This is a genomic window from Psychrobacter okhotskensis, assembly GCF_013248965.1.
GTDB lineage: Bacteria > Pseudomonadota > Gammaproteobacteria > Pseudomonadales > Moraxellaceae > Psychrobacter > Psychrobacter okhotskensis.
In genome coordinates, this window is record NZ_JABRVQ010000028.1 from 1 (window position 1) to 42,677 (window position 42,677).

At 43.3% G+C, this 42,677-nt stretch carries 33 protein-coding genes and 1 tRNA gene; 17 read left to right on the plus strand and 17 right to left on the minus strand.

Annotated features, from left to right (window positions below; translation table 11 throughout):
• The first annotated feature begins 143 nt into the window (after window positions 1–143).
• Entirely contained in the window at window positions 144–1,460 is a 1,317-nt protein-coding gene (locus tag HQR03_RS12215) for a hypothetical protein (protein ID WP_173240337.1), read from the plus strand.
• Between the two features lie 19 nt (window positions 1,461–1,479).
• Window positions 1,480–4,767 carry an AAA domain-containing protein gene (locus HQR03_RS12220; protein ID WP_173240338.1) on the plus strand — a complete coding sequence of 1,096 codons (3,288 nt, stop codon included), beginning with the start codon at window positions 1,480–1,482 and terminating at the stop codon, window positions 4,765–4,767.
• 118 nt (window positions 4,768–4,885) lie between these two features.
• On the opposite strand, the gene HQR03_RS12225 is transcribed toward HQR03_RS12220, so the two are convergent.
• Both HQR03_RS12225 and HQR03_RS12230 read right to left on the minus strand, forming a co-directional pair.
• Window positions 4,886–5,842, minus strand: coding sequence for a WG repeat-containing protein (locus HQR03_RS12225; protein WP_101210870.1), 957 nt, complete (start codon window positions 5,840–5,842; stop codon window positions 4,886–4,888).
• 44 nt (window positions 5,843–5,886) lie between these two features.
• On the minus strand, window positions 5,887–8,067 hold the full coding sequence (locus HQR03_RS12230) for an ATP-dependent helicase (protein ID WP_173240339.1): 2,181 nt from the start codon (window positions 8,065–8,067) through the stop codon (window positions 5,887–5,889).
• Between the two features lie 407 nt (window positions 8,068–8,474).
• Here HQR03_RS12230 and ychF point away from each other — a divergent pair, with 407 nt between their 5' ends.
• The 3 genes from ychF to HQR03_RS12245 all read left to right on the plus strand — a co-directional run bounded on the left by ychF (window position 8,475) and on the right by HQR03_RS12245 (window position 11,963).
• Window positions 8,475–9,566 (plus strand): redox-regulated ATPase YchF, encoded by a 1,092-nt coding sequence (gene ychF / locus HQR03_RS12235; protein WP_025650816.1) that lies wholly within the window; start codon window positions 8,475–8,477, stop codon window positions 9,564–9,566.
• A gap of 174 nt (window positions 9,567–9,740) precedes the next feature.
• Complete coding sequence (locus tag HQR03_RS12240) at window positions 9,741–11,162, plus strand: deoxyguanosinetriphosphate triphosphohydrolase (RefSeq protein WP_173240340.1); 1,422 nt, start codon at window positions 9,741–9,743, stop codon at window positions 11,160–11,162.
• A 117-nt stretch (window positions 11,163–11,279) separates the two neighbouring features.
• Entirely contained in the window at window positions 11,280–11,963 is a 684-nt protein-coding gene (locus HQR03_RS12245) for a TetR family transcriptional regulator (RefSeq protein ID WP_173240341.1), read from the plus strand.
• A 149-nt stretch (window positions 11,964–12,112) separates the two neighbouring features.
• On the opposite strand, the gene gspK is transcribed toward HQR03_RS12245, so the two are convergent.
• The 6 genes from gspK to HQR03_RS12275 all read right to left on the minus strand — a co-directional run bounded on the left by gspK (window position 12,113) and on the right by HQR03_RS12275 (window position 17,225).
• Window positions 12,113–13,198 carry a type II secretion system minor pseudopilin GspK gene (gspK, locus tag HQR03_RS12250; RefSeq protein WP_173240342.1) on the minus strand — a complete coding sequence of 362 codons (1,086 nt, stop codon included), beginning with the start codon at window positions 13,196–13,198 and terminating at the stop codon, window positions 12,113–12,115.
• 18 nt (window positions 13,199–13,216) lie between these two features.
• Window positions 13,217–14,092, minus strand: coding sequence for a type II secretion system minor pseudopilin GspJ (gene gspJ / locus HQR03_RS12255; RefSeq protein WP_173240343.1), 876 nt, complete (start codon window positions 14,090–14,092; stop codon window positions 13,217–13,219).
• Window positions 14,089–14,604, minus strand: coding sequence for a type II secretion system minor pseudopilin GspI (gene gspI / locus HQR03_RS12260; RefSeq protein WP_101210875.1), 516 nt, complete (start codon window positions 14,602–14,604; stop codon window positions 14,089–14,091). Before gspI ends, gspJ begins: the two co-directional genes overlap by 4 nt.
• A 3-nt stretch (window positions 14,605–14,607) precedes the next feature.
• Window positions 14,608–15,315 carry a prepilin-type N-terminal cleavage/methylation domain-containing protein gene (locus tag HQR03_RS12265; protein ID WP_101210876.1) on the minus strand — a complete coding sequence of 236 codons (708 nt, stop codon included), beginning with the start codon at window positions 15,313–15,315 and terminating at the stop codon, window positions 14,608–14,610.
• 204 nt (window positions 15,316–15,519) lie between these two features.
• A complete protein-coding gene (locus HQR03_RS12270) occupies window positions 15,520–16,203 on the minus strand; it encodes a TetR/AcrR family transcriptional regulator (protein ID WP_025650823.1) in 684 nt (227 codons plus the stop codon).
• Window positions 16,204–16,436: 233 nt separating this feature from the next.
• Window positions 16,437–17,225: a TatD family hydrolase gene (locus HQR03_RS12275; protein WP_173240344.1), complete on the minus strand. Its 789-nt coding sequence runs from the start codon at window positions 17,223–17,225 to the stop codon at window positions 16,437–16,439.
• 222 nt (window positions 17,226–17,447) lie between these two features.
• Here HQR03_RS12275 and HQR03_RS12280 point away from each other — a divergent pair, with 222 nt between their 5' ends.
• On the plus strand, window positions 17,448–18,113 hold the full coding sequence (locus HQR03_RS12280) for an acyltransferase (RefSeq protein WP_101210877.1): 666 nt from the start codon (window positions 17,448–17,450) through the stop codon (window positions 18,111–18,113).
• A 51-nt stretch (window positions 18,114–18,164) separates the two neighbouring features.
• On the opposite strand, the gene tfpB is transcribed toward HQR03_RS12280, so the two are convergent.
• Both tfpB and HQR03_RS12290 read right to left on the minus strand, forming a co-directional pair.
• Window positions 18,165–19,952, minus strand: coding sequence for a type IV pilus assembly ATPase TfpB (gene tfpB, locus HQR03_RS12285; RefSeq protein ID WP_173240345.1), 1,788 nt, complete (start codon window positions 19,950–19,952; stop codon window positions 18,165–18,167).
• A gap of 104 nt (window positions 19,953–20,056) precedes the next feature.
• On the minus strand, window positions 20,057–20,959 hold the full coding sequence (locus HQR03_RS12290) for a tRNA (N6-threonylcarbamoyladenosine(37)-N6)-methyltransferase TrmO (protein ID WP_173240353.1): 903 nt from the start codon (window positions 20,957–20,959) through the stop codon (window positions 20,057–20,059).
• A 463-nt stretch (window positions 20,960–21,422) separates the two neighbouring features.
• Here HQR03_RS12290 and HQR03_RS12295 point away from each other — a divergent pair, with 463 nt between their 5' ends.
• Both HQR03_RS12295 and HQR03_RS12300 read left to right on the plus strand, forming a co-directional pair.
• On the plus strand, window positions 21,423–22,196 hold the full coding sequence (locus HQR03_RS12295) for a ferredoxin--NADP reductase (RefSeq protein ID WP_025650828.1): 774 nt from the start codon (window positions 21,423–21,425) through the stop codon (window positions 22,194–22,196).
• Between the two features lie 139 nt (window positions 22,197–22,335).
• Window positions 22,336–22,421 (plus strand) — tRNA-Leu (locus HQR03_RS12300).
• Window positions 22,422–22,488: 67 nt separating this feature from the next.
• Here the strand turns inward: HQR03_RS12300 and HQR03_RS12305 are convergent.
• The gene (locus HQR03_RS12305; RefSeq protein ID WP_101210881.1) at window positions 22,489–22,734 is read right to left on the minus strand and encodes a hypothetical protein; all 246 of its coding nucleotides are present in this window, start codon (window positions 22,732–22,734) and stop codon (window positions 22,489–22,491) included.
• 496 nt (window positions 22,735–23,230) lie between these two features.
• Here HQR03_RS12305 and dinB point away from each other — a divergent pair, with 496 nt between their 5' ends.
• The 7 genes from dinB to infA all read left to right on the plus strand — a co-directional run bounded on the left by dinB (window position 23,231) and on the right by infA (window position 32,245).
• A complete protein-coding gene (dinB, locus tag HQR03_RS12310; RefSeq protein ID WP_101210894.1) occupies window positions 23,231–24,316 on the plus strand; it encodes a DNA polymerase IV in 1,086 nt (361 codons plus the stop codon).
• Window positions 24,317–24,768: 452 nt separating this feature from the next.
• A complete protein-coding gene (gene queA, locus HQR03_RS12315) occupies window positions 24,769–25,971 on the plus strand; it encodes a tRNA preQ1(34) S-adenosylmethionine ribosyltransferase-isomerase QueA (protein ID WP_101210882.1) in 1,203 nt (400 codons plus the stop codon).
• Between the two features lie 136 nt (window positions 25,972–26,107).
• Entirely contained in the window at window positions 26,108–28,042 is a 1,935-nt protein-coding gene (locus tag HQR03_RS12320) for a type IV pilus assembly protein FimV (protein WP_173240346.1), read from the plus strand.
• Window positions 28,043–28,100: 58 nt separating this feature from the next.
• Window positions 28,101–29,756: a FimV/HubP family polar landmark protein gene (locus HQR03_RS12325; RefSeq protein WP_173240347.1), complete on the plus strand. Its 1,656-nt coding sequence runs from the start codon at window positions 28,101–28,103 to the stop codon at window positions 29,754–29,756.
• 176 nt (window positions 29,757–29,932) lie between these two features.
• Entirely contained in the window at window positions 29,933–31,018 is a 1,086-nt protein-coding gene (locus HQR03_RS12330; protein WP_244952029.1) for an asparaginase, read from the plus strand.
• Between the two features lie 44 nt (window positions 31,019–31,062).
• Window positions 31,063–31,902: a tRNA pseudouridine(38-40) synthase TruA gene (truA, locus tag HQR03_RS12335; protein ID WP_173240349.1), complete on the plus strand. Its 840-nt coding sequence runs from the start codon at window positions 31,063–31,065 to the stop codon at window positions 31,900–31,902.
• 121 nt (window positions 31,903–32,023) lie between these two features.
• Complete coding sequence (gene infA, locus HQR03_RS12340; RefSeq protein WP_010199824.1) at window positions 32,024–32,245, plus strand: translation initiation factor IF-1; 222 nt, start codon at window positions 32,024–32,026, stop codon at window positions 32,243–32,245.
• A gap of 403 nt (window positions 32,246–32,648) precedes the next feature.
• Here infA and HQR03_RS12345 read toward each other — a convergent pair whose 3' ends face one another.
• The 6 genes from HQR03_RS12345 to leuC form a co-directional block, all read right to left on the minus strand.
• The gene (locus HQR03_RS12345) at window positions 32,649–33,920 is read right to left on the minus strand and encodes a L,D-transpeptidase family protein (protein WP_101210886.1); all 1,272 of its coding nucleotides are present in this window, start codon (window positions 33,918–33,920) and stop codon (window positions 32,649–32,651) included.
• A 458-nt stretch (window positions 33,921–34,378) separates the two neighbouring features.
• Entirely contained in the window at window positions 34,379–35,482 is a 1,104-nt protein-coding gene (gene leuB, locus HQR03_RS12350; protein ID WP_025651388.1) for a 3-isopropylmalate dehydrogenase, read from the minus strand.
• A 197-nt stretch (window positions 35,483–35,679) separates the two neighbouring features.
• Window positions 35,680–36,396 (minus strand): hypothetical protein, encoded by a 717-nt coding sequence (locus HQR03_RS12355; protein WP_025651389.1) that lies wholly within the window; start codon window positions 36,394–36,396, stop codon window positions 35,680–35,682.
• A gap of 126 nt (window positions 36,397–36,522) precedes the next feature.
• The gene (leuD, locus tag HQR03_RS12360) at window positions 36,523–37,173 is read right to left on the minus strand and encodes a 3-isopropylmalate dehydratase small subunit (protein ID WP_101210889.1); all 651 of its coding nucleotides are present in this window, start codon (window positions 37,171–37,173) and stop codon (window positions 36,523–36,525) included.
• A 46-nt stretch (window positions 37,174–37,219) separates the two neighbouring features.
• Entirely contained in the window at window positions 37,220–37,633 is a 414-nt protein-coding gene (locus HQR03_RS12365) for a hypothetical protein (protein ID WP_173240350.1), read from the minus strand.
• Window positions 37,634–37,707: 74 nt separating this feature from the next.
• Window positions 37,708–39,126: a 3-isopropylmalate dehydratase large subunit gene (leuC, locus tag HQR03_RS12370; protein ID WP_173240351.1), complete on the minus strand. Its 1,419-nt coding sequence runs from the start codon at window positions 39,124–39,126 to the stop codon at window positions 37,708–37,710.
• A 512-nt stretch (window positions 39,127–39,638) separates the two neighbouring features.
• Here leuC and HQR03_RS12375 point away from each other — a divergent pair.
• Together HQR03_RS12375 and putP are read left to right on the plus strand one after the other, a co-directional pair.
• Window positions 39,639–40,511 (plus strand): LysR family transcriptional regulator, encoded by an 873-nt coding sequence (locus HQR03_RS12375; RefSeq protein WP_025651392.1) that lies wholly within the window; start codon window positions 39,639–39,641, stop codon window positions 40,509–40,511.
• 518 nt (window positions 40,512–41,029) lie between these two features.
• Window positions 41,030–42,529: a sodium/proline symporter PutP gene (gene putP, locus HQR03_RS12380; RefSeq protein ID WP_173240352.1), complete on the plus strand. Its 1,500-nt coding sequence runs from the start codon at window positions 41,030–41,032 to the stop codon at window positions 42,527–42,529.
• Window positions 42,530–42,677 lie beyond the last annotated feature (148 nt).

Sequence of the window (42,677 nt, forward strand, 5' to 3'; positions counted from 1 at the left end):
TCATGCTACCAGCCATTTGCTCGGCCAGTTTTTTAATGTCAGATTGAGTAGTCATTGCTTATTCTCCGGTTAGTGGATTATAAGCAGTTACACAAAGTTTGGGAAACTCCCCTCAAATTGAATTCATTAAACAATGTGCTTTAATGAAAAAAGCGCCTACTCAAGATTTTGCTAAACACAGTGATTTCACTTGTACTGAAGAACAAACGATAGGCTTGCCAGGTATCAATCTGAACATCACCGACGATACCTCCGATGACGTTTGGCTTCGTTTAGAGCGATTGCGTGAAAACTCAGCACCTAAACCCAACAGCTCACTATTAGCACATTGGTTAACATTTCCAATAAAATTTGGCGATCAGCCTTTATTGAAAGAAAAAATCTATGTAAAAAACTTAATAGATGATGGTGTTATCGCTTATGAAGAAGCATTCACCCCGTTTGAAGTCGAGGATAACTATCAGGATGAGACATTAGAATTAGAAGTAGAAGTAGAATTATCAGAAAAAGAAGTTCATTTAAAAGATTTTTCTGAAAGAGAATCTTTACAAGATGAATTTAATGATTATCTCAAAAACATTTGGAAGCCTTGGCTAGTGCAAGAGAAGCTTGTACGCCAAAGTATTGCTCTATATGCAAAGTTATTTAAGCTCAATCAAATTCTACAAGGCAACCTAGCTGATGAATCGCTTGAGCTGGTTTGGGGTGTCGGTGTTGCTGTAAGAAAAAATACTGATAATGGACAGAATAGCGAGCAAATCAAGTATCCATTACTAATACAATCTGTAGAAATTGTATTAGATCAAAAGACAATGGCTCTACTTATAAAGCCCAACCCCTCTCCTTCTACGCTTGAGACTGAACCTTTCTCTATGGATGAGAACCAAGGTTTGGCCAGTCTATTAAAAGACAGTAAAGCGTTTTATGAAGCAGAGGATGTTTTATTAAATCCGTTCTTGCCAAGTAGCTATGAGCCTATTTTGAAATCAGCAGTGACCTTGCTTGATGCTTCCGGCGTTTATTGGCCTGACCATACCATTACAGATGAACGAAAAATACCTAAGGCGCAAAATCACCTTATCGTCACTGATACATGGGTCATTATGGCGCGCCCTAGAAGCAATAATATATTTTTGCAAGATTTAGATAAATTCGCCATTCAGCTTGAAAATAGCGATGACCTTCCTTTACCAAATGCTCTTATAGCAATGTTGACCGAGCCTGCTACAGAAAATAAAGAAATCATACTACCCGCTTATCGTGGTCTATCTATGGTCAGCGGCAGTGAAAATTATACAGGCACGCCAGCTGAGCTATATTTTCCTAAAGCATTCAATGACGAACAAGTACAAATCGTACAGCAACTAAATGTCCATGACGGCGTTGTCGTTCAAGGCCCTCCTGGTACAGGCAAGACGCATTATTGCCAACGTTATTTGTCATTATTTAGCGCTGGGTAAACGCGTGTTAGTCACGTCGATGAAAGATCCTGCATTAAAGGTGCTGCAAGAAAAACTGCCTGAATCCATTCGCCCGCTAGCGGTTAGTCTACTGACCAGTGAAAATGAGGGTTTAAAACAGTTCGAATATACGATTAAAAAAATATCAAGTGAAGTATCTAGTATCAATCGAGATGCCTACAAAAAAGATATCGTCATGCTTGATAACCAAATCGATACCATTCATGCGCAACTGGCCAGTACTGACAATAAGATTACGGCTTGGGCGCGGTTAAATCTTGATGATATCGTTATAGATAGCGAAACCATCAAGCCCATAGATGCAGGGACTGAGGTTGCTCAAAACAGGCAGCTTATCGAAAGCTTTCTAGATACATTAGGCATAGAAGAGACATTTAAGCCTAGATTTACTCATACTGATATAACTGAGCTAAAAAAAGCAAGAATAAAGCTCGGAAGCGATTTGGATTATCTTGATAAAAAAACACCTGCTGTTGCAGACTTCCCTTCTATCAATACCATAAAACAACTGCACAAGGATTTGAGTTATCTCAATGAGTCGCAGGAGGCTGAAAAGCAAGGAGCGCTACCAAGCTTAGCAAACGAAAACGATAGCACTATCAGCATGGCTCACGATGCTGCTTCTAATACCTCTCGTTTAATTGATCTTCTTCAAAAGATTGCAGTGGCTGGGCAGGATTGGACGACTCATATTCAGCAGAGCTTAGCTGATGAGACTAAGCAAGACATCATCGCTCATCTAACTCTACTCAACGATGAGATTAAGTCGCTTTTTAATGAGAGAACCATTTATTTAACCAAACCTATCACGATGGCTGATGGTTTTGATAAAAATCCAGAGCTTGTTGACGCGGTCAAAAACTTATCCGAAGGCAAGAAACCATTTGGTATCGCTGGGATTTTTGGTAAGTCTGCTGAGAAGAAAATCCTTGAAGCTATCACGATTGTCTCTTCGCAACCCTCAACTGTAGAAGACTGGCAATATATATCTAGCTATATAGACTTTAGAAAAAAATCTCAGGCGCTAATTATTCGTTGGAATGCATTATCAAATGACTTGTCTTTACCAATATTCGACGTAGCACCTGATAACTTATCTAATTTGAATTCAGCCGTTCATTTATATGAAGACATTGTCGGTAGCAACAACCTACAACACATTATTAGACAAGCGTTACATGCTATTTTCTTGGGCTGGGATATCATTTCTACTGCACCTTATAATAAAGATGTTTTAGTTGAGATTGAGGGCGTTCTTAAAAAACACTTAAAGAGACATAAATTGGCAGAAAGTCTCACGCTAAAAGAAAATTTACTGAATAAGCTTACTAACTGTAATGGCTTTATTAGTGAAAAAATAACGCTCTTTTTAAATCAGCAAATCGGTAGTCAAATATTGTCAGATGAGATGTTAGAGACGACGTGGAAAGACTTGTTGAATGAACTACAACGAGTAAATAATCTTGCAACAGACTTACAGACGGTCACTGCCGTTACTCAGCTTATCGACGACAGTGGTGCGCCACTTTGGGCAAATCAATTGCGCCATGAGCCTTGTCTTAATTCTCAAGATACGTTGTCATTTGATACGTTGTCACCTGATAAACTGTCATCTGATGACTTACTGCCTGATAACTGGCAGCAGATTTGGCGAATTGCTAGATTGACCAACTTTATAAACAGCATCGATGGTCGCAAAGAGTTGGTTCAACTTGCCAAAACTCGTGGCAATTTAGAAGTAAATCTTGCAAGACTCTATCAAGAAGCCATCACCAAAAGAGCCTGGCTAAAGGTCGCAGAAAATGCGACGCCAAACGTGAGAGCGTCTTTAGAAAAATATCGCTCTGCCATTATGCGTATCGGTAAAGGAACAGGCAAAGGAGCGCATTATTACCGCCGTGAAGCCCGCGAAGCCTCTGCGGGAGCAAGTGCGGCTATCCCATGTTGGATTATGCCGCATTATCGTATTTCTGAATCCCTGCCAGCAGAGTTTGGCAGTTTTGACTTGGTTATCATCGATGAAGCCTCTCAGTCTGATTTAACGGCGTTGCCAGCCATCATGAGAGCCAAAAAAGTGTTAATCGTTGGTGACGATAAGCAAGTATCGCCAGAAGGCGTGGGGCTCGACATCGGAAAGATTCGTAATTTGATGGCACAATATCTGAGTAATCAAGTCCCTGTCTATCGCTCACAAATGTCACCTGATCGTTCAATCTACGATTTATTCAAAGTCGTTTTTGCAGATAGCAGTGTGATGCTAAAAGAACATTTTCGCAGTGTGGCACCTATCATTGAGTTCTCTAAACGTGAGTTTTACAACCATGAGCTGATACCTTTGCGTAAAGCCAAACCCTCAGAGCGCTTGGATCCTCCATTGGTTGATATTTATGTCACCGATGGCTATCGTCTTAAAGGCTCTGATATTAATCCTTCAGAAGTCAGATTTATCGTCGATGAGATCAAAACCCTCGTCTCTGACCCAGCTTACAAAGGTAAAACCATCGGTGTGGTCTCATTGCTAGGCAACAAGCAAGCACATAATATTATGGAGATACTCAATAAAGAATTGGATGAAGCAGTAATGACTGCTTTTGATATTGCTTGCGGTGATGCCAGAACCTTTCAAGGTAAAGAGCGCGATATCATGTTTTTGTCATTGGTAGTGGCACCCGGAGCTGCCCATGCACAAACGAGAGATACCTTCGCCCAGCGAATGAATGTCGCGGCCTCAAGAGCGCGCGATAGAATGTATTTGGTGCGCAGTATTGAGTTGGATGAGCTAAGCCAAGCCGATCACTACCGATCAGCGCTTATTAAACACTTTCAAGGACCATTCATGCAAGATGAAGCAGAAGTTTCTGATTTGCGTGAGAAATGTGAGTCTCCCTTTGAAACAGAAGTCTTTGACCTTTTGGTTGAGAGAGGCTATCGAGTCACCCCACAGGTGAAAGCAGGTGCATACCGAATCGATATGGTAGTAGAAGGTGAAAATGACAATAGCCTAGCCATTGAATGTGATGGCGATAGATATCATGGGCCTGACAAATGGGACAGCGATATGCAACGTCAGCGTATTTTGGAGCGTGCTGGCTGGAAATTCTGGCGCTGCTTTGCATCCACTTTTGTCACTCGTAAAAGTGAAGTCGTCCAAGATTTATTAGCAGAATTAGAACGTTTAGAGATTTATCCAATCACTACCGACACGGCATATAGCAGCTCGTATGTTGAATCTAGAATCGTCACGACTGTTGATGCACCACAGATCGATATTGAAGCCGAGACCTAAACATTTATAGCCTGCTAGATACTCAGTTCATAGCGACTATCATAATTATCTTAAGAAAAATCCGTCTTTTATCAAAGCACGGATTTTTCTGTTCTTAACTATACTTAAACTTAAAGAATCACCATTCACTACAAGCCACTATTTTACCTAGCTTATTAATACAGACAGACGTACCATCACTTTTCTCTTCTATCTGCGCTGTACCATTATTAAAATTGAAATACGTTGCACCAAAAGAAGTAACGCTCATCCTCTGTACTTTATCGTCCGAGAACTTGAAAGGAATGACAGTTCTATTGGCACCATCTATGAAGCCCCAACGATTACCTTTACGCACGCCAGCGAGCTGCTCACTAAAAGGTCTTATTTCATCATAAATGAAAGGGACAGCAACAGCTCCCGTCTTGGTAACAAATCCCCATTTATCATCTTTAATTACACCGAGCAGACCTTCATTAAAACCATAGTGCCCACCCAAATGACCATCCAGACCGTCGTATTGCGGGGCAACAACTTCTTTACCGTTAGTGTCTATAAGACCCCATAACTCCGTATTAAAGTCATAAACAGGAGCCCTATCATTGCTAAAAGAATCCATCATGGCGTAGTTATTTTCAAAACTGAGAATAACTTTATTGTTAGTATCGATGACACCATATGCACCATCTTTTACAACGACAATTTTACCTTGATAAACAGGGTTTGCCCAAACCTCATTATATTTATCATTAGGATCTATTAAGTTGTCGTAAATAGTAGGTACAACCAGTTTACCTTGTTCGTTGATATAGCCGACTTGATCGTTTTTTAAAACAGGAAAAAATCCATCGCTGTACAACCACGCCTCAACTTTATCAAAATCTTTGAGACTAGCTGTTACTTTACCTTTTATATTGAGTAACGCTTGTGGGCGATAATTGTCATCATAGGCAACAAATAGATGCGTATTATCAGTACATTGAATATTTCTATAGTTACTCTTCGGCGGCATACAGTCCTCAGCAGCTAAAGCAGGCAAACTACTTATTGAAGCAATAATTGGGACTAATAAAGCTTTAGCTATTTGCTTATACAAAACCTAATACCTCGAAATACTATTACCGTGAATTTAATCGAACACTACCACCACACTGGATCATCATTCTCCTCTCTCACCTGTTTAGAAGCTTCGACGGTGACCTCATCGGCAGACAGCTCAGCGATAAACCGTGAAGGCTGATCGAAATAGCCTGAATAACTGGCAAAGTAGTCAGGCGCGGTAAGATACAGTCTGGTCTTAGCGCGGCTACAGGCGACATAGAATAATTTTCGCTCCTCTTCTAACTCCTCAAAGTCATCTAACGAGCGATGATGCGGTGTCATCCCATCAACGAGTGAATTGACAAACACCACTGGCCACTCTAGCCCTTTAGCACTATGAATGGTCGAGATGGTGACTTTGTCTTTTTCATTGTCCTCGGGTTTATCCATGGCTGCCACTGAATCATTAGGTGGATCTAATGCCAGATTTTCTAAGAAGTTATCAAGGCTAGTATGCTCTGTTGCCAAATTTTTGAGTACCCGAAAGTCCTCGCTGCGTTCACGCCAATTCTCTTCAATCGTCTTTAGGATAGGAATGTAAAAATCAAGTACCAGCTCAATAATAGTCTCAACCGACTCCGCTTGTTGCGCTTTAGTCATGGTCGTATGAAGCGATTCTAACTGCGGACTCTTTTTGCTAAATTTCGGTAATAATAATGGCTCAAATGAATTGTTATCGCTATTAATAGCTTGAGTAAGGCGAGTCGCAGTGACTACCCCAACTCCTTGGAACAAGGTCAAAATTCGATGCCAAGCAATGGTGTCATTGGGGTTATAAAGAATTTTAGTAAAGGCTAAGATATCTTTGATATGGCGGCGCTCAATGAACTTAATACCCCCTACCACGATAAATGGAATATGACGCTCCATAAATTCTAATTGCACATAATTGGACTGAAAAGATGTGCGGCACAGTACCGCAAAATCATTGTAATCGTAGTCTGTCTTGTGCTCAATAATCTTATCGGCTATATACTTAGCTTCTTTCGTTTCATCACTCAGGCGGCTAAATATCGGTTTTTCGCCCGTTATGCTCGCGTTTGAATACAGCTGTTTTTGATACCCCAAGGTGATTTGTGCGGATAAGGCATTGATATAATTTAAAACAGCCGGTGTACTGCGATAGTTTTGCTCAAGTTTAATCAGGCTCGCTTCTGGATAGGTCTCACCGAAGAGTAAAATATTCTCGTAATTTGCGCCGCGAAAAGCATAAATACTTTGGTTGTCATCCCCGACCACCATCAGCGATACTGACTTAGGCTCACAAATCAAATCTATCAGTTGCTTTTGCGGAATATTGGTATCTTGATATTCATCAACCATAATATAGCGATAGTTTTCTTGTAGCAGCTGACGGAATTTGTTGTTGGACTTTAGATGACGCACTACTTGACTAATAATATCATCAAAATCATAGAGATGATTGGCGCGTTTATACTCGTGAAAGTCGACAGCCAACTGCTCGATAATGGGAATATGAATAGCGATATCAGGATAATTATCTTCGATCAAATTACGAATAGGAATGCGGCGATTCCTAGAGGTTGAAAAGATATTTTGTAAGGTCTTCTTGCGTGGAAAAGCTTGTTTCTTAGTTTGGGCAGGATACTTTTTTTCTTTATAAATCAAGTCAATCGCGTCTTCCGCATCCCCTGTATCTAGAATGGTAAAGCGCGGATTGATACCTAGTAGCCCTGAATATTGACGCAGCAGCCTATTACAAAACGAGTGAAAAGTGCCACTGGTTATATCGTTTAGCACTTTGCTGGTCGGCAAGATGTCCTCGGACAACTCTTTGTCCGATAAAGTGTTAGTAAGCAAGGTTTTTGCGCGACTCTTAATCTCATTGGCGGCTTTTCGAGTAAAGGTCAGTAGCAATATTTGCTTAGGAGGTACACCGTTCTCTAATAGATAACTGGTACGATACGTCAATGTTTTGGTCTTACCAGAGCCAGCACCGGCGATGACCAATACCTTGCCATCGATAGTAGTAGCTGCCAGCAATTGGTCAGGATTGAGCTCACTGGCGTAATCTACTTTTAAGCCTAAATCACTATTTAACCTTTGCTTCAGCAGCGCAACATTGGCAGCATCGTCGGCGTCGATTAGATTTGCCTCTAGCTTTTTAATCGCTTTTTCAAGACGCGCAAGTTTAGGCTTAATCTCCATAAAGTTCTGCGGATAGTGATAGCGGTGCGTGTCAAAAATAGTGGATGTCATTATAGGAATTTGCCTTTCATTTTATGTTAGCCGCTTTTATCTGTATAAAGCACCTAATACGCAGCAGTGCAGAGATGTAGCTAAGGGATTTTAGTGTTAATAGTTAAGATTGTTAGTAAAGTTTAGCGAGTTATAGGTACTCACCCTTCAATGCGCTTGTCAGCTAAATTATTATTTTATAGTACAGCTTACCATAATTGATAAAACAGCAAAATTGTTGGCGATGACTCTGAAAGACTCGGACAAAATCTCAGTATAGCGCACAACAACCTCACCCCTATTCCGGTAAATTTGCTACAATATGCCCAATTTTGATTTACTATTTAACTCAGTTTTATAATGACTCACTACCAAGTCTTATATTGACTAAGTACCAACTGATTTTATTCATATATTGAGAGCATGTTATGGGTTTTAATTGCGGCATCGTCGGCCTACCAAACGTGGGTAAATCTACCTTGTTTAACGCCTTGACCAAAGCGGGTATCGCCGCTGAAAACTTTCCGTTTTGTACCAAAGATCCCAACACGGGTATCGTGCCAGTACCAGACCCACGCCTAAAGAAATTGGCTGACATCGTCAATCCTGAACGCGTACTACCGACGACGATGGAGTTTGTGGATATCGCGGGTCTAGTTGCAGGCGCGTCAAAAGGCGAAGGCATGGGTAACCAGTTCCTAGCCAACATTCGTGAGACCGATGCGATTGCGCACGTAGTACGCTGCTTTGATGATGACAACGTCGTCCACGTCGATGGTCGCGTCAGCCCTATTGATGACATCGAAACCATCAATACTGAATTAGCTTTGGCGGATTTAGAAGCAGTGGAACGTGCCATTCACAACCAGACTAAAAAGGCTAAAGGCGGTGATAAAGACGCGCAGGCCCTACTTGATATATTCAAAAAGGTTGAACCTTTGCTAGCAGAAGGGAAAGCGGCTCGCGCGGCCAATCTTGACGCGGATGAGAAAAAACTCATCAGAAGCTATGGTTTGATTACCCTAAAACCAACCATGTATATCGCTAACGTCTCTGAGGATGGTTTTGAAAACAATCCTTATCTAGATGCAGTACGCAACTACGCGACTGGCGAAGATTCCATCGTTATTGCGCTATGCAACCAAATCGAATCTGAAATTGCCCAGCTTGATGAAGATGATAAAAAAGACTTCCTAGCTGAGATGGATATGGAAGAAGCTGGCCTTGATCAAGTCATTCGTGGCGGTTATGACCTGCTCGATATGCAGACTTACTTCACCGCTGGCGTGAAAGAAGTTCGCGCTTGGACTGTGGAGATTGGTGCTACTGCTCCGCAAGCCGCTGGCGTTATTCATACCGATTTTGAGCGCGGCTTTATTCGTGCCGAAGTCATTGCTTATGATGACTTCATCGAATATAACGGTGAAAAAGGCGCAGCGGCCGCTGGTAAATCACGTCTTGAAGGCAAAACCTATATCGTGCAAGATGGCGATGTCATGCATTTCCGCTTTAACGTTTAACGTTCAAAGTTTAACAAAGCGAATTGCGTGTTTACACAGTCTTAGTAGAGAACAACCAAAAGTCAGCCTTTGTGCTGGCTTTTTTTATTATAATAACGTCTGTTACCTTCAAAAAGCAGCAAATAAACTGAAAGCAATTATTAAAATAATGATAAAAATAACGGATTATAAACTATGACGGCTCATATGAATCAATCGCTTAATGGTAGTGCGCGTTGGGCGCAATTATTTAGCGCGCAGCGGCTGGGCAGCTATAAAAAAGCACCTGCACAAGACAGCGCGCGCTCATCCTTTCATAAAGACTATGACCGACTGGTATTTTCGCACTCCTTTAGGCAGCTCAATCAAAAAACCCAAGTCCATCCATTGACAAATCAGTTGGGCATTCATACTCGTCTAACCCATTCGCTTGAAGTCTCTTGTATCGGACGCTCATTAGGAATGATGGCAGCAGAAAAACTGCATGATAAATCAGCCAGCGGTCTACCAGTAGGCGTCTCGCCAGCCGATGTCGGAGTCATTGTTCAAGCAGCCTGCCTCGCTCATGATATTGGTAATCCGCCTTTTGGTCATGCAGGAGAATACGCCATTCGCGATTGGTTTATGCATCCTGACCGTCAGGCTATTTTACAAAATCTGAGTAATAATGAGCAATTGGACTTACTGGCCTACGAAGGCAATGCGCAAGGATTCCGGCTACTCGCCCGTAATGAGCATCATCCTGATAAGGGCGGTATGCGCCTCACTTGCGCGACGTTGGGTGCCTTTATGAAATACCCTTGGCTAGCGACGCATAGCAATCATGTTTCTGAAAGCACTTCCCCAAGTAATTCGCTCACCAATGTACAAAAATTTGGCTGCTTTTATAGTGAAGCCTCTCAGTTAGAAGAATTGGCAGCCTGTTTGGGTCTATCGCGCTCGCAGCAACACGATGGTTTTGCCCGCCATCCACTGGCCTATTTGCTAGAAGCAGCCGATGATATCTGCTACGCACTGATAGATTTGGAGGATGGCATCAATCTCAATATGCTAACCTATAGCGATGTCGCCACCATATTTTATGAATTGATTGGTGAGCGGCCGAGCAATATTAGTCTGCCAGCACACATGTCTGTTAGGCAAAGCCTAGCATCACTACGAGCGCGCGCGATGATGCGCTTGGTCAATACTGTCACCGATGCTTTTGTTGCTAATAGTGAGTCGCTGCTAGCCGGAACACTCAATGGCAGTCTATTTGCACATTGTGATACAAATGTGCAAAATGGTATTAATCGAGCCAAACAATTGGCCCGTGAGCAAATATTCAATCACCCAAGCAAAGTGCGAATGGAATTGATGGCGAACCAATGCTTGCATCGTCTATTAGATGCCTTTATCCCATTGGCTTGGACAAACGCAAAAACTGCGCCAATATCCTTTGAGCAGCAGCGCCTACAAAAACTGCTACAACCGTATCTCGACGAGCATCAACGGGTATTATCAGATAATATCTATCACAATATTTTAAATATATTGGACTTTATTACTGGCATGAATGATCATGAGGCGTATAGATTGGCGCAGGAACTACAAGGTCACTGGGGCACAATGGTTTAGACTAAGGGTTTAAAAGACCAGTGCAGGTCTAGTAAATTTACACTCATTGCCTATTTCAGTCGTATTCTTGCGCTGAAATGAGTATGATAAACCTCTATTGGATAATTTTGAAATATTATGAGTAGTCGCGAACAAAAGAAACTTCAAACTCGGCACGCCTTTTTTAATGCGGTGCTCGATCTCTGTATGACAGGGCAGTCTTTTAGCTCCATCAGTCTCAGGCAGGTGACACGCGAGGTTGGTGTCGTACCGACGGCATTTTATCGGCATTTCGATGATATGGAGTCACTAGGTCGGGCATTAGTCGTCGAAGAGCTTGGCGGTACTTTAGCCATCTTACGCGATGGTTTGCAGATTGGGCGCAAACGTAGCTTTGAGAGACAGATCGCAAAAAGTATTCAACTATTTTTGCAAACCGTGAGTGAGCAGCCTTGTTATTGGCAATTCTTAGTCAGCGAGCGTTTCGGTGGCTCAGAAGCCGTGCGCAAATCGATTAGTGAGCTCATAAAGATGCACAGCAAAATTTTGGGTGAAGACTTAGCGCTACAGCCTGCATTTGCTCACATCAATGATTATGACCGCCGCTTATTGTCAGAGGCAGGAATTAATATGTTTTTCTCTTGGATTATAGATTGGTTAGAGCTGACTTATTCTGAGGTTCATGATGATGAAGCAGATTTGCAAGAGATTGAAGATAAAAAACAACTGATGCTGCACAACTGTACCCGTCAGGCTCAAATGTTGTTTTACGGCGCATACAATTGGAAGTCTACCGAAGAAACTCGTTTGAGCGACGATTAAGCAATCTATGCAACCTTTGAGTGCTAGGCCGTGTCTTCATTGCAAAAATAGTCATAAAAATGAGATAAATTGCCGTCAAAAATTTCACTGCGTATTGTCTAAAAAATAGCTACTGCCAGTACCATATTTAAATGTTAAACAGACCCTAGCTAAAAACTCGGCCGAAATGCCCACAGACGCTGCGTAATAACTTTAATTGACTTCGCTTTTTTGCTCTTATTGTCATTGCCTATACTGTTGGCATCATTGCCATTATCATTGTTACTAGTATTGTTATTAGCATCGCTACTGTTTTTAGCCTCACCATCATCAGTGGTGGTTTTGCTAATCAAGACGGTTGCAAAACGTTGCTTTGTTTGACCTGTATTGGCACTGTCTGTTGCCGTGATAAGCGCCGTAAAAGCCTGACTATCAACGGCTAACAGTGGCGTTAGTGCTGCCCGCTGCTCTTCATTCAAACCGCCCAATATTGGCAATTGCCACAATTCATCGATAGATGGCAATACTTGCTTGCGCCTCATCTCGGTCAACCCACGCATCTGCTCGCTAGTCACACCGTCCATCAGAGACGCCAGCAGTTCAGGACTGGCAGTATTGACATTGATAGGCACATAATAAGGAACGGCGCTAAGGTAAGGGCGCAGTGCTGCTAACACTTCAGCGCTGACTCCTCGAACGTCTTGTAACTGATCGATGCTAATAAATGGCTGGTTTGGTAATATCCCCTCTACTGCCCCGCTGCGCTGCTGCGAATATACCACGCTCTCATCACCGCCATCTTGATAGACCTCACCATCTGCATCTTGATAGTCCAGTACCGCAATGGCGATATCAGGCTCTAGATTTAATTGTGTTAAGAGTCTTTGAAAGACCATTAACGCAGCGGTATTAACCGCACCATTTTGATATAAGTTATTAATATTAAAACGACTGGCTTCGTCGCGCAATTCGATGTTGATGCTGTGATTATCTAGAGCATAGGGTGGTATCGGCTGCGCCCAAATATCTTGCTCGCTGTCCGTATCGTTTAGCTTATTATCAGCGCGAATCAAGGTCACTGCCAATTGCTGACCGGCGTCAATGTCTTGTAGTAGTTGATCTTGATCAAACAACAATCCACTACGCCTGATGGCAATCTTTTGACTAGCAAGCATTGCCCCAGCGACCACCGTAATACTGACCACCAATAGCAGGATAGTCAGCAGTGCTACCCCGCGCTGAGAATGTGCTGTCATGGACATAAACGGCCTCTATTATTGAGCCAATGGCACATTGTCAATACCTTGTAAATTAGCATTTCCCACACCAGCGTTCGCAGTATCGCTACCATTAGTATTATTACTGTTGCCCTCATTACTGCCATTATTGTTGCTGTTATCGCTCTTGCTATTTGGTGCATTTTGCATACTACCACGTGGAGACGGCTGCGGGGCAAGTGCCCACTGCCACGTGATAGGCATATCTTGATACGTAAAGCTAACGGCAATACCTTTTGGCAATAATTGCACCTCAGCTTGGCTATTCGCTGTATCAGCCGTCTGCCCAAAGGCTCTAGTCGTATTGTTGTTATTGCTACTGCTGTTTTCGTCAGGAAATTTGGTCGCAATTTCTGGTAAATAGGCCTGCCAGCGTGCTGCGGTCACCCCTTCTAGCAGTACGCTATCCAAGCTAACGCTATCATCTCCAGCGGCAAGACTGGTATATTGACGGCGAATTAAGCGCTCATCGGCAAAAATATATTCAATGTGCTGCACACTGGCACTACTTTGGTAGCGTGGATCAGGATCTGCGAAGCGTACAAATCTAATATGCTCGCCATCTAAGCTCATAAAAGGCTCAGACTCTATAATATTGGCTTGAGTGCTGTCACTGTTAGTAGTGTTCGTTGAGACACTGATATCTCGCGTACTGGGCGTACTGGGTGCTTGGTAAGGAATGATTTGTCCTATGTCTTGCTGTAGTTGTAGATAGGTATATTGCAAGACAGCCAAATTATCAGCATGAAATTGCGCACGCTCACGGGCGCGGTTCACGCTATCAAACACTTGCCAACCCGCCACTGCCAGCATCGCAAATATTGCCATGGCGACCATCAGCTCAAGTAGGGTAAAGCCACGCTGCTGCCTCACAGGCTGCCTCCACTTGAATTTGGGCTCGCCAAATCAAGGCTACCCATATCCTGTTCTGGATTACTCAAGACCACCTTAATATCGGTCACTGTGCTGCCTGTCTGTCCATCGATAATAGGTGCGACAGCGATAGTCACCTGCTTTAAGGCGGGGCTAATGGTATCGCCGACTGTCATCATCACCTGCCAATCCCGACCTTGCGCATTAAGCGTTTGGCTGCGATTGGCGGTTAGCCATGTCTCTTGGATTTGTAAATCGGCAGCCGCGTTTTGGGCAACGAAATGAGCCAGCGTACGGGTACGCAACACATCAACCGAGCTGAGATACGCACTGCTGGCACGGCTAGCAGCGACAGCGACGACGGCTAAAATCGCTAAGGCGACCATCACTTCAATCAGGGTAAAACCGCTTTCGCGTATCGATTTCAACGATGACTTTTCTGATGATTCAGATGAAATGGCTTTGCTGGCTTTATTAACAGAACTAACAGGCGAATTAGGTAATTTAATCATCCATTACAGTCCTTGTCCTAGCGACATACTACCATCAGGCATGATGGTAATCACCTCACCCACCAAGCGCGATTCATGACGCACTTCAATCGTTACCGGTGTCGCTTGCCCAGTACCAAACCATAATATTTGCGGTACCGTTTGATCGGTAAACCAAGGTTGTAGCGTTTGAGTCTGCCCAGCATTTGCAGCAGCGTTACCAGCATCTAAGCTTTGCACACTCAAACTCACTCCAGCAGGCAGTTCAGGTAAGGTAACTTCGGGTTCAATCTCCCAACTTGGCGTTGCTACGTCCCCATTCACACCTGACATCCCAGACAAATCGGTAGACAACTCCATGGCATTTTTAGCACGACTGTCCGTACGATCTGAAGCGGCTTCAGCCGTTTGATAGGCAATATAAGGATTTGATAAAGTGACAATAACGGGGTTTACTTGACCTTGTTTATCCGCTTGTAAGCTTAAGCCCATCGGCTGCATACGCTCAGCGGATAATAGCCTAACGTAGCTCAGCGAATCGGTAAGGTGTTCATAAAAGGCACGGTTTTTTCGAGACTCACTACTACCAACTGATAAGCTCATCATGCCAGCAAAAATAGACAGAATGACCACAACCACTACAATTTCGACAAGGGTAAAGCCCGCTTGCCCGATATGCCTAGGCGCGTGAAGAGCTGGTATTGAAGATATCGAGGAAGTCGGTTTTGACATACAGAAGTCATCTAGAATGGCGTCATCCTACTAAAAAATAACGCTATATTGAATGGTATAAACAAGACGAAAGACGTGACGAGTTATAAAAACTATAAATCTGTACACATATTAAAAAATAAATTTAACGTGCTGCCATACAGAATATAACAACACAGATTTTTATAAAAGAATAGCTGCTTATGTTCAAAACATAATAACAAGCTAGTAATTGGTATTACGATGCTCTTCGGACTCAGTATCGATCTGCTCCACCAGCTCTTGCATATCCTCATCCATCACCTCATCATCGTCGGCAGGATAATGGCTAGGCAACTCGAGCATTTGCTGAACGAAAGCATAACGCAAGGTATCACGGCGACCCAAGTAGCGCTGATAAAAACTTGAGTTCAATAATCCTGCGCCGCCCTGACCCATCGCCCAAATCGAGGACAAGTAATCACGCGTACTTAAATTGCTGTGCTGCTCCTGTAAATACGCACTGATAATATCAATCAAACGCTTCATACGCTGACGGCGAATATCGTACAACTCACCAAACAAGCGATTGAGACCTGTCACTGATGCTGCCAAACGCTCTTCGATTTGATTGAGGAGCATGGCTTTTTGTGGATTGAATAATTGCTGAAAAATCATACGGGCCACACCAGCCGATGGGCAGTCATCAATTCGATTGATCTCAAACAGCTGCTCTTCATAACGAATAATAATACGCAAGTAAAGCTCATCTTTACTGGAGAAATGCTTATATAAGGTGCCTTTAGCCAAATCAAGCTGGTCTGCCAAACTGTCTAAAGTGATATCACCATCGCCTGACTCAAGTAACAGTTGCTCTGCCATCGCTAAGATATTCTCTTCTCGTGCCTTGAACTGATGCTGACGACTCATAATCTCTCCTAAAACCTGACAAGATTAAGCATATGACCATCGTATAGATTAGTGCGTCGGCAACAAGAGTATGAGGCTATACAAAGTCTGCTCGAAGACTACCAAGGGGAATATGCTTATGTTTGCTAAATAGTCATTGATAATCATATGCTTACGTTTGAGATAATAACTAAAAATAACGTAAAGCAATAACACTATCTAATAAATGACTGAGTGGTCATAGCATAACCATTTTAATGATACTGTGCCAGTAAATTTTCAAAGTTTTTTGCAGTCATTGCACCAACGTCACCGCTACTACAGCCATACATCTCCGCCAGACAACTGGCAACGTAAGGTACATAAGCGGGCTCATTAGGTCTACCACGTTTAGGAACAGGCGCTAAATAAGGACTGTCGGTTTCGATAAGCAATCGGTCTCTAGGCATATTTTTTGCTGCATCTTTGATATTTTGCGCGCTTTTAAAGCTAACAATACCCGAAAATGAGATATAAAACCCTAAGTCTAGCGCCTGCTTCGCGGTCTCCCAATCTTCGGTAAAGCAATGAATAATGCCGTGTTCCGCCCCTTCCGCCTTTAGGATATCAATGGTATCTTCTTTGGCATCACGCATGTGTATGACCAGTGGTTTTTTCAAGCTTTGGCTGGCATGAATATGGCGCGCAAGGCTGGCTTGCTGCTCTTTTTTGTTCTCCGTCGACCAATAATAATCTAACCCCGTCTCCCCTATGGCCCACACATGCTCGGCATCGGCAGTTTCTATCAGACGTTCGACCGTCGCTGATTGTAATACGCTGATATCTTCACAAGGGTGGATACCGACGCTCATGCCGAGATTTAACGTTTCATCACCATAAGTGCTGACGATTTTAGCAATTTCATCATATTCAGCAAAATCACACATAATGGCCATCGCTCGGGTGACATTGGCTTCTTTCATGGCAGCAATCGCGCCGGATAATTGACCATCGTACTTGGTCAAATCCAAACGGTTAAGATGGCAGTGGCTATCAGTAAACATAAACAATCTCGTTAATAAAATAGAAAAATTAGGTTTGAAACGTTAAATGAATAGGGTTATTTATTGCTCTAAAGCGAGCTGTTTTCAAGTAAGGTTTAACGATACACTATCAGATAGTTAATAAATCATAAAAGCGGTTTGTTAGCAAAAACATTGCGTCATCAAAGCGGTTTGTTAGCAAAAACATTGCGTCATCTACTCACTCTTCATAAGCCCTTTATTATGAACCATAAAAAAACCATCAGCCTCTCCCCCATTATAAAAACCCTATTACCCAAACAACTATACAAAAAGCGGTTTTTGTTACAAGACAAAGGGCACAACAATCATATCAAGATTGCTAAAGACGTACGCATCATTGGCAATTCAGCCATTACCATTCGTAAAGGTCATGGCAATCACATCACTATCGGTAAGGGCGGCAAATTTAATCAGTTAAAAATCGACATTAACGGCAGTCACAATCAAGTCACGATTGGAGAAAAAGTTAAGTTCTCAGGGCAATTATTGATCGTTGGCAACCATTTGCATATTTATATCGGTGAGCATACTACCGCCATCGACTGCTATATTCTGGCACGTGATAAAAGTGTGACTATTGGTAAATCTTGCATGATATCGCGCGGTATTGAAATTCGAGCGACTGACGTCCACAAGGTTTACGATATAGACTCTAATAAGAGGTTAAATCCTGCTCACTCTAACGTCATTTTGGGCGATCATATTTGGATTGCTGCCAATGTAACTGTCTCTAAAAACGTTACTATCGCTAGCGGTTGTATCATTGCAGCCGGTGCATTTGTCAATAAACCAGTGACCACACCAAATTGTATGGTGGCGGGCGCGCCTGCAAAAATCATTCGCCAAAATGTACGCTGGGAGCGTTAAAGACTCAGGGTATAAGGCTAGTTTTACCATGCCAAACTTTGCTATTTAAAATTAATGTAACGGCACCACACGCATCACCTCTTCTAAGGTCGTCACCCCTTCACTGATACGCTTCGCACCCGATAAGCGTAGCGGCTGTACGCCTTCACGGTAGGCTTGTTGTTTCAATACATCCAAATTGGCATCAGCTGCCACCAGTTTTTTTAGCTCATTCGATAACGGCATAATCTCATATAGACCAACGCGACCTTGATAGCCGGTATGGCGACAGTGCTCACAACCCTGCGCTATATAAATTTGTGCTGGTACAGCAGCGCGCCAAGGCTGTACCAGCTCTTGCCACTGTATCGCAATTTCACTGTCTGGCGTAACATCGACTGCTTTTTTACAATGCGGACATAACGTACGTAGCAAGCGCTGCGCCATTACGCCTAATATCGTCGCTGAGGTCAAAAACGGCTGAATGCCCAAATCATGCAAGCGAGTGAGTGAACTGGGTGCATCATTGGTATGCAACGTCGAGAGCACCAAATGTCCCGTCAGCGATGCTTGCACGGCCATATTAGCAGTCTCAGCATCACGAATCTCACCGACCATAATAATGTCTGGGTCTTGGCGCATCAAAGAGCGAATGCCGTCAGCGAAGTGCAAATCAACACCCGGATTAACCTGCATTTGGTTAAAAGCGGGCTCAATCATCTCGATAGGATCTTCAATGGTGCAGACGTTGACTTGTTCTGTGGCTAGCTGCTTAAGCGTACTGTATAAAGTGGTCGTTTTACCTGAACCGGTCGGGCCGGTGACCAAAATAATGCCGTTTGGATGCGCGGTCAACTCGTGCCATGTCTCAAGCTGCTTGCCAGACAAACCAAGCTGAGCAAACGAGCGCACCAATACTTCGGGGTCAAATACCCGCATGACCAGCTTTTCACCAAAAGCAGTCGGCATGGTAGAGAGACGTAGCTCAGTCTCTAACCCTTTTGGCGTACGGGTTTTTAGCCGGCCGTCTTGCGGTTTGCGCTTCTCTGCGACATTTAAACGGCCCAAGATTTTAATCCGTGCTGTCACCGCGACGATAATCGCCAGCGGCATCTCATAAACGGTGTGTAATACGCCATCAATACGAAAGCGCACTTTTCCGGTCTCGCGACGTGGCTCCAAATGAATATCACTGGCGCGTTGCTCAAAGGCATACTGCAACAACCAATCGACAACCCTGACGATGTGTTGGTCATTGGCATCGGGATTGGTATTGTCGCCAAGCTGTAACAACGCCTCGACATTGGTGACATCAGCCGCCGCACGCTTATGTAGAGAGTTTGCCCCAGCAATCGCTTGCGTGACTTGATAAAACTCCTGTCGATAGCGATTGATCTGTTCAGGATTGATATAGACCGTACGATAGCTTTTGGACTTAATTAACTTTTCTATATTAGAGTGCCAGTCTGTATAAAACGGCTGATCGGTACCGATGACCACTTCATTTAACGTGACCTCAACTGGCAAAATATGCTGCGAGCGCGCATATTCGAACGACATCAGCTGCGTAACGGCTGGCACATCAACTTTCAGCGGATCAATACGTACAAGTGGCATGTCTGCTTTGGCCGCCAGCCATTGATTGAGCCACGCTATCGTTAACTTATTCTCAGCATGATCATCAAGCGCATGACCATTAGGCAACCCAAACTCACTAATCGTCAGGAGCGGATGCTGCGCCTTATCACGGCGACTGGTTATCACCAGATTATAGCCGCGCTGATCAATTACTCTATCTGCTAGTAATTCATCAAGACACCAACGTAAATCAATCACGATCGAATATTTTTGAGCAGACATATTTTTCTTCTTTTATTGGTCAATAAATATTTCACAAATCAGCAGTTTATAGCTTTCACTTTCATGGCTTTGATAAAGCATAAATACAGTGCGCCAATTTCATGCTAAGAAGTCACTGCTACAACGGCCGTTATTTGCAACTGTCCCGATTCTATCAGCTGAAAGCTGACATCAACAGACTTATAGCGCATGGTAAAACGCTTATTTAACTCGGTGCGCCGATAGGCAGGACGTGGATCTTGGGCGATTAAGGCTTTGATAGTGTCTAGATCAGCCATCATTAACTGTTTTTGAGTTTTATCAATGACTGCTTTAACTGATGATTGCTTATTTTGAGCATTTTCTACCGCTGCATTTTGCGCACTTTGATTGGCGACAATTTGCAAAAACTGCTCATAAGCCAGCTCGATAATCGTCACATCCAACAAGTGCGGCGCAGTTTGCGCAAAACCACTTTTTGCATGACTCAATGCATCACTATAAGCCACATAAGGTTTGATATCGATAATGGGCGTACCATCTATCATATCAGCACCGCTGATGATAATTAATACCCGACCTTGTATCACCTCAATACGCTCAAGTTTCACCACAGACAATCCCAAAGCGGATGGTCGATACATACTACGACTGGCAAACACGCCTATTTTTTGATTACCGCCAAGCCTTGGCGGTCGCACTTGTGGTCGAAAACCGCTACCTGCGGTATCAACTTGGTCGCTTTGATGTTCCTGTTCGTTTTGATGTTTCTGTTCGTTTTTGTGATTCTGATTGTCTTTATATAAATAGTTGTGATGAAACTGCCAGCTGATCCAAATATGGCTAAAAGTGTCTAAGCCAATGAATGCCGCTGGCGTATCGTAAGGCGCTAGCATCTCAATTACACTAGTCAGCGCCACCAAATTCGGTTGTCTTGGCGCACCAAACTTCTGTGAGAGCGGCGCACGATGGTAGCCAATGATTGGTGCTCGATGCTGGTCATTCAACAAGGCATTATCGCCAGACATATGGTCACTCCACTGATAACAAACGGTCTTTATCGAGCCAATTGGCTCAAGCATACAAAATTACTCACTAACGATATTCCATTTTATCATGGTACATCGTGGCTGCTAGACAGATTTTTATTTTAAAGTTTGGTATTATGAGCGTGAAATTTATTGAGAATGGCTTGCATTCATACAATATACATAGTGCTTATGAGGACAAAAACCTTATGACTAGCCTACGATTCCTTGTATAAATGTAAAAAAAATGCTTTGTAACTTGCTTCATACGTTCACAATATTATTGGTTTTTGGCTAAAAAATATTCCAAAGCATGAGCATTTATAGTCATTTTAATGTTGAATCCAAGAATAATAATTACCCGCTTATATATGATTAGCGTCCAACAGCTATCATTGAAAATTCTAATTTCATACTCATTTACACTTAACGATAAAAATAGCGACTTATTAACGAGGACTTTATGTCAAAACTTCGCACCGAAACGGTTACAGAGGTTCATCATTGGAATGATGCCTTATTTAGCATCAAAACCACACGTGACGATGGCTTACGCTTTCGCAATGGCGAGTTTGCGATGATTGGTCTCGCTGTCGATGGCAGACCACTGCTACGCGCTTATTCGATTGCTAGCCCTAACTATGAAGACCATCTAGAGTTCTTTTCTATCAAGGTTCAAGACGGCCCTTTGACCTCACGCCTACAACATATCAAAGTCGGCGATGAGCTATTGGTCAGCAAAAAGCCCACCGGCACGCTAGTCTTAGACGATCTACTACCCGGTAAACACCTTTATATGTTGTCCACTGGTACGGGGCTTGCGCCATTTTTGGCCTTGGCACGTGACCCTGAGGTTTATGAGCGCTTTGATAAAATCATCTTGGTGCATGGCGTTCGTTATGCAGATGATTTGGCGTATCGTGACATGTTCGAAAATGAGCTACCCAACGATGAAATCTTTGGCGAATGGTTCCGCGAGAAGTTTATCTACTATCCAACGGTTACTCGCGAAGAATTTAGAAATCAAGGCCGTGTTACCGACTTAATGAAATCAGGCAAACTTTTTGAAGATATTGGTTTGCCACCGATGAATAAAGACGATGACCGTGTCATGATCTGTGGCAGCATGCCATTCAATGCGGAAGTCTCTGAGATTTTAGATGGTTTTGGTCTCACTGTGTCGCCACGCATGGGCGTGCAAGCGGACTATGCGGTTGAGCGCGCCTTTGTCGGTTAAGATTAATGTGATTAAAAGCACAATTATTATAAATAATTCTTGACGCTCAAAAATAGGCTGCTATAATACGCAGCCTATACAGAAAACACTGTAGCCCAATTCGATAAGGTTTGGCACAATAGACTTTATCACCTAACATGCCAGTGTGATGGAATTGGTAGACATGACGGATTCAAAATCCGTTGCCTATAAAGCGTGTCGGTTCGAGTCCGACCACTGGTACCATTATTTATTAACAATAAAGCCTCCTATTTTGGAGGTTTTTTTGTGCCAGCATGATTGGTCATTATGTTTATATTCCTACCTCATATTGCATGACAGCACTTATTTTGATTGGTACTGCGTAACCCCAAGGTGTTCCGCTGCTACAATAAAAATATCCGTCATAGAATGAGACAATATAAGCGGTAAAATCATTACCATAATGATCCATCATTGCTTGCTCATCGCTGTTATCACAAACTGCACACCATATCTCTTTATCACCACGTGTCAGCATTGCTCTTGTCAAATCGCTCCCTTTTAATTCGTTATTCATCAGCAGCTCCTTAATTGTCTTGCATCATCATTAAAAAGACATCTTTTTACGATGATGACTTGTGCTATTACTTGCTCTAAAAGCATGGCCTGAGCTATAAACAACACCTATCATTATTTTAGTAACTAAGCGGATAAGGCATTTTTTGTCCTTTCAACAGTCGTTTACTTCTGTTGAAATTCTAGTGTAAAACTTCAGAAGTAAAACTGTAATATAAAAAGCATTTATTTATGATAAACGGTATTAATTTATCGATGACCAGATAGTCACCGCACAATTATTAGAATAATTATTAAAATAACTGTTAAGAAAAATTTCATGCGATGATAAAGATAAGCCTATCAATAGAGGCACACTAACTCACTAGAAGTTTAAATCAGAGCTATTTATGTCTGTTACTTTCTTAGATCTGTTCATTCAAGCATATCATCGTAGCTCGTTCCCACCTCCTACAATCAATACCAAAATAATCACCAAATCAGGTAAAATAGTTGTCATGACTGCTTCTATCAAACCAAGCTTGCGTAAGATTATTCACATCGACATGGATGCTTTTTATGCCAGTGTTGAACAGCGTGATTTTCCTGAGCTACGTGGCAAGCCATTAGTAGTTGGTGGTGACCCAAATGGTCGCGGCGTGGTAGCTGCAGCTAGCTACGAAGTCCGTAAATTTGGTGTGCGCTCGGCGATGTCCTGTTACGAGGCGCGCAAACGCTGTCCTGAAGTAGTATTTGTGCGACCACGCTTTGATGTCTACCGTGCGGTCAGTAGCGATATCCGCAGTATCATGCACCGCTTGACACCGCATATTGAGCCGTTATCTTTGGATGAAGCTTATCTCGATGTCACGGGTTTGCAAGCCCAGCAAGGTTCTGCGACTTTGATGGCCAATTGGTTACGGGCGCAAATCTTAGAACAAACTGGATTAACAGCCTCTGCAGGCGTGTCATTTAATAAGATGCTAGCCAAAATTGCTTCTGATATTAATAAGCCTAACGGTACAGCGATTATCACCCCAGCTGATGCTGATGCTTTTATTAGTACACTACCTATCGAGCGCTTTCATGGTATTGGCAAAGCAACTGCCAAGCGCCTCCATGCGATGGGTGTGAGCAATGGCGCCGACCTTCGACGCACGCCAGCCGCTATATTGGTGCAGGAGTTTGGTAAGCGTGGCCAGTTTTATCATGACATTGCTCATGGTCGTGATGAGCGCCCTGTCAAATCTGAGCGCACGCATAAATCGGTAGGCTCTGAGACCACATTTAGAGACAATCTAAACAATAACGACGAACTAAAAGCACAAATCTACGAGCAAAATGACGATGCATTTAGACAAATGCAAAAGAAGCAATTGATTGCTTATACCATTACACTGAAAATCAAATACGCAGACTTTACTCAAATTACGCGCTCACACACCTTATCGACTGCATTTGTGAATGCTATAGATGCTCACTACTGGTTAGATAAGCTGTTTTTAGACATTCCACGCGAGCTGCCTATTAGGCTGGTTGGGGTGACTTATTCTTCATTGACCCCTGCCACACAATTATTACCACAGTTAAATTTATTTGAATAACCTAGGGTCTGTTGAACATTCAAATATTAGGACTACTGATTGCTAAAATCGTCCCAAACCTTTTATCAAATCAGGCGTAAACCGACGATAATGTCGAGACCTTAGCTAGGTTTACAACAACGTTTGGGGTGATTTTAGTATCAGCCTTTCAGGGCAGGGCTATTTTTTGCCAATACATGGCGAAATTATCTAACCTAGAATGACTAGGCGTCAAAAATTTCACTGCGTATTGTCTAAAAAATAGCCACTGCCAGTGCCACATTTGAATGTTCAACAGACCCTAATATTTCTTTGGTGGAACAACTATAGGATTAATTGTGATTGATAAAAATGCTTAGGCTATTTGGGTAATCAAAATAACTTTTATACTGAGTCATTCTTTAGTAATTATCCTTTCATATTCTGATTTCTGCTACAATTACGCCAAAATTCTATCCTTTCAAAGACTGATTATGACCAATTCTCACCCTGTAGTTGCCGATAGTAATACTGCCATTCATATTGATGGAAACAATGATAGCTTAAACTATTTGAGCGTAGATGATTACGATTATGAGCTGCCAGATAGCTTGATTGCTCGTTACCCGTTGTCAGAGCGTTCAGCCTCAAAATTGTTATACCTGCCTGCCGACAGTAATGATAAGGTCAGTCCAGTAGAGGATCGTTTATTTGCGCAATTACCTGATTTATTAAATGCGGGCGATTTGATCATATTTAACGATACCAAAGTTATGAAAGCGCGCTTGTTTGGTCAAAAGGATACCGGCGGCAAGGTGGAGGTATTGATTGAGCGTTTGATTGAACTCTCGGATTTGGATATAGCGACTCTGCACTTAGTGACGACGGACGAGCAACCAGTTATTAGAGAGCATGTGGCCCTTTGCCATGTCAAAGCCAGTAAAGCGCCAAAACTGGGGCAGCGATTAACGCTCGCTGAGGGTCATATGGGCTGCGTAATGATTGGTCGGCAAGACAATTTGTTTATTTTAGCCTTTGATGCGTCTATTCTCCCTCATTTAGAGCTTTATGGTGAGTTGCCCATTCCACCCTACTTTGAGCGTCATGCTGATGACACAGACAATACGCGTTATCAAACGGTCTTTCATGATCCAGCCAAGCTTGCCAGCGTCGCCGCACCCACAGCCAGCCTACATTTTGATGAAACGGTATTAAATAAGCTTTCGGCAAAAGGCATTCATACAGCGTTTGTTACCTTGCACGTTGGCGCGGGTACTTTTGCTCCTGTTAAAACGGATAACTTACTCAACCACACCATGCACAGCGAATACGCACATCTGCCACAACCAACCGCCGATCTTATTAATCAAACCCATGCGAATGGCAAGCAAGTCATCGCTATTGGTACAACGGTGACGCGTGTCCTTGAAACTGCGTATCAAAAAACGGCAGTTGACGGCAACGCGCTTTCTAGCTGGTCAGGCGACACCGATATTTTTATATATCCTGGCTTTAAGTTTGGCGTCATAGACCGACTGCTGACGAATTTTCACTTGCCCAAGTCCACACTATTGATGCTTGTATCAGCATTTTCAGGTAAGGGCGCTATCGAACAAGCGTATCAACATGCTATCCAAGCTGAATATCGCTTTTTTAGCTATGGCGATGCGATGCTCCTTGATAAAAAAGTGAAATAATACTCTTTACTTAAAATATTATCAGTCAGCATTACTGTACAGTAGCTACTAAAAAACAACGTCTATGAAATAAACTGGTAAACTAAACCGTATTTTGTTATAACAGCACAGGTAACTCACATTCTAAGGGCTGCACATGTCTTGTCATTTATCTCATCGCTTGACTACTGTAAATTGTGCGGTGTCGATGGCGTTACTTTATTCCATAGGCTATGTGGCTATATCTTCTAGCGCGCAAGCAGCAACGATCGGTAAGACTGTTGTCACCTCTGCACAGCACGAACCCTTGACTGCCAGCATTGTGGTCACTGATATTAAAGCCGCCGACTTTTCAGCCAGCTTGGCCAATCCTGTTATTTATCAACAAATGGGGCTGACGCCAACAGATTCGATGACGGTTAGCTTTAGACCAACATCAGCGACCAGCGGTCAGGTTTTGATCAATACCACGCAGCCCGTCTCTAAGCCTTTTGCCGATGTGGTCTTAGCCATTAATGACGGGGGTCAACGTAATGTCATTCCTAAGACATTACTCATGCCTCTTGATGAGAGCGTACCGATTAAAGCCGCCAAAAACATCGTGACAGGGGCAAAAAAACCTAATTTACCTGTCATGTCAGCCACCAATGCCAAACCGTTGACGGTTAGAAGAGGTGCGCCGCCACCACTGATATCAACACCTAAAGCAACAGAATTAACAAAAGCAACTGCAACAACATTGTCAGCGGCTAAAATGCCTGTGCGCACTGCTCAAACCTCTATTCAAGCCCCGACAGTTACGCCAAACTTGCCGGAAAATACTGCGTCTACGCTACAAAGCAATAGCCCTGTTTATGCCCCTAGCCGCTTGGATAATGGCCGTTTGAATGGCAGTTTTAGTATCAATGATAGCGTTGCTTTGGTTGGCGCTAATGATAATAGCCGTGAGTCGGTCAGTCATTTGGACAATGGTCGTGCAAATACTGACAACAGCGTTATGACAACGGCTGCTAGTGGTAACGATACCAGCGCTATAGTCAAGGCAGCTAACAATTCTACCGAAAACAAAGTAATCGCTAATAAAGTAATGGCTAACAATGTCGCGGTAAATAATGAGACGACGGCTGAAATCACTGACAAACAGTTCGATATTCTGAATATTCAAATCACAAGACAGATACAGCCTAGTAATAAGAGCAATAATGGCATCATGGTCAACTCGTCTACATCGCCGCTACCAAGTAACAATGTTGCAAACGCTAATGCTGCAAACGCTGCAGCTATACCCGCGGCAAATACTAGCAACGCTATTACTACAGCGCCAAGCCATATCCCCTCTAGCGAGATTGCTTCAGCTACGCCAACAGTAAATAGCAATGTCGCAGCTACAAATGGTACAGGAACTAACAACGCTAGTAGCACGCCAGTTGACTATCAAGTACAGCGTAACGATAGTTTGTGGGTCATTGCCCAGCAGGTTGCTCAGAAAAACAATCTAGACGTTCAAACGGTCATGAAACAGATTCAGGCCCAAAACCCGAATGCTTTTATCAATAAAGACGCAGATCAACTCAAAGCAGACGCTAAGCTGAGCTTACCCAACTATGAGGTTGTGCCATCACAGCAAAATCTAGAAGCGGCTATTGATGCTCAAAGACAATATCGAATGAGCGCAAACACCCCTAGCGGTAAGGAAATAGCGGCAGCAAAACCAGCGGCAAAAATAATGCCTAAGACAGCGCCTGAGCAACCATCTAAGACAACTCAAGCAGCCAAAAATCCTGAGAAGCCAGCCATTACTAACACTCAGACATTGCCAACAGCGCGCTTTTCTGTACTCGCGCCCGGTCACGATGCCAATAAAAATGGCAACGCCGATGGGACTCAAGCCAAAGCAGCAACCACCACGGGTAATGGTCTCAGTACAGAAACTTTAGCGACGCTCAAAGCCTCTAGGCAGAAAGCGGCGTCACAAGCGCAGCGCCTGTCAAAAACCAACAGTACACTCGACAGCTATACTAGAAAACTGCAATTACAAAACCAAAAACTGGCGGAGCTTCAAGCTCGTCTCAAAAAATTACGCAATCAATAATTGCCTGACTGATCAGCGCAGTGTACTGCAAACAGTGATCGTAGGCGTGGGAGTAACTATGGACAATATGCTATATATCATCGCCGGACTGGTGCTTATTTTACTAATAGCTGTCTTGGTAATGCGCAAAAATAAAGCGCAAAAACCATCGGCACGCGCGCCTATACAGGCTGGTAAAAACTTGGCAGCCAATGCCCCAGCAACCACTTCTGGAGCCAATCAGCATCGTCCTACGCAGCAAAACGCGAGTAACGAAGGCAAGTTTGATAATCTGTCGGTTGCTCAGCGTTTTATCGATCAACAGCGCTACGACAAAGCCATCGAAACCCTCAATCGTGGTCTCATAGAAAAACCCAATGACAGCCAGCTATCACTTAAGCTGCTGGGTATATACGCGACCATCAATCAAACAGATGACTTTTATAGAGTTTATGACGGTATCAAAAGTCATAGTGATGCAAAAAGCATTGCACAAGCTGACGAACTAAAAGCCTTGCTGGTTGAAGAGCAGAATCAAGTAGCACAACATGCAGTCGCGGCGCAAGATACTCAAAATACTGACTTTGAAAGTTTAGATTTTGACTTACCTGCCAGCCAAGTCAATAATACACCTACTGTCCAAGATACTGTTTCTGCCGAAGATAGTGCGATTTCTTTACTTGATACGCCTACTGAAAAACCCGCAGTATCTGATGATTTTAATGATGTCAGCGCTACCACTGAAAACGTCGATGACACCTTTGAGCTAACACTTAGTGACTTAGAAGATGATGTTGACGAGCCAACTGCTACTAGTATTATGCCGGTCAGTCAGGTCGATATCGCTGAAGAAGAAAATCTGGCTCTAGACGCTAGCAATGCTACGCCTACTATTCAAGACGATGATATCAGCGACTTCGACTTTGGCCTTGATGTGCCTGCACAAGCCGATAATAATACCGAGCCTTCTGTCAATGCCGCTGTTATTGATAGCGCGTCTGAAGACATCACGCTAGAAGATGAAGACTTTGTCTTAGATTTTGCAGACTTAGAGACTGCTGTGGATGCAGATGCTGAGCAAGCGACTAATGAAGCCACTATAGATGCACCTCAAAATAGCGAAGATGACCTTACCTTATCGTTAGATGACATCGATGAATCACTGCCTACCGATGATGTCTTAGAGAGTGAACAACCTGCTCTTGTGGAAGATAATGATCTTGGTGATTTTGTCCTTGAAGAGAACAACTTTAAAGACAATGACCTTGAAAGTGACAGCTTTGAAGACAGCATCTTTGAAGACAATAGTTCTGAAGAGTTTCAGCTCGATGATAATAACGTAGAAAATACTCGTAAAGAGTCTAGCATTACACCTACTATGCCATTGATGTTCGATGACAATACTTTGATAGGTGATGATTTTGACTTTGACTCGCTAGCAGATGCACCAACGGCAGCGACACCCGTTGAAGCTGAACCTGACTTAAGCGCGCTAGACAGTGAGATTGTTACTGACAATCAGGTCGAAATAACTGAAGACTTCTCTTCACGTTTCGCCGCAGACTTTGACTTTGTTAAAACCTTGGATAGCAATCAAGTCACTTTAGATCTAGCTGGTCAATACTTACAGTTGGGTGAATATGATAGTGCCAAACGTTTGCTAAATGAAGTCATCACTCAAGGTACTAGCGAACAGCAGCAGCAAGCTCAAGTGCTACTCGACCGCACCGCATAGTCAATAACCTCTTCTCATATCAGCAAGTATTTTCTATATCATTTAGAATAAATACTTGCTGATTTTTTTTGCATTTAACCTTTATAATATCTATTATCATACTACCTATCATTCCTAAGCTTTCCTCTCTTTTTTTCACATTCATTGACTGCGTCCATACTATGCCATCCTCTGTTATGACAAAAAACCTATCCGACCCTATTCACCTCATTTATGCTGGTGGTACTTTTGGTAGCTACGGACGACCCTTAGCACCTTTATCTGCTGAAATATTTTTGCCTACATTGCAACAACTGCTGGCTAAGCAAGATAATGCGAGCCATCTACCTAAGATTTCATGGCTTGACAATGCATTAATTAAAGACAGCAGCCAACTGACTCCCAGCAACTTTGTACATTTTTATACACTCCTATTAAGCGCCTATGCACAAGGTAACAGACGCTTTGTCTTAATCACTGGTACTGACACCTTAAGTTATTTAGGGGCGTTTTTAGCAGAAGCGTTCGCCAGTAGCGATATTAGTATCGTTGTGACTGGCAGTATGCGCCCGTTACTAGACAGTGAAGTGTTGCATGACTATAGTGTCGATGCCAATAGTGACGCATGGGACAATCTGACTGACGCCTTAAAACTCGCAGCGGCTGGCGAATCAGGCATTAAAATTTGCTTTGGTGGTGAGTCATGGCCAGCACAAACGGTGCAAAAGATACACAGTCATGATCTAATGGCATTTACCGGACATTCTCGAGCCGCTTATCCTGCCAATAGTTATATAAGAGCATTACCAGACACGCGGCGACAGCATTGGCTTGATGACCAATACGATATAATTGATGCTATTCAAGGTCGCGCTGAGCAGGTGCGCATCCATGCTTTATACTGTTTGCCTAATGACACCGAGGTGATGAGCAATCAGCTACAAGCATTATTGTCGCAGCCACCCTCTGGCATTATGCTACTAGGATTTGGCGCAGGCAATGTCCCCTATTCGGACGCGCTGGCAGCTGCTCTACAACTGGCTTATGAGCGCGGCCACATGGTGATCTGTGCCAGCCAATCGCCCTTTGGCGGGGTGAGCAATAGTTACGCTGCTGGTAGTTGGCAGTATGATTATCATGTAATAGCCGGCGGGCGCTTAACGATCCCCGCTATTTATGCTCGCTTATTATGGCTGCTGCTGCGCTATGACAGTCCTGCAAGGCGTCGACAGCGCTGGCTGAATAATGTCACCCAAGCTGGTACAACCATTAAAAAACGCTAACAGACCACTACCTCCTACTCAACTGTATATATTTTGAACACACCATGACTGAGATTAAGCATATAGCGTCTGATGATTCACCCATTTATACCTTAGCGATTGCGGTTGAGTTTTTGGGTACTCATTACCATGGCTGGCAACGTCAACGAGAAGTGCTCGGTGTCCAACAAGCGCTAGAGACTGCCATCAGTAAGGTCGCCAATGAACCAGTAGAAGTGATCGCCGCTGGTCGTACCGATGCCAGTGTGCATGCCAGCAATATGATTGCCCATTTTACTACCCGTGCTTATCGGCCTACGCAAAACTGGTTGCGCGGCGTCAATAGCTTGTTGCCTGATGACATCGCCCTGCGCTGGATTCAACCGATGCCAGCGGACTTCCATGCGCGTTTCGGTGCCATTGCCCGCCGTTATCGTTATATTACCCTAAATCAAGCACAGCGCCCTGCTATTTTAAATCATCAAGTAACGCATATCTATGAGCCACTCGACTTGGCGGCGATGCAATTGGCGGCTGCCGATATCGTCGGTACTCACGATTTTAGCAGCTACCGCGCGGCGGCTTGTCAGTCTAATCAGCCGGTACGTACCGTTAGCCATGCTAGGTTATTTGCTCATGGTCAGTTCATTGTTTTTGATATCCAAGCAGATGGTTTTTTGCATCACATGGTGCGTAACCTGATGGGCACATTATATGCTATTGGGAGACATGACTTAGAGCCAAGCGATTTTTTAAATATTTTAGCCAAAAAAGACCGTACCATTGCACCGCCTACCGCCTCTGGTGATGGCTTGTATTTTATTAACGCCTACTATCCTGAACGCTTTCAGCAGCTATTACCTAACGCCCCTTTAACGCCCATTTGGCTAAATTTGCCCGACTGAATGAACATCAATGGACATACATAACAGTTACAGACTGTCAAGTAAAAACCTAGGGCTGTATTGCTTTAATCAGCAAACTTACGTATAATATCGGCTTATTTTTAATTGATTGATACAAATTATGGCAAAAGACGAGATTATTGAATTTGAAGGCGAAGTCATTGACACCCTTCCAAATACATTGTTTAAAGTTCGTTTAGAAAACGGACACGAAATCATTGCACACATCTCAGGTAAGATGCGCAAGCATTACATTCGTATCTTGACCGGTGATAAAGTGAAGGTCGAAATGACACCTTATGATTTATCTAAAGGTCGTATCACTTATCGTGGCAAAAACTAAATTATTATTTCCTAGAATGGTTATAACGGCATTTGTATCGAGACGTTTTATTAATAAACGGTTTGCACTGATATAAATTCTTGGGTGGTTTAACGGATAATAATAATGATATTGCTAACCTACTCATTATTGCCTATCATATGCTAGTTATTGGTTTTTATCATAAAAAAATACCGCTATTCAACAGCGGTATTTTTTTGTCTGGCTTTTAAGATTTACTAGGACGTGTCCTCATTTTAAAAATGCTCATAAAAATGAGATAAATTGCCGTCAAACGAGGAAAATAGCGCAAATAATATTGGGATATTAATCAGCTATTTGACGATGTTTGGCAAAATTTAGCCATTTTTAGCCCATATAGATACAAGCGCTTGAATTGAAGACACGCCCTAATACTGAACCGTTATTTAAATGTTACGGTTGCCCCATTTTGAATGACGCCTAGCAGCGCTAACGCGTCCCAGTTGGTCAAACGTACGCAACCTGCCGAGGCTTGGCGACTGATACGAGCAGGGTCTGGCGAACCGTGGATACCATACGAGGGCTTGCTTAGTCCAATCCATACCATTCCTACAGGGTTGTTAGGGCCAGGTGGAATAATCGCCTTACTACCATCATCAGCAGTATAAGTATAATTAGGCTCATGCACCTTGACTGCTACGGTGTGCGTGCCTGTGGGCGATGGCGTTGCCGTGCTGCCTACGGTGGTTGGATAGCTGGCGACCAAATTGTCTTGCGCATCGTAAGCGTAGAGCGTTTCAGTCGTTCTATCAGCGACCACGCGGCTGACAGCCTTGGTGTTCGGATTACCCGGATTGTAGACGATGATGGTTTCGCCAGCACTAAAACTGGCATTGGGATTAAGCGCTTTAAGATACTTTTCACTGATATGGAATTTTTCCGCCAGTCCTTCTATCACGCTTTCGTAATACATCCCCTCGAGCTTTGCTTTTTCTTTTGCTGCTGCTGGAATGGTCGTGGTTTTGATATTGACATCCGCCTCGCTCAACTGATAGCTGACCAATACGGGTTGCGCCAGCAGTTTGTCGTTTTTGGTTAATGCTTGCCACGTTTCGTTATTTAATGTCTCTGTGACCGTCAAGCCCTTGGCTTTTTGGAACGCTTGCATGGCTTTACGGGTGTTTTTACCCCAATAGCCATCCACAGGACCAACGCCGCTGTGCTGCCAATTTAATAATGCTTGCAACTTTGTGCCCGTATTACGATCGATATCTGCCCCCGCCTGCCAATTGGCTGCATTCACTTTTTGAGCAGTCGCTGGCAGATTTTCTGTACTGTACTTAATCGTGGGTAAAAATTTATTCAGCGATACGGCGGTCTTACTGTTGCCCGTCAGCTTTTGGCTAACCCCATTGGTCACTGGACTCATATCAGTAGCATCATCTCTCACGGCCTTACCAAGCATGTTCGGGTTAGGTTTGTTGGGAATAGCTCCGTTGATGATATCTCTGTTGGTGGCGACTTGGTTAGGGACATTAGCAGTATTCGTCGTCGTAGTCTCATTGGTTGCCTGCGTATCTTCAGGGGTTGCTGCCGTGCTTTCATCGGTCGCTGTCATATTTTCAGTGGTTGCTGCTACGCTTTGACCTATGAAAACAGTGGTTGATAAACCAATCGCCAATAACGCAGTGCTTATTTTTGTCAATTGATACATGTAATGCTCCTAAAATTATTTTTTGTTTTATTAAAGCGTGTCCTCAATCTGAAATAAATAGGCTAAAAATGAGGACACGCTCTAGAAATTTCGTTATTAGTACTTATTATTCTTACCCACTATTTACATCTATCGTTTACATTGCTAATGAGCAGTCTTTGGAGGAATAACATTATTACTGCTTATTTGGAAGTTACCAATATTGCCATATTCCGTTGTGAGCATATAACGGCTTTGTGTTACTAAACGCCTTATCCTACGGTGTCTATGTTAATGCAACGCCTGCCTGATCAGTATTGTAAGTGCCGCATCCTGAATTTTACGACTGAATTGTTCTCATCAGTAATGTCGAATCGTCGGCGCATAAAAAACCCATAAACTGCTGAGCAATTTATGGGTTTTAGTAGAAAAATCAGACGATTAAAATATATTGTAAAGAAGCTATTAGCGCAGTTTATTTATACCAGTTTAGCCAATACTGCTTGACCCATTTCTTGACAGCCTACTTGCTTCAAGCCTGCCTCAGTGCTGTCCAAGATATCAAGGGTACGTAAGCCATCATCGAGCACTTCACTGACCGCTTGCTCAATCGCTTGTGCAGCTTGTTCTTGTTTAAAGGTATAGCGTAGCATCATCGCCACAGACAATATCGTTGCCAAGGGATTGGCTTTGTCTTGGCCAGCAATATCGGGCGCTGAACCATGACACGGCTCATACATACCCTTACCGGCAGCATCAAGACTGGCAGACGGTAGCATACCGATAGAGCCCGTTAACATAGCGGCTTCATCAGACAAGATATCGCCGAACATGTTGCCCGTCACCATGACATCAAACTGCTTAGGATCTTTAATCAGCTGCATACAAGCATTGTCAGCATACATATGCGATAACGCTACGTCATTATAATCCGCTTGCTGCATCTCAATCATCGTCTGCTTCCACAGCTCAGTGACTTCTAAGACATTGGCTTTATCGATTGAGCAAACCTTGGCTGGCGTACCTGCAGCCTGTGCGCGTGTTTTTGCCAATTCAAAAGCAACCTTACCGATACGCTGAATCTCACTGGTGCTATACACCATGGTGTTATAGCCTTGTTGCTCGCCGTTCTCTAAGGTTCGGATACCGCGTGGCTCACCGAAATAAATACCGCCCGTCAATTCACGGACAATCAGTAGATCCAGACCTGAGATAATCTCAGGCTTGATACTTGAGGCATTAACAAGCTGCGGATAAAGTTTGGCTACGCGCAGATTGGCAAATAAACCCAGCTCACTACGAATTTTAAGTAAACCACGCTCAGGACGTTTGCTACGCTCAATACCATCCCACTTAGGACCACCCACCGCACCCAATAACACCGCATCTGCTGCACGCGCACGTTGTAGCGTTTCTTCTGGCAATGGTTCACCCGTGGCATCAAACGCCACACCACCAATTAATCCAGATTCAAGGGTCAAACCTAACGCAAATTTCTTATTAACCGCTTCGAGCACATCAACCGCTTGAGTCATGATCTCAGGGCCGATACCATCGCCCGCTAATGTTAAAATCGTTGCCATACAGATCCTTTTGGGTAAATAGTTTTTTATTGATTGGTAGTGCTAAAGCTGTATTGCCGCTTTATACAAAACCGACCTCTAGCGACAAATGCAATAATAGACCACCATTATCAATGGTAGTCAGTACTAAAGAGGTCGTTGTTTCTTATTTAGCTAAATGTTGCAAAATAATCAAATCGAGAGGCTAGCCATCACTATCAAGCCACCGTTTTTGCTTGCGTAGATTTTTGCTCAACAATGCTGGTCTCTACAAACTCTCCTTGATGCTCAGCGCCCAACTGCTTACAGAATCGACGCTGCAAACTTTTATCTTGCGACAGCTCGATGCATAAAGGCTCGGGTGATGCTGTGTCTAACAGACTGCCTGAATTGTCACTAGATTTTTTTTGATAAGCTCGCAACTGATAAGTGCCTGGTTCGACGAAATCATGAATAATCGCAAAACGCTCAACATAGCCGACGTTATTTTCTGGATAGAAATTAACCTGTACTTCGCGTTTTGCAGGTTTGACCCGTGCGTAGTAATTGGTCAATCCTGGCATACCAGATTTAGACAGTGGAACGATTTTGACCGCATTATTATTCAGCAGCGGTGCCATATCAATACTCATCTGTTCTTGTGCCGACTTATCGCCTTCGATAACGGGCATGGTAACCAGCATGTCAGGACTGACCGGCTCGTGGGTATCCGGAGCAATGACTAAAGTTTTGTCAATCTGCACAATTTCACAATGATAAGTACCTAGGCAAGAAATATTCACCTCACCCGCAACAGGTTGGATGTTCCCTGCTCGCACCTTAGCACTATCTGCCTTGTCTATTTGTTTATAGCCCGTCAATGATTGACAGCCTGTTAACAATAAACTTGCAGCGACAGCCATACTTGTCCAGACAGCATAACGTTGTTTATTCATAATGACGGCTACTATTTAATATGGAAGATAAGTTACCCTTCATTCTAGCCAGTTCATCAGCATAACTCAACGCTGCATTACTATTGTTCATCGGTTTTTTATAGCCACTGGTCTATCAGTCACGCTCTATGCTCTAACGTCATTAAATATCCAAGGCGTTTTTTGCATCATTTTATGCTCATAGTCTTTAATCGCATCGCTTTGCTGCAAAGTAAGACCGATATCATCAAGACCATTTAGCAAGCAATGCTTACGAAACTCATCGACCTCAAAAGCATACTCTTCACCGCTTGGGGTAATAACCACTTGACGCTCGAGGTCGGCGGTCAACTCATAGCCTTCATTGGCAAGCGTTGCTTTCATTAAGGTATCAACAATGGCTTCATCCAAGACGATTGGCAGCATGCCATTTTTAAAGCAGTTATTATAAAAGATATCGGCAAAGCTTGGGGCAATGATAGTACGAAAGCCATATTCTGAAAGTGCCCAAGGTGCATGCTCACGGCTCGAGCCACAACCAAAGTTTCTGCGTGCCAGCAATATAGTAGCGCCTTGATAACGGGGCTTATTTAAGACAAAATCTGGGTTAATTACACGAGTGCTGTTATCTTGACCCGGATAACCTTCGTCGAGATAACGCCAATCATCAAATAAATTGACGCCAAAGCCCGTACGTTTAATGGATTTTAAAAATTGTTTGGCGATAATTTGGTCGGTATCGACGTTCGCGCGATCGAGTGGGCAAACGATACCGGTTTGGGTGTTATAAGCTTGCATGGTTTTTCCTTAAAATATCGATTACTAACGTAAATTTTCTAGCTGCTTAATGAAGCTTAAAAGAGCGTGCCATTTGTTTAACAATACTTGTCATTTTAGTTTTTTCACTCTCAGGATAGTTCAGATGTAATACTACTTCCTGACCATTATTAACCTTAATAACATGATAGAAAACTTGACCATCCTCTCTATAACCACTTACTGTATAGGTTTTATCTTTTAACCGCTCATAAGTAACTGTCATGCCTGTTTTATATCGATGCTGCTTTTCTTTCAGATAATCACTATCTGTATAAAAGAAGACACTTGGTGTATTACTGCCAAAGACCAAAACATCGGCATTGGAGTTGGGCAACTTAAAATGACGACCGTCACCATTATCTGCTTCAGGCAACCATTGCAATTGATTTGGCACATCGACACAATAGGCAAATCTTCCATTACAGTAATCACGAGCCATCGCTAGCTGAGAGCTACCCAGTATGCAAAAAAAAAGAGCAGTATTTTCATCTCTGTTCTCTCAGCCGTTCTAAATTAAAACGTCCGTACATCTACAAAGTGACCCGCTAATGCTGCCGCTGCTGCCATTGCTGGACTGACCAAATGCGTACGACCGCCATTACCCTGACGACCCTCAAAGTTACGATTAGACGTCGAGGCACAATGCTCTTGCGGCTCAAGCTTATCTGCATTCATCGCAAGGCACATCGAGCAGCCCGGCTCGCGCCACTCAAAACCCGCTTCCGTGAACAAAGCATCTAAGCCTTCTGCTTCAGCCTGCAACTTCACTTGCCCAGAACCCGCCACGACAATGGCTTCTTTAATATTGTCCGCCACCTTACGACCCTTGATAACAGCGGCGGCATCACGCAAATCTTCGATACGCGAGTTGGTACACGAACCAATGAAGATACGATCCAATTGGATATCAGTGATTTTTTGCCCTGCTGTTAGACCCATATAGGTATAAGCGCGCAACCAGCCTTCTTCTTGCGCTTCATCCACGGCTTGCTCAGGTGTCGGTACCGACTGCGTGATATCGACGACCATTTCAGGTGACGTACCCCAAGAAACCTGAGGCGCAATCTCGCTACCATCAATCTCAATAATAGTATCAAATACGGCATCAGCATCTGAGTATAAAGTGCGCCAGTAAGCTTCTGCTTGCTCCCACTGCTCAGCGGTTGGCGCATAAGGACGACCTTTGACGTAATCGATAGTCGTATCATCAACTGCGACCATACCCACGCGTGCACCTGCTTCGATGGCCATGTTACAGACGGTCATGCGACCTTCCATGCTCATGTCTTCAAAGACTTGTCCAGCAAATTCAATGGCATGCCCCGTGCCGCCAGCGGTGCCAATTTTGGCGATAATAGCAAGTACCACATCTTTTGATGTCACGCCAGCACCCAATTTGCCAGTGACTCGAATCTGCATGTTTTTGGATTTCTTTTGAATCAAGCACTGAGTCGCCAATACATGCTCAACTTCTGAGGTACCGATACCGTGTGCCAAGCAGCCAAGTGCGCCATGGGTGGCAGTATGTGAATCACCACAAACCACCGTCATACCTGGCAATACCAAACCCTGTTCAGGACCGACCACGTGCAAGATACCTTGACGCGCATCATTAATGGTAAATTCAGCGATATCAAACTTCGCGCAATTGTCATCCAAGGTGAGTACTTGTAAGCGCGACACCTTATCCTTAATACCAGGCACGCCTTCTAAACGCTCTTTGGTCACCGTTGGTACATTATGATCGGGACTAGCGATGTTAGCCGACAGACGCCATGGCGCTCTATTGGCCAGCTCCAGACCTTCAAATGCTTGCGGACTCGTCACTTCATGCAATAGATGGCGGTCGATATAAATCAGGCTCGAACCGTCATCACGCTTGGTGACTTCGTGAGCATTCCAAAGTTTGTCATATAACGTTTGACCGGCCATGTTGCTATCCTTTATTAGTTGCTAATTACTGACTCTATGCGCCTGCTCACACCACAGCGAGCTAGGTTTTAGAGGCTTTTATCTAATTGTCATACTTGTCTAATCAATCACTCTATCGATAACGTGGCATTGTATTACCGCCGTCTTTTAAATTCAATTTACTGTTTATCAAGACTATTTATCAAACCTGTTCTTCAAAGGCACTTTTTATGGAAAGCCATTAAAAAGCACTGTCTATTAAATTGGTCCCTCACGCAACTATATCAATACTACTTGAGGGGTTTTTGGGTAAATCAATAAAATTGGTCATCAATATAGGCGTTATACGGTCAATTACCAAGTTAATATAATAAATATGTCATAATACGTCTTGATGTCTTGTGATTATAGCAGGCTAATCCTATAATAATAATTGATGATTTTTGCATAGTCGCAAACTTTTATTTCTAATTCATTATAATTAGGCTAGCCAACTTTTATTTATAGCTCGTTACGTAGCTAAGGAAACCGGTTTGAATACCACGAATTTGACGACATTCGTCACTGTTATGCACACAGGCAGCATCTCAGGCGCAGCAGAAAAGCTGTTTATCACTCAGCCTGCGGTCAGTAAGCGCATCAAAAACTTAGAAGATGAATTTAACATCACCTTATTTGATACAGTCGGGCGCGGTATTGTACCGACTCAAGCCGCCAGTGAAATGTTGCCGCACGCCAAACGTTGGCTTGAAGATTATGAAAACTTTAAAATAAACCTCCAGCATTCAAAGCATATTGTGTCGGGTAAACTCGTTATTGGCACCAGCCACCATATCGGCTTGCACCACCTTGCTCCTGTGCTCAAGCATTTTATTCAAGCCTATCCTGCGGTACAACTAGAAGTGCATTTTGTCGATTCAGAAACCGCGCATAAGGCCGTGCTCGATGGCGATTTATCACTCGCATTTTTAACCTTGCCGCCCGTCTACGATAAGCGTTTGACCTATCATACCTTATGGTCAGATCCGCTCTATTTTATGACCGGCACTTTATCGCCTTTAGCGACCAAATCTAATGTGACGCTCGAGCAATTGGCGCGCTACCCTGCTATCTTGCCCTCTGCCAATACTTTTACCAGTCAGATCACCTTAGCGGAATTTGCCAAGCACAATCTAAAACCATACGCGACGATGAGTACCAACCCGCTAGAATCTATCCGGATGTTGGTCTCTGTGGGACTTGGCTGGTCAGTACTGCCGCAAACGATGGTCAGTCAAGATTTAGAACGTATAGATATGGCGGATAATATTGAATTGCAGCGTTATTTGGGGGTGGTTATTAATCCAAAGCTTACCCAATCAAGCAGCGTAACCGCATTGTTAGACTTGCTTGCTCCTATTGATTAAATAATTTTTTATAGATGTTAAATAGTTATTTCTAAAATTAGCGGGCTTTATAAAGGTCATTAATTTATAACTCTAGGTCAGCCGTTCGCATTTTAAACAGCCATACGTTATAATACGTGTGGCTTTTTTATAACATAAATTTACCATAATAGCACTGATAGTCATATATTGAAGGCTTAGAGTAATATATGATGGTAAACAGTAGGTTTAATGGTTTTAAATGATTGATTTTATAAGTGAGTAGCATTTGTGAAAAATTAGCAGATAAGGGCTATAGACAAGATTTCGACGAAGCAATACTTGTTGTCCTCTAATCACTATTTTATGAATATTATTCTTAAAACAGTATCAATCATATAAAACTAACAGAAAATACTGACTAAAAGTCGAAAGCCATTATGTCCTACTTAATGGCTTTTTTTGTCTTTAGATATTGTTTGCGAACATCATCTTGTGAGACTTAATTTTATATAGTTAAAAATAATTACAGCCAACAACGTTGGTTAAGGACAGTTTATATGAATGGGATTTCTAGTGGCGTGCTGATATCGTTGGGCGCCTACTTCTTAGTGATGATTGGGATTGGCGTTTACGCTTATTTTAAGCAAGCCAATGATACCGAAGGCTATATGTTAGGAGGACGTAATTTAGGTCCCGCAGTCACTGCATTATCAGCAGGGGCGTCGGACATGTCAGGTTGGTTGCTCCTTGGCCTACCAGGCTATATGTATGCCGATGGCGTCGTAAGTATGTGGATCGCACTTGGTTTGACACTCGGTGCCTTACTGAACTATATCATTGTGGCACCGCGCCTTCGCGTTTATACCGAAGTCGCTGACAACGCCATTACCTTACCGGACTATTTCGCCAACCGCTTTGAAGATAAGTCGCACATGTTGCGGGTCATATCAGCAATCGTTATCATCTTATTTTTTACCGTTTATACCGCCGCAAGTCTAGTAGGTGGTGGTAAACTCTTCGAAAGCTCGCTCAACTTATCATATAGTACGGGTCTTTGGGTGACTGCTGGTGTCGTCGTTGCCTATACCTTATTTGGTGGTTTCTTAGCGGTATCGATGACTGACTTTGTACAAGGTGTCATCATGTTATTTGCAATGGTGATCGTACCTGTCGTAGCCTTCACCGATCTTGGCGGTATATCAGCAACGACTGAAGCCGTTAGAAACATTGATCCAAGTTTATTAAATGTCACTAGTGGCATGACTATCTTTGGTATTATCTCATTACTGGCGTGGGGCTTAGGTTATTTCGGTCAGCCGCATATCATTGTTCGTTTTATGGCGATACGTTCGGTCAAAGACGTCCCAACGGCACGTAACATCGGTATGAGCTGGATGGTTATCAGCTTAATTGGTTCTTTAATGACGGGTTTTGCTGGTCGTGCTTATGTACAAAAAACCGCAATGACCTTGGATGATCCTGAGACTATTTTCTTAGTCTTTACACAGTTTTTATTTACACCGCTGGTTTCAGGGTTCTTATTAGCCGCTATTTTAGCCGCGATCATGAGTACCATCTCCTCGCAACTATTGGTGGTATCAAGCTCGCTGACTAAAGATGTCTATAAGCTATTCTTTGATAGAGATGCTCCTGAAGCCCGCCAAGTATTGGTCGGTCGTATCTCGGTTGTAGCCGTAGCTATCGTATCTATCTTGCTCGCCTCTGACCCCGACAGCTCAGTATTGAACTTAGTTTCTAACGCTTGGGCAGGATTTGGGGCAGCATTCGGACCCTTGGTTATCTTCAGCCTGATCTGGCGCGGTATGAACCGCAACGGCGCGGTCGCTGGTATGATAATCGGTGCCTTAACTGTTATCCTATGGGTCTACGGTCCATTCCAGTACAATGGTATGGCGCTTAACGACTGGTTATATGCCATTGTTCCAGGCTTTGTGTTAAGTACCATTGCTATCTTCGCGGTTAGTATGATGACTGGCGGTCCAAAACCTTCAGTTACTGCGAAGTTTAAAGAGATGGAAATGAATCTCAATAAGTAAGTCAACCATTCTATCGCTATAAAAAACCGCATCTTTTTGAACTGACCCCCATAAGTTGGACACAACTTCTGGGGGTTATTTTATGAAATACGACATAGACTTTAAGATCAAAGTCATAGCATACTATCGTCAAGGACATAGTAGCGGT

Excerpts from the sequence above, each read along its gene's own strand:
- leuD (WP_101210889.1), bottom strand. The coding sequence starts at position 37,173 with ATGCAAGCTTATAACACCCAAACCGGTATCGTTTGCCCACTCGATCGC.
- putP (WP_173240352.1), top strand. The coding sequence starts at position 41,030 with ATGAATGGGATTTCTAGTGGCGTGCTGATATCGTTGGGCGCCTACTTC.
- tfpB (WP_173240345.1), bottom strand. The coding sequence starts at position 19,952 with ATGTCTGCTCAAAAATATTCGATCGTGATTGATTTACGTTGGTGTCTT.
- HQR03_RS12330 (WP_244952029.1), top strand. The coding sequence starts at position 29,933 with ATGACAAAAAACCTATCCGACCCTATTCACCTCATTTATGCTGGTGGT.
- infA (WP_010199824.1), top strand. The coding sequence starts at position 32,024 with ATGGCAAAAGACGAGATTATTGAATTTGAAGGCGAAGTCATTGACACC.
- leuB (WP_025651388.1), bottom strand. The coding sequence starts at position 35,482 with ATGGCAACGATTTTAACATTAGCGGGCGATGGTATCGGCCCTGAGATC.
- dinB (WP_101210894.1), top strand. The coding sequence starts at position 23,231 with ATGACTGCTTCTATCAAACCAAGCTTGCGTAAGATTATTCACATCGAC.
- ychF (WP_025650816.1), top strand. The coding sequence starts at position 8,475 with ATGGGTTTTAATTGCGGCATCGTCGGCCTACCAAACGTGGGTAAATCT.
- queA (WP_101210882.1), top strand. The coding sequence starts at position 24,769 with ATGACCAATTCTCACCCTGTAGTTGCCGATAGTAATACTGCCATTCAT.
- HQR03_RS12215 (WP_173240337.1), top strand. The coding sequence starts at position 144 with ATGAAAAAAGCGCCTACTCAAGATTTTGCTAAACACAGTGATTTCACT.
- HQR03_RS12290 (WP_173240353.1), bottom strand. The coding sequence starts at position 20,959 with ATGTCTGGCGATAATGCCTTGTTGAATGACCAGCATCGAGCACCAATC.
- HQR03_RS12265 (WP_101210876.1), bottom strand. The coding sequence starts at position 15,315 with ATGTCAAAACCGACTTCCTCGATATCTTCAATACCAGCTCTTCACGCG.
- HQR03_RS12325 (WP_173240347.1), top strand. The coding sequence starts at position 28,101 with ATGGACAATATGCTATATATCATCGCCGGACTGGTGCTTATTTTACTA.
- HQR03_RS12355 (WP_025651389.1), bottom strand. The coding sequence starts at position 36,396 with ATGAATAAACAACGTTATGCTGTCTGGACAAGTATGGCTGTCGCTGCA.
- gspI (WP_101210875.1), bottom strand. The coding sequence starts at position 14,604 with ATGATTAAATTACCTAATTCGCCTGTTAGTTCTGTTAATAAAGCCAGC.
- HQR03_RS12295 (WP_025650828.1), top strand. The coding sequence starts at position 21,423 with ATGTCAAAACTTCGCACCGAAACGGTTACAGAGGTTCATCATTGGAAT.
- HQR03_RS12275 (WP_173240344.1), bottom strand. The coding sequence starts at position 17,225 with ATGTTTACTGATAGCCACTGCCATCTTAACCGTTTGGATTTGACCAAG.
- HQR03_RS12320 (WP_173240346.1), top strand. The coding sequence starts at position 26,108 with ATGTCTTGTCATTTATCTCATCGCTTGACTACTGTAAATTGTGCGGTG.
- HQR03_RS12245 (WP_173240341.1), top strand. The coding sequence starts at position 11,280 with ATGAGTAGTCGCGAACAAAAGAAACTTCAAACTCGGCACGCCTTTTTT.
- HQR03_RS12240 (WP_173240340.1), top strand. The coding sequence starts at position 9,741 with ATGACGGCTCATATGAATCAATCGCTTAATGGTAGTGCGCGTTGGGCG.
- HQR03_RS12270 (WP_025650823.1), bottom strand. The coding sequence starts at position 16,203 with ATGAGTCGTCAGCATCAGTTCAAGGCACGAGAAGAGAATATCTTAGCG.
- truA (WP_173240349.1), top strand. The coding sequence starts at position 31,063 with ATGACTGAGATTAAGCATATAGCGTCTGATGATTCACCCATTTATACC.
- HQR03_RS12220 (WP_173240338.1), top strand. The coding sequence starts at position 1,480 with ATGAAAGATCCTGCATTAAAGGTGCTGCAAGAAAAACTGCCTGAATCC.
- gspK (WP_173240342.1), bottom strand. The coding sequence starts at position 13,198 with ATGACAGCACATTCTCAGCGCGGGGTAGCACTGCTGACTATCCTGCTA.
- HQR03_RS12305 (WP_101210881.1), bottom strand. The coding sequence starts at position 22,734 with ATGAATAACGAATTAAAAGGGAGCGATTTGACAAGAGCAATGCTGACA.
- HQR03_RS12230 (WP_173240339.1), bottom strand. The coding sequence starts at position 8,067 with ATGACATCCACTATTTTTGACACGCACCGCTATCACTATCCGCAGAAC.
- leuC (WP_173240351.1), bottom strand. The coding sequence starts at position 39,126 with ATGGCCGGTCAAACGTTATATGACAAACTTTGGAATGCTCACGAAGTC.
- HQR03_RS12365 (WP_173240350.1), bottom strand. The coding sequence starts at position 37,633 with ATGGCTCGTGATTACTGTAATGGAAGATTTGCCTATTGTGTCGATGTG.
- HQR03_RS12280 (WP_101210877.1), top strand. The coding sequence starts at position 17,448 with ATGAACCATAAAAAAACCATCAGCCTCTCCCCCATTATAAAAACCCTA.
- HQR03_RS12345 (WP_101210886.1), bottom strand. The coding sequence starts at position 33,920 with ATGTATCAATTGACAAAAATAAGCACTGCGTTATTGGCGATTGGTTTA.